At 60.4% G+C, this 57,671-nt stretch carries 51 protein-coding genes (2 of these 51 running past the window's edge); 16 read left to right on the forward strand and 35 right to left on the reverse strand.

Going from position 1 to position 57,671, the window contains the following annotated elements; translation table 11 throughout:
• The 4 genes in view from fabD to K4O48_RS13465 are tightly spaced (at most 60 nt apart) and all read right to left on the reverse strand, a layout consistent with a single transcriptional unit that may run on beyond the window.
• Positions 1-598, reverse strand: the 5' portion of a protein-coding gene (gene fabD, locus K4O48_RS13450) for an ACP S-malonyltransferase (protein WP_222908915.1). The gene continues 341 nt to the left of window position 1, outside the view; 598 of the gene's 939 nt are visible here — the first part of the coding sequence; the start codon lies at positions 596-598; its stop codon lies off the left edge, out of view.
• 60 nt (positions 599-658) lie between these two features.
• Positions 659-1,729, reverse strand: coding sequence for a phosphate acyltransferase PlsX (gene plsX, locus K4O48_RS13455; RefSeq protein ID WP_222908916.1), 1,071 nt, complete (start codon positions 1,727-1,729; stop codon positions 659-661).
• A 3-nt stretch (positions 1,730-1,732) separates the two neighbouring features.
• Positions 1,733-1,915, reverse strand: coding sequence for a 50S ribosomal protein L32 (rpmF, locus tag K4O48_RS13460; RefSeq protein WP_019342480.1), 183 nt, complete (start codon positions 1,913-1,915; stop codon positions 1,733-1,735).
• 12 nt (positions 1,916-1,927) lie between these two features.
• Positions 1,928-2,455: a YceD family protein gene (locus K4O48_RS13465; RefSeq protein ID WP_222908917.1), complete on the reverse strand. Its 528-nt coding sequence runs from the start codon at positions 2,453-2,455 to the stop codon at positions 1,928-1,930.
• A 104-nt stretch (positions 2,456-2,559) separates the two neighbouring features.
• Here K4O48_RS13465 and K4O48_RS13470 point away from each other — a divergent pair, with 104 nt between their 5' ends.
• On the forward strand, positions 2,560-3,138 hold the full coding sequence (locus K4O48_RS13470) for a Maf family protein (protein WP_222908918.1): 579 nt from the start codon (positions 2,560-2,562) through the stop codon (positions 3,136-3,138).
• 13 nt (positions 3,139-3,151) lie between these two features.
• On the opposite strand, the gene sppA is transcribed toward K4O48_RS13470, so the two are convergent.
• Genes sppA through rluC form a run of 3 tightly spaced genes read right to left on the reverse strand, consistent with a single transcriptional unit; the run spans position 3,152 to position 5,760 of the window.
• Entirely contained in the window at positions 3,152-4,135 is a 984-nt protein-coding gene (gene sppA, locus K4O48_RS13475; protein ID WP_222908919.1) for a signal peptide peptidase SppA, read from the reverse strand.
• Entirely contained in the window at positions 4,125-4,814 is a 690-nt protein-coding gene (locus tag K4O48_RS13480) for an HAD-IA family hydrolase (protein WP_222908920.1), read from the reverse strand. The genes sppA and K4O48_RS13480 overlap by 11 nt, the downstream gene beginning before the upstream one ends.
• Positions 4,807-5,760 carry a 23S rRNA pseudouridine(955/2504/2580) synthase RluC gene (rluC, locus tag K4O48_RS13485; RefSeq protein ID WP_222908921.1) on the reverse strand — a complete coding sequence of 318 codons (954 nt, stop codon included), beginning with the start codon at positions 5,758-5,760 and terminating at the stop codon, positions 4,807-4,809. The genes K4O48_RS13480 and rluC overlap by 8 nt, the downstream gene beginning before the upstream one ends.
• A 551-nt stretch (positions 5,761-6,311) precedes the next feature.
• On the opposite strand from rluC, the gene rne reads away from it, so the two are divergent.
• A complete protein-coding gene (gene rne, locus K4O48_RS13490; RefSeq protein ID WP_222908922.1) occupies positions 6,312-9,440 on the forward strand; it encodes a ribonuclease E in 3,129 nt (1,042 codons plus the stop codon).
• Between the two features lie 231 nt (positions 9,441-9,671).
• On the opposite strand, the gene murB is transcribed toward rne, so the two are convergent.
• From murB to K4O48_RS13530, 8 genes are all read right to left on the reverse strand, one after another.
• Entirely contained in the window at positions 9,672-10,691 is a 1,020-nt protein-coding gene (gene murB / locus K4O48_RS13495) for a UDP-N-acetylmuramate dehydrogenase (protein ID WP_222908923.1), read from the reverse strand.
• Complete coding sequence (locus tag K4O48_RS13500) at positions 10,688-11,152, reverse strand: low molecular weight protein-tyrosine-phosphatase (RefSeq protein WP_222908924.1); 465 nt, start codon at positions 11,150-11,152, stop codon at positions 10,688-10,690. The genes murB and K4O48_RS13500 overlap by 4 nt, the downstream gene beginning before the upstream one ends.
• Positions 11,153-11,154: 2 nt before the next feature.
• A complete protein-coding gene (kdsB, locus tag K4O48_RS13505) occupies positions 11,155-11,919 on the reverse strand; it encodes a 3-deoxy-manno-octulosonate cytidylyltransferase (protein ID WP_222908925.1) in 765 nt (254 codons plus the stop codon).
• Positions 11,916-12,101: a Trm112 family protein gene (locus tag K4O48_RS13510; RefSeq protein WP_222908926.1), complete on the reverse strand. Its 186-nt coding sequence runs from the start codon at positions 12,099-12,101 to the stop codon at positions 11,916-11,918. The genes kdsB and K4O48_RS13510 overlap by 4 nt, the downstream gene beginning before the upstream one ends.
• 53 nt (positions 12,102-12,154) lie before the next feature.
• Positions 12,155-13,150 carry a tetraacyldisaccharide 4'-kinase gene (gene lpxK, locus K4O48_RS13515; protein ID WP_222908927.1) on the reverse strand — a complete coding sequence of 332 codons (996 nt, stop codon included), beginning with the start codon at positions 13,148-13,150 and terminating at the stop codon, positions 12,155-12,157.
• The gene (locus K4O48_RS13520) at positions 13,150-13,578 is read right to left on the reverse strand and encodes an ExbD/TolR family protein (protein ID WP_222908928.1); all 429 of its coding nucleotides are present in this window, start codon (positions 13,576-13,578) and stop codon (positions 13,150-13,152) included. Before K4O48_RS13520 ends, lpxK begins: the two co-directional genes overlap by 1 nt.
• On the reverse strand, positions 13,575-14,207 hold the full coding sequence (locus K4O48_RS13525) for a MotA/TolQ/ExbB proton channel family protein (protein WP_222912099.1): 633 nt from the start codon (positions 14,205-14,207) through the stop codon (positions 13,575-13,577). Before K4O48_RS13525 ends, K4O48_RS13520 begins: the two co-directional genes overlap by 4 nt.
• A 71-nt stretch (positions 14,208-14,278) precedes the next feature.
• Complete coding sequence (locus K4O48_RS13530; RefSeq protein ID WP_222908929.1) at positions 14,279-16,504, reverse strand: DNA internalization-related competence protein ComEC/Rec2; 2,226 nt, start codon at positions 16,502-16,504, stop codon at positions 14,279-14,281.
• A gap of 178 nt (positions 16,505-16,682) precedes the next feature.
• Here K4O48_RS13530 and K4O48_RS13535 point away from each other — a divergent pair, with 178 nt between their 5' ends.
• A complete protein-coding gene (locus tag K4O48_RS13535) occupies positions 16,683-17,198 on the forward strand; it encodes a DUF2062 domain-containing protein (protein ID WP_222908930.1) in 516 nt (171 codons plus the stop codon).
• Positions 17,199-17,206: 8 nt separating this feature from the next.
• Here K4O48_RS13535 and K4O48_RS13540 read toward each other — a convergent pair whose 3' ends face one another.
• From K4O48_RS13540 to K4O48_RS13550, 3 genes are read right to left on the reverse strand one after another with little or no spacing between them, the layout of a single operon-like run.
• Positions 17,207-18,454, reverse strand: coding sequence for a lipoprotein-releasing ABC transporter permease subunit (locus tag K4O48_RS13540; protein WP_222908931.1), 1,248 nt, complete (start codon positions 18,452-18,454; stop codon positions 17,207-17,209).
• On the reverse strand, positions 18,454-19,152 hold the full coding sequence (gene lolD, locus K4O48_RS13545; RefSeq protein ID WP_222912100.1) for a lipoprotein-releasing ABC transporter ATP-binding protein LolD: 699 nt from the start codon (positions 19,150-19,152) through the stop codon (positions 18,454-18,456). Before lolD ends, K4O48_RS13540 begins: the two co-directional genes overlap by 1 nt.
• A 7-nt stretch (positions 19,153-19,159) precedes the next feature.
• Entirely contained in the window at positions 19,160-20,407 is a 1,248-nt protein-coding gene (locus K4O48_RS13550) for a lipoprotein-releasing ABC transporter permease subunit (RefSeq protein WP_222908932.1), read from the reverse strand.
• Between the two features lie 100 nt (positions 20,408-20,507).
• Between K4O48_RS13550 and K4O48_RS13555 the strand changes: the two genes are divergently transcribed.
• Genes K4O48_RS13555 through K4O48_RS13565 form a run of 3 tightly spaced genes read left to right on the forward strand, consistent with a single transcriptional unit; the run spans position 20,508 to position 22,108 of the window.
• Positions 20,508-21,080, forward strand: coding sequence for a PilZ domain-containing protein (locus K4O48_RS13555; RefSeq protein WP_222908933.1), 573 nt, complete (start codon positions 20,508-20,510; stop codon positions 21,078-21,080).
• A gap of 3 nt (positions 21,081-21,083) precedes the next feature.
• Entirely contained in the window at positions 21,084-21,389 is a 306-nt protein-coding gene (locus tag K4O48_RS13560) for a phosphodiesterase (protein ID WP_222908934.1), read from the forward strand.
• Entirely contained in the window at positions 21,386-22,108 is a 723-nt protein-coding gene (locus tag K4O48_RS13565) for a glycerophosphodiester phosphodiesterase (RefSeq protein WP_222908935.1), read from the forward strand. Before K4O48_RS13560 ends, K4O48_RS13565 begins: the two co-directional genes overlap by 4 nt.
• Positions 22,109-22,229: 121 nt before the next feature.
• On the opposite strand, the gene sthA is transcribed toward K4O48_RS13565, so the two are convergent.
• The 10 genes from sthA to K4O48_RS13615 all read right to left on the reverse strand — a co-directional run bounded on the left by sthA (position 22,230) and on the right by K4O48_RS13615 (position 32,659).
• Positions 22,230-23,624 carry a Si-specific NAD(P)(+) transhydrogenase gene (gene sthA, locus K4O48_RS13570; protein ID WP_222908936.1) on the reverse strand — a complete coding sequence of 465 codons (1,395 nt, stop codon included), beginning with the start codon at positions 23,622-23,624 and terminating at the stop codon, positions 22,230-22,232.
• 168 nt (positions 23,625-23,792) lie between these two features.
• The gene (gene nqrM / locus K4O48_RS13575; protein ID WP_222908937.1) at positions 23,793-24,023 is read right to left on the reverse strand and encodes a (Na+)-NQR maturation NqrM; all 231 of its coding nucleotides are present in this window, start codon (positions 24,021-24,023) and stop codon (positions 23,793-23,795) included.
• Entirely contained in the window at positions 24,020-25,045 is a 1,026-nt protein-coding gene (locus K4O48_RS13580) for an FAD:protein FMN transferase (protein WP_222908938.1), read from the reverse strand. Before K4O48_RS13580 ends, nqrM begins: the two co-directional genes overlap by 4 nt.
• Before the next feature lies 1 nt (position 25,046).
• The gene (nqrF, locus tag K4O48_RS13585) at positions 25,047-26,273 is read right to left on the reverse strand and encodes an NADH:ubiquinone reductase (Na(+)-transporting) subunit F (protein ID WP_222912101.1); all 1,227 of its coding nucleotides are present in this window, start codon (positions 26,271-26,273) and stop codon (positions 25,047-25,049) included.
• 12 nt (positions 26,274-26,285) lie between these two features.
• Positions 26,286-26,894 carry an NADH:ubiquinone reductase (Na(+)-transporting) subunit E gene (gene nqrE, locus K4O48_RS13590; protein ID WP_122165194.1) on the reverse strand — a complete coding sequence of 203 codons (609 nt, stop codon included), beginning with the start codon at positions 26,892-26,894 and terminating at the stop codon, positions 26,286-26,288.
• Entirely contained in the window at positions 26,894-27,568 is a 675-nt protein-coding gene (locus K4O48_RS13595) for an NADH:ubiquinone reductase (Na(+)-transporting) subunit D (protein ID WP_222908939.1), read from the reverse strand. Before K4O48_RS13595 ends, nqrE begins: the two co-directional genes overlap by 1 nt.
• Positions 27,565-28,353, reverse strand: coding sequence for a Na(+)-translocating NADH-quinone reductase subunit C (locus tag K4O48_RS13600; RefSeq protein ID WP_222908940.1), 789 nt, complete (start codon positions 28,351-28,353; stop codon positions 27,565-27,567). The genes K4O48_RS13595 and K4O48_RS13600 overlap by 4 nt, the downstream gene beginning before the upstream one ends.
• Positions 28,346-29,557 (reverse strand): NADH:ubiquinone reductase (Na(+)-transporting) subunit B, encoded by a 1,212-nt coding sequence (locus tag K4O48_RS13605; RefSeq protein WP_222908941.1) that lies wholly within the window; start codon positions 29,555-29,557, stop codon positions 28,346-28,348. Before K4O48_RS13605 ends, K4O48_RS13600 begins: the two co-directional genes overlap by 8 nt.
• A gap of 3 nt (positions 29,558-29,560) precedes the next feature.
• Positions 29,561-30,898, reverse strand: coding sequence for a Na(+)-translocating NADH-quinone reductase subunit A (locus K4O48_RS13610; protein ID WP_222908942.1), 1,338 nt, complete (start codon positions 30,896-30,898; stop codon positions 29,561-29,563).
• Between the two features lie 309 nt (positions 30,899-31,207).
• The gene (locus K4O48_RS13615; RefSeq protein WP_222908943.1) at positions 31,208-32,659 is read right to left on the reverse strand and encodes a glyceraldehyde-3-phosphate dehydrogenase; all 1,452 of its coding nucleotides are present in this window, start codon (positions 32,657-32,659) and stop codon (positions 31,208-31,210) included.
• A 157-nt stretch (positions 32,660-32,816) separates the two neighbouring features.
• Here K4O48_RS13615 and mfd point away from each other — a divergent pair, with 157 nt between their 5' ends.
• From mfd to pdeM, 7 genes are all read left to right on the forward strand, one after another.
• The gene (gene mfd, locus K4O48_RS13620) at positions 32,817-36,263 is read left to right on the forward strand and encodes a transcription-repair coupling factor (protein WP_222908944.1); all 3,447 of its coding nucleotides are present in this window, start codon (positions 32,817-32,819) and stop codon (positions 36,261-36,263) included.
• 252 nt (positions 36,264-36,515) lie between these two features.
• Positions 36,516-38,846, forward strand: coding sequence for a DEAD/DEAH box helicase (locus tag K4O48_RS13625; RefSeq protein ID WP_222908945.1), 2,331 nt, complete (start codon positions 36,516-36,518; stop codon positions 38,844-38,846).
• Between the two features lie 168 nt (positions 38,847-39,014).
• Positions 39,015-39,575, forward strand: a complete 561-nt coding sequence (locus tag K4O48_RS13630) for a hypothetical protein (RefSeq protein ID WP_222908946.1) — start codon at positions 39,015-39,017, stop codon at positions 39,573-39,575.
• Between the two features lie 140 nt (positions 39,576-39,715).
• On the forward strand, positions 39,716-40,732 hold the full coding sequence (locus tag K4O48_RS13635; RefSeq protein WP_222908947.1) for a ligase-associated DNA damage response exonuclease: 1,017 nt from the start codon (positions 39,716-39,718) through the stop codon (positions 40,730-40,732).
• 118 nt (positions 40,733-40,850) lie between these two features.
• Entirely contained in the window at positions 40,851-42,560 is a 1,710-nt protein-coding gene (locus K4O48_RS13640) for an ATP-dependent DNA ligase (RefSeq protein ID WP_222908948.1), read from the forward strand.
• A 244-nt stretch (positions 42,561-42,804) separates the two neighbouring features.
• Entirely contained in the window at positions 42,805-45,414 is a 2,610-nt protein-coding gene (locus K4O48_RS13645; RefSeq protein WP_222908949.1) for a ligase-associated DNA damage response DEXH box helicase, read from the forward strand.
• A gap of 94 nt (positions 45,415-45,508) precedes the next feature.
• The gene (gene pdeM, locus K4O48_RS13650; protein ID WP_222908950.1) at positions 45,509-46,165 is read left to right on the forward strand and encodes a ligase-associated DNA damage response endonuclease PdeM; all 657 of its coding nucleotides are present in this window, start codon (positions 45,509-45,511) and stop codon (positions 46,163-46,165) included.
• Positions 46,166-46,172: 7 nt separating this feature from the next.
• Here the strand turns inward: pdeM and K4O48_RS13655 are convergent, their stop codons facing one another.
• Complete coding sequence (locus tag K4O48_RS13655) at positions 46,173-46,406, reverse strand: hypothetical protein (protein WP_222908951.1); 234 nt, start codon at positions 46,404-46,406, stop codon at positions 46,173-46,175.
• Between the two features lie 185 nt (positions 46,407-46,591).
• Between K4O48_RS13655 and K4O48_RS13660 the strand changes: the two genes are divergently transcribed.
• Entirely contained in the window at positions 46,592-47,923 is a 1,332-nt protein-coding gene (locus K4O48_RS13660) for an erythromycin esterase family protein (protein ID WP_222908952.1), read from the forward strand.
• A 3-nt stretch (positions 47,924-47,926) separates the two neighbouring features.
• A complete protein-coding gene (locus K4O48_RS13665; RefSeq protein WP_222908953.1) occupies positions 47,927-48,610 on the forward strand; it encodes a phosphoribosyltransferase in 684 nt (227 codons plus the stop codon).
• Between the two features lie 7 nt (positions 48,611-48,617).
• On the opposite strand, the gene K4O48_RS13670 is transcribed toward K4O48_RS13665, so the two are convergent.
• From K4O48_RS13670 to cysM, 6 genes are all read right to left on the reverse strand, one after another.
• Positions 48,618-48,773 (reverse strand): hypothetical protein, encoded by a 156-nt coding sequence (locus K4O48_RS13670; protein ID WP_222908954.1) that lies wholly within the window; start codon positions 48,771-48,773, stop codon positions 48,618-48,620.
• Positions 48,774-49,111: 338 nt separating this feature from the next.
• On the reverse strand, positions 49,112-49,651 hold the full coding sequence (locus K4O48_RS13675) for a DUF2058 domain-containing protein (RefSeq protein WP_222908955.1): 540 nt from the start codon (positions 49,649-49,651) through the stop codon (positions 49,112-49,114).
• 118 nt (positions 49,652-49,769) lie between these two features.
• Complete coding sequence (gene mazG / locus K4O48_RS13680; RefSeq protein ID WP_222908956.1) at positions 49,770-50,600, reverse strand: nucleoside triphosphate pyrophosphohydrolase; 831 nt, start codon at positions 50,598-50,600, stop codon at positions 49,770-49,772.
• 442 nt (positions 50,601-51,042) lie between these two features.
• Positions 51,043-53,289: a GTP diphosphokinase gene (gene relA, locus K4O48_RS13685; RefSeq protein WP_222908957.1), complete on the reverse strand. Its 2,247-nt coding sequence runs from the start codon at positions 53,287-53,289 to the stop codon at positions 51,043-51,045.
• A gap of 100 nt (positions 53,290-53,389) precedes the next feature.
• Entirely contained in the window at positions 53,390-54,745 is a 1,356-nt protein-coding gene (gene rlmD, locus K4O48_RS13690; protein ID WP_222908958.1) for a 23S rRNA (uracil(1939)-C(5))-methyltransferase RlmD, read from the reverse strand.
• Positions 54,746-54,778: 33 nt separating this feature from the next.
• Positions 54,779-55,678, reverse strand: a complete 900-nt coding sequence (cysM, locus tag K4O48_RS13695; protein WP_222908959.1) for a cysteine synthase CysM — start codon at positions 55,676-55,678, stop codon at positions 54,779-54,781.
• 238 nt (positions 55,679-55,916) lie between these two features.
• Here cysM and ggt point away from each other — a divergent pair, with 238 nt between their 5' ends.
• Positions 55,917-57,671, forward strand: the 5' portion of a protein-coding gene (ggt, locus tag K4O48_RS13700; protein WP_222908960.1) for a gamma-glutamyltransferase. Its footprint extends 39 nt past the window's final position; 1,755 of the gene's 1,794 nt are visible here — the first part of the coding sequence; its start codon is at positions 55,917-55,919; the stop codon falls past the right edge of the window.

The following is a 57,671-nucleotide window of genomic DNA, read 5'->3' on the forward strand; positions in this document are numbered from 1 at the left end:
GCACACTGACCGGCAGCGGCATGGCGCGCTTGGCACCCTTGGACTTGCAGATCTCAATGGCTCGCTCGACCGCCGCAGCATTGCCCGCAATCACGACCTGACCTGGTGCGTTGAAGTTGACCGCGCTCACGACCTCACCCTGCGCCGCCTCGCCACAGGCTGCCAAAACATCGGCATCCTCGAGACCCAAAATCGCGGCCATACCGCCGGTGCCGGCCGGAACGGCCTGCTGCATCAGCTGACCACGGAGCTCGACCAGCTTCACCGCATCGGCAAACGGAAGGCTACCTGCAGCCACCAGCGCCGAATATTCGCCCAGACTGTGACCCGCAACGAAGGCCGGCTTCGCACCGCCTTCAGCCAACCACAAACGCCACAAGGCAATCGAAGCGGTCAGAATCGCCGGCTGAGTCCTATCGGTCTGATTCAGCTGATCTTCTGGGCCTTGCTGACAAAGTGCCCATAGATCGTAACCCAGTACAGACGAGGCTTCGGCAAAGGTATCGATGATCAACGATTGCTGGGCGCCATGCTCGGCCAGCATGCCGAGAGCCTGGGAGCCCTGGCCTGGAAAGACGAATGCAAGTGATGCGGACATGAAACGGCTCTCTTGTGGTTGTTCGTCAGGAAAGAATACCCGCTAGGGCGCAACGAATTGTCAGTTGGATGGCGATCCACCCGGTGCAGTCACATCACCAGGGTCGTTTGTGGACCGATCGGTCACAAGTAGGTGCTCGAGACGGTTGCGCAGTTGCGCCGGCAGATTGCGCTCCACATCCTGGGCAGCGCGGCGTATAGCCGACCGAAAACCCTCAGCCCCCGCGCCACCATGGCTTTTCACGACAATCCCTTGCAGCCCAAGGAAACTGGCACCGTTGTACTGAGCGGGGCGCAGGTCCGCACGCAACTGACGCAGCAACGGCAGGGCCAGCGCGCCGACCAGGCGTGAAATCAATGAGCGGCGGAAAAGCAGCTCGACACGCTGGGCAACCATATGCGCCAAGCCTTCGCTGGACTTGAGCAGGATATTGCCAACAAAGCCATCGCATACCGCCACATCCGTTTCGCCACGGAATAGCCCGTCACCCTCGATGAACCCTTGATAGTTGATACAGCCAGCTTGTTGTAAAAGCCCGGCTGCTGCCTTGACCTGCTGATTACCCTTAATATCTTCGGTGCCTATATTCAGCAACGAGACGCGCGGCTGCTCAATGCCGAGACTCTGCGCCGCAACTGACCCCATTACCGCGAATTGATAGAGCTGCTCGGCAGTGCAGTCCACGTTGGCGCCTAGGTCAAGCAACAGGCACGCACCACCAAGCGTAGGAATCGCAGTCACCATCGCCGGCCGATCCACCCCAGGCAACGTTTTCAGCACCTGGCGAGCAAGCGCCATCAGCGCGCCAGTATTCCCGGCGCTGACGCACGCCTGCGCCTGCCCATCACGCACCATTTCCAGCGCAACGCGCATGGACGAGCGCGGCTTGGTGCGCAATGCCTGTGCGGGGCGTTCATCCATACCGATCACCTCATCGGCATGGACAATCGTCAGACGAGCGCGATCCACAGCTGGATGCCGAGCGATGATTTCTTCTAGTAAGGAGGATTGGCCAACCAAGGCCAGATGCAGCGAGGGGATTTCAGCCAGACATTGGACACTGGCCGGAACAACGCAGTGGGGACCGAAGTCCCCACCCATTGCATCGATCGCTATGATCGGAGCGGACAAGATTTACTCGTCAGCGCCCTTATCGATCACTTTACGACCACGGTAAAAACCTTCCGGGGAAACATGATGCCGCAGGTGAACTTCACCAGTGCTCTTTTCCACGGACAGGGCATTCGGCTCGAGCGCGTCGTGCGAACGACGCATGTCACGGGCGGAACGGGATTTTTTGTTCTGCTGAACAGCCATTGGGATCAACTCCTAAACGTTTGGGTCACGCTTTAACTGAGCCAGTACGCTGAACGGGTTGGACCGCGATACCTCGTCCTCACTCGGCTCGGGCTCATCAGGCCCAGCCGGCGGCTGGCAAACTTCTTGGTCATGGAGTGGAACAATCGGAAGAGCGAGCAAGAGCTCCTCTTCAACCAGCGCCAGCAGATCCAGAGGATCCTCTCCCACTTCCAGCACGTCATAGCCCTTGGGCAGGTGCTGGCTGCTCGAACCCTCATTCACCACGGCATAGTCGCACTCGCTGTGAATAGGCAGAACAACCGGCTCCAGACAACGCTGGCAAATCATTGTGACTTCAACATCCAGCTCACTGTGAATGACCACAGTGCGCTGCTCGTCGCGCCCAAATTCAAAACTGGCGCGCACCACACCTTTGTCGTCCTCGAGAGGATCGACGAGCCGCTTCAGCTCAGACAAGGGCAGCTCACCCTTCAGGGCGGCCGCTCGGTCGGCGAGCTTGCGCGGGTCAACGTGCGGAGGTATCGGTCCTTTCAACATAAGCGCGGCATTCTAGGGATGCGCCTCTCGACTGTCAAAGGAATTCAACCGCACAATCAAGCTCTGCCAGCCAGCAATTTAGCACCTATATAAAAGGAAGAAACATGCGCCGCCTACTTCTCGCATCAAGCTCCTCATATCGACGCGAACTGCTTTCGCGACTGCAATTGAGGTTCGATTGCTGCGCACCAGAAATAGACGAAACTGCGCTTGAGGGAGAGCTGCCGGAGCAGCTGGTTCGCCGGTTAGCCTGCGAGAAGGCTCAGGCGTTGACCATGCACTATCCGAATCACCTGATCATTGGCTCTGATCAGGTTGCCGTGCTCGAGCACGATATTCTTGGAAAACCCCATACATTTGAGCGAGCACAAGAGCAACTGCGGGCCTGTAGCGGGAAGAGCGCGACATTCCTAACCGGGCTCGCACTACTCGATAGCCGAACCGGATATGTCCAGGTTGACTGCATCCCTTTTACCGTTCATTTCCGGGCCATCAACGACCAACAGATCGAACGCTATTTGCAGGCCGAACAACCTTTCGATTGTGCAGGCAGCTTCAAAGCGGAAGGCTTAGGGGTCAGCCTATTCCGCTCAACCGAAGGCGTCGATGTCACCAGCCTGATCGGACTGCCACTAATCCGGTTGGTCGAGATGCTCAACCGGGCTGGCGTTGAAGTACCTTGATGGCAACGAAGATCTAGCGCAGCTGCGGGCCCTGAAAGCCCATCCACATGGCAAGCTGCGAACCCACGCTCGCCCCTAGCCTTTTAGTAAACCGATCTAGAGCGGAGTCTTTGACGGTGAAATCAACCAGCTCTTCCTCTTTGATGACTTCTCGTGCGACGTAGCTCGCGCTGCCCAGCCCATCAATCAGGCCCAGCTCAAGCGCCTGCTCTCCAGACCAAATAAGCCCCGAAAACAACTCGGGGTGTTCCTCGACCTGTAGCCGGTCACCACGCCCCTGCTTGACGCTATCGATGAATTGCCGATGCGTGGTTGCAAGGACGCTACGCCAGAACTCCGTTTCTTCGGGTTTTTCAGGCTGGAACGGATCAAGAAATGCCTTGTGCTCGCCCGAGGTATAGACCCGCCGCTCCACGCCAACCTTTTGCATCGTCTCGACGAACCCGAAAGTGGCGGCGGTGACCCCAATCGAGCCGACCAGACTGGACTTATCGGCATAAATCGCATCCGCTGCGCTGGCAATATAATAAGCGCCAGATGCACCCAGATCAGTAATAACCGCATAGACCTTTACGGCTGGATATTCGCCACGAAGCCGTCGGATTTCATCATAAATATATCCCGACTGGACCGGACTGCCGCCCGGACTGTTTATCCGCAGCACCACTCCTTTGGTGTTGGAATCTTCGAAAGCGGCCCGAAGCGCCCCGACAATGTTGTCCGCGCTCGCTGCCTCTTCATCGGCAATCATCCCTCTAACATTGATGACGGCGGTATGGCTGTCGCCTTCAGCCTTGCCGTCACCCATACGCAGCAAAGGCGAGAACATCAGTAGCGCACCGAAGAGATAGATAAAGGTAAGCAGCTTAAAAAATATGCCCCAACGCCTAGCTCGTCTCTGCTCCTGCACACCAGCAAGCAGGGTCTTTTCCAACAGTTTCCAACTGTTGCGATCGTCCTTCCCCTCGCCCGCGGGCGCCTTCCATTCATCCGACATGCGCAACCACCTCAGCGAGTGAATCAGTGGAGCACAGCCAGTCACCGAGCTCCGAAATATGTTTAATGGCCAAACACGGCATGCAAGCTTGCAAGACTTCGAGGGGCTGAGCGCCGTACGTAACCGCAACGCTGTCCACGCCAGCTCGCCGCGCCATCTCGAGATCGAACACAGAATCCCCGATCATGAGGGCCCGCTCTGGACCAACCCCGCAATGCGCCAGAATCTCATGAATCATTTGTGGATTAGGCTTGCTCAAGGTCTCATCTGCGCAGCGGGTCACATCAAAGAAATCACCCCATCCGTGCCCCGCGAGCACTCGATCCAAACCGCGCCTCCCCTTACCGGTCGCCACGGCAAGAAAGTACCCATGACCACGGAACGCCCGCAACGCCTCAGCCACGCCCGGATAGAGCACTGACGGCTCAGCTTCAAGCGAAAGATAATGGTCTGCATAGGCTCGACGAAACGCCTCCACCGTACGCTCATCACTAACCTCGGGGTACAGAGCAGCAATCGCTTCAGGCAAACCGAGCCCAATAATGCCTTTAATGGACGCTTCATCAAGCGCCGGTAATTCGCAATCAGCAGCGGCAAACAATATTGATTCAACGATATGTCCAATCGAATCCACCAGGGTTCCATCCCAGTCGAAGATCAATAGTTCGTATTTATTCACCAAGCCTCTCCAGCGTCCGCGCCCAGAGATCGTCGACCGGCGCCTCCAGTTTCAGCTCACCCCCATCAGGCAAAGGCACCGTGAGCGCATAGGCGTGCAGAAATAGCCGCTTGCCGCCAAGATCACGAATGACGCCGGTGAATTCTTCATCGCCGTACTTGCTGTCACCGGCGATGCTATGCCCAGCGTGCTTTGCGTGCACACGGATCTGATGTGTGCGTCCAGTTACAGGTTTAGCCTCCACTAGGGTAGCGAAGTCGCCAAAACGGCGCAGAACACGAAACAGCGTCAGCGCATCCTTGCCCGCCTCAGTGACCTCCACCATCCGCTCGCCCGATCGCAACGTATTTTTCAACAGCGGAGCATTCACCTGCTTCTTGCCAGCCTCCCAACGACCGCGCACAAGCGCCATGTATCGCTTGTCTACCCCATCGCCACGAAGCGCCTCGTGCAAATGGCGAAGCATGCTGCGTTTCTTTGCAATCATCAGCAGTCCGGACGTGTCCCGATCCAGGCGATGCACCAACTCGAGCTCCTTGGCGTCTGGACGCAGCTGGCGCAGCGCCTCGATGACACCGAAGCTGAGTCCACTGCCGCCATGTACCGCAATACCAGCAGGCTTGTTCAACACGACAAGCGCCTTGTCTTCGTAGACGATCGCCGTTTCCAGGCGCTCGAGAAGACCTTGCGCCACCGGGACCACCTCGTCTCGCTCGGGCAACCGAAGCGGCGGCACACGCACCACATCGCCGGCCTGGAGCTTGTACTCGGGCTTGATTCGCCCCTTGTTCACTCGCACTTCGCCTTTGCGCAAGATGCGGTAAATCAAGGTCTTGGGCACACCCTTGAGTTGAGTACGGAGAAAGTTATCGATGCGCTGGCCGGCAAGCTCCGGCGAGACCTCGAGCATTTGCACGCCGGAGGTCTGAGAGGGGGTATTGGTCATGCGCGGATGATATCAATTTTCCCTTATTTGAAGCACTTAAACATTGCTGTTATAGTCCAGGCGCCGCCAAAAGCGGACAGGTTGGGGAATGCCAGCGAAACCGCCATTCCCGACCCAGCAATGTTTGAGGACGTGAGGCCGTCCAACGGAGCTTTTCTCAAGTAGCACAAGTTCCGAAACAAGCCTTGAAGACATGATGCGTGCCCCCGATGGGGAATCGCGATAATCGATAACCCGCTCCCGGATTCTGTGAGCGGCACCCGATTTTCAAAGTATGAGTGTTGGGTGGAGATGTACAGCCATCGGATTGCGTAGCAAAGGCTTTCATAGACGCTTCATTCCGTCCGCTACCGGTGACTGATTCCTCCTCCCGAACCATTGCTTCTGTTCCGACAGCAAGCAGGAGACGTCGTCGCGACGCCGGCCCCAAATGGCCGCACATCGCTGGACACTGGAGTGCTTTACAACCATTCCTGACTCACCTGACACCGACCGCGAGAGTCGTGTGTGCCGAACGCCGTTTCCGCTGCCTTGGAAACCGACGGTACTACATGAAAAGAATGCTAATTAACGCAACTCAGCCCGAAGAGTTGCGTGTCGCACTGGTCGACGGCCAACGCCTGTTCGATCTGGATATCGAATCCGGCGCCCGCGAACAGAAAAAAGCCAACATCTACAAAGGCAAGATCACCCGCGTCGAGCCCAGCCTCGAGGCCGCCTTTGTCGACTTCGGTGCAGACCGCCATGGTTTTCTTCCTCTCAAGGAGATTTCCCGCGAGTACTTCAAAAAATCGCCTGAAGGTCGCGTCAATATCAAGGACGTCCTGAGCGAAGGCCAGGAAGTCATCGTCCAGGTTGAGAAAGAAGAGCGCGGCAACAAGGGTGCGGCGCTGACCACCTTTATCAGCCTGGCTGGCCGCTATCTCGTGCTGATGCCGAACAACCCACGCGCAGGCGGCATCTCCCGTCGCATCGAAGGCGAAGAACGTAACGAGCTGCGCGAAGCGCTAAACGGTCTCAACGTTCCCGCCGACATGGGCCTGATCGTCCGGACTGCCGGCCTCGGCCGCTCCAGCGAAGAAATGCAATGGGACCTGGATTACCTCCTACAGCTATGGAGCGCAGTCAAGGAAGCCTCGCAGGACCGCCCCGCCCCCTTCCTGATTTACCAAGAATCCAATGTCATTATCCGCGCCATCCGCGACTACCTGCGCCAGGACATCGGCGAGGTACTGATCGATAGCGTCGAAGCACAAGACGAAGCCCTGTCCTTCATCCAGCAGGTGATGCCGCAGTACGCCAGCAAGATCAAGCTGTACGAAGACAGCGTGCCGCTGTTCAACCGCTTCCAGATTGAGAGCCAGATCGAGACCGCTTTCCAACGTGAAGTGAAGTTGCCGTCCGGCGGTTCTATCGTTATCGATCCGACCGAGGCACTGGTGTCCATCGACATCAACTCGGCGCGTGCGACCAAGGGCGGCGACATCGAAGAAACCGCCCTTCAGACCAACCTCGAAGCGGCCGAGGAAATTGCCCGCCAGCTGCGCCTGCGCGACATCGGCGGCCTGATTGTTATCGACTTCATCGACATGACGCCGGCTAAGAACCAGCGCGCCGTTGAAGAAAAAGTTCGCGAAGCACTCGAAGCCGACCGGGCTCGCATTCAAGTCGGTCGTATTTCGCGCTTCGGCCTGCTGGAGATGTCCCGCCAACGCCTGCGCCCATCGCTCGGCGAAACCAGCGGTATCGTCTGCCCGCGCTGCAACGGTCAAGGAATCATTCGCGATGTCGAATCACTGTCGCTGGCCATCCTGCGCCTGATCGAAGAAGAAGCCCTCAAGGACCGCACCGCCGAGGTCCGCGCCCGCGTGCCGTTCCAGGTTGCCGCCTTCCTTCTCAATGAAAAGCGCAACGCTATCACCAAAATCGAGCTGCGCAGCCGCGCGCGCATCTTCATCCTGCCGGACGATCATCTTGAGACGCCGCACTTCGAAGTGCAGCGTCTGCGCGATGACAGCCCGGAAATCATCGCCGGTCAGGCCAGTTATGAAATGAGCCCAACCGAGGTCGAGGAAGCTCAACCAGTCAGCTCAACGCGCACCCTGGTCCGCCAGGAAGCTGCGGTGAAAACTGCACCGCAGCGTACTGCACCCGCACCAGCACCCACCGCCGCGCCTATTGAAGCCGCCGCACCGGCTTCGCAGGAGCCGAGCCTGTTCAAGGGTCTTGTCAAATCGCTGGTAGGTCTTTTTGCCGGCAAGCAGGAAGCACCTGCCGCTGAAGTCGAGAAGAAACCCGCCGCTAGCAGCCGACCACAACGCAACGATGAACGCCGTAGCGGGCGCCAGCAAAACCGTCGTCGCGATTCGCGTAACAACCGCGACGAAGAACGCAAGCCTCGCGAAGAGCGCGCTCCTCGGGAAGACCGTCAGCCTCGCGAAGAACGCCAGACACGCCCGCCACGCGAAGAACGCAAGCCACGTGAAGCTCGAGAACCGCGCGAGTCCCGCGAGCCGGTAGAAGTCAGCGAAATCACTGCGCAGGCACCACAGCAACCGCGTCGCGAGCGCAGTCCGCGCGAAGACCGTCAGCCGCGTGAAGAGCGTAAGCGGGAGCTGCGCGCGCCACTCGACGGCTCCGCGCAGACCACACCAGACATGGCGGCCAGCGAAGAAAGCGCTGAGCGCAAGCCACGTCCGCCTCGTGAAGAGCGAAAGCCACGGGCAGAGCAAGCGGTAACTGCGGACGAGCCGCAGAACGAAATCGAAGACTCCGCCCAGGAAGAACAACAGGAGTCGAGCGAAGGCAGCGAGCGCCCACGTCGTCGCTCCCGCGGCCAGCGTCGCCGCAGCAATCGCCGTGATCGTCAACGCGATGCCAATGGCAACGAGATTGATAGCGAAGCCGAGCCAGACACTGTCGAAGTCAGCGAAAGTAATGCGCCAGTGAAGTCGGAGCAGGTCGCCATTGCCGCGACTGCCGCCGCCCTTGCGGCTAACACGGCAGATACCGACTCGCCACCCATCGCGACGCAAGCCGAAGTAGAGGCGACGCCAGAGGTACCAGCAGCAGCGGCGGCCATAGAGAGTACTGAAGCCGAAAACAAGCCAGCCGAAGACGACACAGCACAGCCAAGCGAAGCTGCTACCCCAGCTGCAGAGCCAGCCGCTGCGCCTGCCGTGTCTGACGCCGAGCAACCTCAGCCGGCACGCAATGAGCCCGAGGCCTCCGAAGCTGTAATCGAACCTGCCGCCGAGCAGCAAGCTCCGACGCCGATCGAGCCCGTAGCAGCGCCGATGACAGCGAGCGGTCGCGCACCGAACGACCCACGCGAGGTTCGCCGTCGCCGCCTGGAGCAGGAGCGCCTGGCCAAAGAAGCTGCCGAGGCAGAAGCGAAAGCTGCAGCACCCTCGGAACTCGCTAGTCCAGAGATTGTGGTAAGCGAAGTGCCTGTCGAGACAGCAGCCGAGCAACAGTCCGACGCAACCAACCGTAGCGAAGAGGTCGCGGCTGAAGTTACTCCACAGCCTGAACCGCTTTCCATCGAACGGATAGCTGAACCAGCCGTCGCGGCGACGGCCCAGCCCGAGGTGGAGCCAGTCACGCCCACCACCAAGGCTGAGCCGGAGATAACGGAAGAGACAACCGGGCAGCACGACGCGGACAAGCGTCAAAGCTGACAGGCACAGGAACAAAAAAAGGGATGCTTCGGCATCCCTTTTTTGTCCAGCGTATCCATCCTCAGCACAGCAGGAGAGTTAACGACGCGACGAGGCGCGGGCCCGACCGCCTGAACCAAATCGCATTGGATACGCAAATAAGCCGACACGCCGCTCGCGCAGCCATCGAGAGCCGGCACTACGACGAACCGGACCATACCGGTTGCACAACATGGTAAAAATTACGGCGGACTAGATGACGTTCGGCTCAATTTCGAGCTGCACGCCAAACCGATCGGCAACGTCAGCTCTTATCCCCTCCGCCAGCTCGAGAATCTGTTGGCCGCTTGCCTGACCATAATTAACGAGCACCAGCGCCTGCAGGTGATGCACACCCGCATCGCCTTTCCGGTACCCCTTCCAGCCTGCACGCTCAATCAACCAGCCAGCTGCGAGCTTTAACTCGCCCGTTTCCTGAGGAAACGCAACCAAGTCCGGATAGTGCTCGCGCAACGAATCGGCTAGTGATTGAGCTACCAGGGGATTCTTGAAAAAACTGCCCGCATTACCCAACACTTTAGGATTCGGTAGTTTCTCACTGCGAATCGCACACACTGCGCGACTGACATCGATCGCTTCAGGTGACTGAATGCCGTGTTGTTCCAGCCATTGACGGAGGGGGCCGTACTCCAGCTTGAGTTCCGCGGTCCGCCGTAGCTCGAAACGTACACGGAGAATGATGTAGCGCCCAGCCTGGCGTTTGAACACACTATCGCGATAGCCGAACTCGCAGTCCTGCAGATCGAACTCAACGAGACGTCCACTTTCCCGATCCAGCGCGGTCAGTCCGGCGAATACATCCTTGATCTCGACACCGTACGCACCGACATTCTGGATCGGTGCCGCGCCGACGGTGCCTGGAATAAGGCTGAGGTTCTCCAAGCCGGATAGGCCGAGCTCAAGGCTATGCAACACGAAGGGATGCCAAGGCTCGCCAGCCTCTGCCTCGATCACGGCCCGCTTGCCATCATCCTCCAGAACCCGAATGCCTCGGCTGGTCATGCGCAGCACCAGCGCATCCACATCCGAGGTAAGCACCAAATTGCTACCGCCACCCAGCACCTGTAGAGGCGTGCCGAGACGCTGTGCCTCGTGGAGCGCTTCGATAACCTCTTGATCGTCACGCGCCTCGGCGAAGTAGGCGGCACCCGCTTCTATCGCGAACGTATTGAAGGGCTTGAGCGAACGGTTACGCTCGACGATAAGCGTCACAACCGACACCTTATTTCGCCGAGCAGGGCCGCAGACGCCTGCTCGATCAGATCGAGCACATGCTCGAAGCCCTCGCCACCGCCGTAATAAGGGTCGGGTACCGAGTCTTCTCCCAGGTTAAATCGACGGAGCAAGAGATCGAGTTCACCGCGGAACTCCGCCGGTCGCAGCGCCTGCAGTCGTTCAAGATTGTCATGATCCATCGCGAAGATCATATCGAAACGATGGAAGTCATCGCGGGTCACCTGACGGGCTCTGAGTTCGCTGAGATCATAGCCCCGTCGAGCAGCGGCCTGGCACGCACGCCCATCAGGCCCTTTGCCTACATGCCAATCCCCGGTTCCGGCAGAGTCAATGACTATCCGATCAGCCAGTCCGGCGTCCCGCACGTGTTTACGAAAGACAGCCTCGGCACTGGGCGAACGACAGATGTTGCCCATGCAAACGAACAAAACCTTCACGTTCACGCGCCGAGCAATTTGCGTACACGATCGAGATCCTCCGCCGTGTCAACTCCAGCCGGCGGAGCCTCGACTGCATCGGCGACGTGAATGCGTATGCCATGCCAGAGCGCGCGCAACTGTTCCAGGCACTCGGTGTTCTCTAGCCAGCAGGGCCCCCAGGCAACGAAATCGGCAAGAAATCCGGCCCGATACGCATAGATACCGATATGACGGCGATACGGAACTGCGGAAGGAAGCGATTCGCGATCATGTGCAAATTCGTCACGCGCCCATGGCAAAGGTGCGCGACTGAAGGTTAGTGCCAGACCATTGATATCGCTCACCACTTTCACCACGTTCGGGTTGAACAGCGCTTGCGAATCCCCTATCGGCTCGGCGAGCGTGGCGATCGCCGCCTCAGGGTGGCTAGCGAGATTGAGCGCAACCTGATCAATCACTGAGGGAGGGATCAACGGCTCATCGCCCTGCACGTTGACGACGATCGCATCAGCTGCCAAACCCAGCCTGTCCGCTACCTCGGCGAGGCGATCAGTGCCCGAATTATGCTCGACACGCGTCAGCAAGGCCTCAGCGCCGAAGCCCTCGCAAGCCTCAAGAATCTTCCTATTATCAGTGGCAACCACCACCCGCTGCGCGCCGCTTTTGCAGGCTTGTTCCCAGACGTGGCGAATCATTGGTTTACCGGCAATATCCTGCAGCGGTTTACCCGGAAGACGGGTGGACGCGTAACGCGCCGGGATCACGACCGTATAAGCGTTAGTCATTTATCCAGGCGCTCGTCAACGTCAAGCGTACGGGCTTCGCTTTCCAGCATCACAGGGATGCCGTCCCGCACAGGAAAGGCCATTGCGTCAGCCTTGCATATGAGTTCTGACTTATCGTCGGTCAGCTTTAGCGGGCCCTTACAGAGGGGGCAGGCAAGAATATCGAGCAGTTTGGTGTCCATGCGCAGTCCTTGTGTGCAGCCGACCGCAGCTTGCAGATCGAGCAGCTTAGGGGTTAGGGCAGCAAACGGTCCAGCTGGGCATCGAACCAGATCACGAACGCCGCCGATGGCTCGGCCTGGACCTGTAGATAACACCAGCCCGGTAGCGCAAACGCCCGGCACTTGACCGCATCTTTCTCGGTCATCACCAGCGGTAGCTCGGGGCTGAAAGTAAGCTGGTCCAAGCTATAGCGGGCGTGATCGGCGAATGGGTGCGGAATCGGCCGCCAGTGTAGCGCCTCGAGCGTAGTGAAGAAACGCTGGGGATTACCGATCCCAGCGACAGCATGGATATGCTGGCCCGTAGGAAAATGGTCAAGCGACCAAGCCTGCCCACTGACAAGTTCTATCAATCGTGTCGGCTGCAGGGCGAAAGAAAACCCTTCAGAGCTGTCGGAAAGCGCGCCATTGAACAGCACCGCATCGACCGACTCCAGCCGCTCCGCGGGCTCACGTAATGGTCCGGCCGGCAAACAGCGGCGATTGCCCAACCCGCGTGCCGCATCGATGAGTACTAGTTCGAGATCACGCGCCAGCTGGTAGTGCTGCAATCCATCATCGGACAGGATGAGGTCCAGCGGCTCTTGTTTGAGAAGCTCGCGAACCGCGCGAGCGCGATCCGGATCGATCATTACCGGTACGCCTGTTCGCTGTGCGATCAACAGCGGCTCGTCACCCGCCTCGGCGGCCGACTGCTCCGGCCTCACCCTCCACGGATGTGAAGGGGGCTTCGCACCGTAGCCTCGACTAACAACACCGACTCTTAAACCGCGTCGATGGCAATGATCGATCAGCCATAGAATCAGCGGGGTTTTGCCGGTTCCGCCAACAGTAATGTTACCCACCACCAGCACCGGTATGGGTGCACGATAGCTCTCAACGGCGCCCGCTAAGAATTTGTTTCTTTTTGCTGTGACCACTCGCCGGTACAGGGCTTCCAGCGGGGCGAGCAGGACCAGGGCCGGATGCCCTTCGTACCAGGCTCGCTGCAGACGGTCAGCTAAGGACATCAGGGCTCCGGCTGGGCCTCGACGGTGGTGATACGCAACTGCGCGAAGCCGAGCTTGCCGGCTGCGTCCATAGCAGTGATCACTGCTTGGTGCGGTGTCTTGCCGTCAGCACTGATCACCATAGGCAGGCTGGTGTCACCACCAGACTCCTTGCTGAGTGCCGCCATCAAGGTACTCAAGTCATGCTTGATTAGCGTCTTGCCGTTGAGACTGAAGCTGCCATCGACATCGATGACGACTTCGAGCCGTTTCTTCTCGGCATCGCTTGGCGGCGTCCCGCTGGCCGCCTCTGGCAGATCAACCTGCAGCTGGGTCTCGCGAGTAAACGTGGTGGTCACCACGAAGAACAGCAGCAGAATGAAAACCACATCGATCAGGGGGGCCAGGCCGATATCGACGTTCTCCCGCGCCTTGCGACGAAACTTCACGCCTTGCCCTCACCCAAATCGACATCACGGTCACCCTGTACCACCTCGACCAGCTTGATGGCTTCCTGCTCCATTCCGACTACCAGCTCTTCGACTCGACGCAGCAAAAAGCGGTGGAAGAACAACGCAGGAATGCCGACCATCAGGCCCGCGGCAGTGGTAATGAGCGCTTTCGAAATACCCGAGGCAAGTAACGGGGCGTTAGCCATACCAGCGCCCATGAATGCGCTGAAGATTTCAATCATCCCGAGCACGGTGCCGAGAAGGCCGAGTAACGGCGCAATGCCGGCGATGGTGCCCAGCGCATTGAGGTAGCGCTCGAGATCATGAACGACCCGTGCCGCCGCTTCCTCGATGCACTCCTTCATGATCTCCCGCCCATGCTTGGAGTTGGCTAGACCGGCAGCCAAAATCTCACCCAGCGGTGAATCAGCACGCAGCTCTTTGAGCTTCTGGTTACTGAGTTTCTTATCCTTGATCCATTTCCACACCTGACCAAGCAAGTGCGACGGGGTTACTCGGCTCGGCCGAAGGGTCCACAGCCTTTCAGCGATGATGCCGGCGGCAGCGATGGAACACAGAATGATTGGCAGCATTATCCAGCCGCCTGCTTTAACCAGCTCCCACACGAGATACATCCCCCTCGAAAAAGTGGCGCCACTCTAGCATAGGGCCAACAGGCCGCCGACGGCCGCTGTTCTCATTTTTCCTGCCAGAACCGCTGTTGAGCGCGCGATCCGCGAACGGGTTCGAAACGTCCGAGACGGATGTGCAGCGCCCCCTGCTCGGCCGTGTCATAGACGCGAGCGCCGAAAGCGTTCAGGCGTCGGACGACATCCGGATGCGGATGCCCAAACGCATTGTGCAAGCTGCGCGAAACGAGCGCGCCCTCCGCGCTCACCGCCTCGATGAACTCGGTTGACGACGAGCTGCGACTGCCATGGTGAGGGACCAATAACCAGCGGGCATCAAGGGGCATATTCTCTGTTAGCAGCGCCTGCTCAGCCGGCACATCGATATCCCCAGTGAGCAACAGACGTTCGCCATTGGCTTCGACCATGAGTACACATGAGGACTGGTTGCCCTCTCCTGCCTCCGACCATCGCCAAAGCCTGAAGCTAACCGAGTCCCACTCCCACTGCTCTCCAGAGCGGCACGTTTCGGCGTTCAACGCCGCGGGTAGCCTTCCCGGTTCGCCGCTCAGCACCTGCCCGACCGGCATAAGCCGCTGGATCGCCTGAGCGCCGCCGGCGTGGTCGCTATCGGCATGGCTCAAAACCAGTAGATCGAGCTCGGCCACACCCAATGTTCGCAACGATGGAAATACAACCCGCTCGCCGATATCGAAGTCGCCATAACGGGGCCCCGCGTCGTAGAGCAATGCATGGGTACCTGTGCGCACCAGCACTGCCAATCCCTGCCCGACATCGAACACCCATAAATCCGCCTCGCCGGTTGAAGGCTTGTCGGCAGGCGGAAACAGCAAGGGGGCAAGAAGCACCACGCCCAACGCCCGAAACGGAACACCCGCTGGCAGTAGCGTGACCAGCATCCCGATGAAAACCAGCAACCATCCCCACAGTGGCAAGGAGACCGGAAGCCAGGCCGATTGCCAGCCAGCCAGCCAATGCAACCCATCGAATAGCACCGACAGCGTCCCACCTGCTAGCCACAGTAGCGACTCGCCTGCCACCGGCAACCATAATAGCGAGGTCCCCGCCAGCGAGAGCGGCACGACCAGCACGCTGACCAATGGCACTGCAACCAGGTTGGCGATCGGCCCACTGAGACTCACGGGCAGCCCCAACGCAATCAAGACCGGCAACAGACCGAGGGCCATGCTCCACTGCGCACGGCCTAGCACCTCCCACCACGAGCTCGCGCCAAGACGTCCTCGAAAGATCAGCGCCAGCAACGCAACTGCACTGAATGACAACCAGAACCCTGACTGCAGACCCACCAGCGGATCGATCAACAGCACGCCATCAAGCGCAATCAGCAAGGGTAGCCAGACGCCAAGGTGTCGATACCGCAAGCGCCACAGAAGCACCAGCGCGACCATGACCAACGCTCGCTGGACTGGTACGTCGAAGCCCGCCAGCCAGCCGTACGCAAGCGCGCCGGACAGCGCCAAGCCGCAAGCGCAGGGCAACCAGGGAACGCGTCGGGGCCAAGGGCCCCAGCGAGCCATCAATGCGACCATACCGTAGAGCAGGCCGGCCAGCATGCCGACATGCTGGCCGGAAATCACCATGAGATGTACCGTGCCGGTGTCCTGAAGGACCCGCCAATCGGTCGCGGACAGGCCGCTGTCATCTCCTACTACTAACGCGGCGATTGCGCCTGAGCGGCCATGTGCGTCAACGGACAACAAACGGTGGCGCAGCTGATCGCGCCACGCCTCGCCCCCGTCTGGAGTCGATAGCCTCGAGCCAGCCTTGATCGTGCCGCTCGCGCCAATGCGCCGAGCCAGGAGCCACGCCTCATAATCGAACGCGTGTGGATTGACCAGACCGCGGGGTTTTTTCAGCTTGGCGGCGAGCCGCCATCGCTCTCCCGACCGAACTTCCGGCCCTCCGTACCACGCCAGGCGAAGGCGTGACGGCAAGCCCTCATGTCGGGACGATACGTCGACAATCTCGAAGCGCACCACACCGCCACGAACGTCAGGCAAACCAGTTACTTGGCCCTCGAGCCAGAATGTACGCCCGTCAAGTTCCGTAGGGAGACGATCATCCACCGCCCAGTGAGCGTGTAAACAAGCCCAGCCAAGGCCGCAAAGAAAACAACCGATCGCTCGCCAGCGGAACGGCAACAAGGCCAAGCCCGCGACAAGCATCGCGAGGATCATCGACACAGGCGGAAGTTGCGGCAAGAAGCGCAGCAGTAAGAGGCCTGCCGCCAGCGCCAGCATCGCTGTTCGCATTAGGGTCTCCTGGATTCCATTCCAGCGAAGGCACGACGGAAAACCGGGTGCCAAGGGATTGTGAAGCAGCGACGTCCTGTCGGGTCTCACAGTGTAGAACTTATGTCACAAACTCCTCCCAGCGCCGGGTCTCGTTTCAGGCATAATCGGCCGCGCTTCAGCCCGCCAGAGAATCTTCATGCCGCGTCGTTTTTTCAAACGCTACATGCCGCACCCTGACCGTATAAAGACGCACAAGTCTTTGCGCTTTCTCGGCACGCTGATTCACGACCCCAACCTCTTACATCTCAATCGGCATTCAGTTTCCAGAGCGATGGCCATTGGCCTGTTCTGGGCGATGATTCCGATGCCCATGCAGATGCTAGCCGCAGCACTGTGTGCGATTCCTGCGCGGGCCAATCTGCCGATTGCGGTTGGCTTGGTGTGGTTGACCAACCCACTGACGATGCCACCCGTGTTCTATTGCAACTACAAAGTCGGGGCCTGGCTGATGGACAGCCCCGTTTCGCCAATGCCGATGGAGCTCAGCCTTGCCTGGGTGCGCCAGATGCTTAACAGCCACTGGCAGCCGCTGTTTCTCGGTTCGTTCGTTGTGGGTGTCGTCGTCGCGGTGCTGGGGTATGTCGCCACCCAGAGCTACTGGCGCTGGTGGGTTAGCCGCAGTTGGCGCAAGCGGCGGCTCGACCGCCGCTAGGCCTCGCTCTATTCGTAGCGAAGCGCCTCGGCCGGCTGAGTCTGTGCGGCGCGCCAAGCTGGATAGACCGTTGCGAGAAAGCTCAGCGTCAGTGCCGCCAGAACCACCAGCAGGACATCCTCGAGCCGAAGTTCGGATGGCAACGTGCTGATGAAATAGACATCCGAGCTGAAGATGTGTTGACCCGACACCTTTTCCAGCCAGGCGACCAGCGCGCTTACGTTCAGAGCCCCAAGTACGCCCAGCGCCGTGCCTATCAGTGTGCCGGTCAGACCGATAATGCTGCCCTGAACCATGAAAATAGCCATGATCTCCCGAGGCGTCGCCCCAAGGGTCCGCAGAATCGCGATGTCGGCGCGCTTGTCTGCTACCACCATGATCAAGGTAGCAATGATGTTGAACGCGGCCACGGCCACGATCAGCATGAGGAGAAGCCCGATCATGGTTTTTTCCATCTTCATCGCGCTAAACAGACTGCCCTGGGTAAGGGACCAATCCTCCCCGCGGTAACCCTCGCCGAGGCTACCCACGAGCTCGGCTGCCACCTCAGGTGCCCGATACAGGTCAGCCAACCTGACTCTCACGCCTTCGACCTGGTGCGGCTCCCAGCGCAGCATGCGGGCCGCGTCGGCCCGGTGGATCATTGCCAGACTGCCGTCCAGCTCGGCCCCTACCTTGAACACCCCGACGACATTCAGGCGTTGCAGCTGCGGGGTGACGCCGCCCGGCGCATCACTGAGTTCAGGTACGATCAACGTGAGCTTGTCGCCCAGCTTGAGACCGAACCGGCGCGCAGTCATCAACCCGAGAATCACGCCGGACTCGCCCGGCTTGAGGTCATCGAGCGTGCCGGCAATCATCTTCTCGCCGAGGATCGACACCTGCCCTTCCGCTTGCGGGTCAATGCCCTTGACCTCAATCGGCTGCATCGATCCCTTGAACGACAGCATACCCTCGAGTTGTGTAATCGGCGCAGTACCGAGCACCCCCGGGTGTGCCCGCAGCTGCTCGGCCAGTAACTGCCAATTCTCCACAGGCTGCCCGTTGCCGGCGATTACCGCGTGCGGAACCATGCCGAGAATGCGATTGCTCATCTCGCGCTGGAACCCATTCATGACGGACAGCACCATGATCATCGCCAATACGCCCAGCGACAGACCGATCATTGAGGTCAGGGAAATGAAGGAAATGAAGTGATTACGACGCTTGGCTCGCGTGTAGCGGCTGCCAATGAAAATACTGAGCGGCCTGAACATCAACCAGTCACCAGCTGACCGTCTTCCAGACGCAGTATGTGGTCCATCTGTCCGGCCAGTTGCGGATCATGGGTCACCACGAGAAAGGCCGTGCGCAACGAGCTGCTCAGCTCCAGCATCAGGTCCTGGATCCCCTGGGCGGTATGGTGGTCGAGGTTGCCGGTAGGTTCGTCAAGCAAAACAAGCGCTGGGCGGTTGGCCAGCGCGCGCGCGATCGCCACGCGCTGTCGCTCGCCGCCCGACAGCTCGGAGGGCTTATGTGCCAACCGGTGACCGAGTCCCACCCGCTGTAAAAGCTCGGAAGCTCGGGCACGCGCCTCAGGAATCGGCGTCTTGGCGATCAGCAGGGGCATGCAAACGTTCTCCAACGCCGTGAACTCAGGCAGCAAATGGTGAAATTGATAGACGAATCCCAGCGCGCGGTTACGCAAAAGGCCGCGGTCTTTCTCGCTGAGCGCCGAGAGTTCTTCCCCCGCCAGCCAGACGCTGCCTTCACTGGGCGTATCGAGACCACCAAGCAGGTTCAGCAGTGTGCTCTTGCCAGATCCGGAGCTACCCACGATGGCAACCCGCTGGCCTGGGAACAATTCCAATTGCAATCCCGAGAGCACACTGACCGACTCCGGACCCTGTTCGTAGCGCTTGCCCAGATTCCGGCAACTGAGTACCGCGCCATCTTTCGGAGACTTTTCATTCATAGCCAGCTCACTCATATCGTAACGCCTCGGCCGGTTGGGTACGGGCCGCACGCCATGCCGGGTACAAGGTGGCAAAAAAACTCAGAACGAGCGCCGCAACACAGACTTGGACTACATCCGCCGTCATCAGCCGGGACGGCAAGTAGTCAATGAAATACACGTCTGCGTTGAGAAACTTGTGTCCAATCAATCCCTCGAGCGCGGCGATCCAGCTGCTGACATTAAGCGCGGCGAATATGCCCAGTAACGCTCCGGCCAACGTACCGACGACGCCGATCACCGTGCCTTGGACCATGAAGATCGCCATGATCTGCCGAGGCGTCGCGCCGAGCGTGCGCAGGATTGCGATATCGCCGCGTTTGTCGGTGACGACCATGACCAGCGTGGAGATGATGTTGAAGGCTGCGACCGCGACAATCAGCAACAGCAGCAGGCCGATCATCGCTTTCTCCATGCGGATCGCCTGGTAGAGGTTACCGTGAGAGCGCGTCCAGTCCCTGGAATAGAAATCGTCCCCTAAGCCACCAGCCAGCTCCCAGGCGATACGCGGCGCCTGGAACAGATCCTCGAAACGCAGGCGCAGCCCCTGCACCTGGTTGGGTTTCCAACGATGCAAGCGCGCCATGTCGGCGATGTTGGCCATCGCAACATAGCCGTCGATCTCACCTGCACCAACGTGAAATATGCCGCGCACCGTGAAGCGCTTCATACGCGGAAAAACACCCGCAGGGGTGACCGTTACCTCTGGGGCAACAAAGGTAATCTTGTCGCCGATCACAACGCCAAGTTTTTCGGCGGCTTTGTCGCCGATCACGATACCGAACTCGCCGGGCGATAGATCGTCCAGCGAACCCTCACGGAAGAACTGGCCGATAATCGATACATCCGGCTCGACTGTTGGGTCCACCGCGTTGATGAGCGTCTTGGTAACCTGACCACGATGGGTCAGCAAACCTTGCATCTGGATGAACGGCGCTACGGCTGACACCTCGGAGTGCTGCGTCAATCGTTGACCCAACGATCGCCAGTCATCTATCGGCACCGGGCTTTCGATGGTCGCATGCGGAACCATGCCCAGCACGCGGGTGCGCATTTCATAGTCGAAACCATTCATGACCGACAGAACGACGATCATGACCAGCACACCCAGTGCGAGCCCTATCATCGAGGTGAAAGAAATGAAGGAAACGAAGAGACTACGACGTCTGGCGCGCGTGTAGCGCGCCCCGATATACACGGACAGCGGTCTGAACATAAATCGATGGGTTCGCTTTCGCTGGCGGAAAATTACAAGCTGAATGACGTTGCCTAGCGGCCTGATACACTCAAAACACCACTGCAGCTCATGGATCGACATGCCCACTCAAGACACCGAAGATCGCCGCGAATACTATCGTATCGACGACATGATCGCACTGGAAATACTGCCGCCGGAACACGCCGAAACAGTCTCCGGTAAAGGTTCGATGCAACTGTTCGAACTGCTTGGGGAGCTGCACCAACTCGATTTCGAGGCACAACATCTCCTCCGCCAGATCGCCGAGAGCAACCGCACCCTGGCCAACTACCTCAAGGTTCAGAACAAGCGCATCGACCTGATTGGCCAGGTGCTCGCACAAGATCTACTGGAGCATCTCGGACCGACCCGCGAGGTGGTTCTCTCAGAGGGTGGGATTAGCTTCATCAATGATCAGCCGCTCGACGAAGGCTCTGAGTGGACCCTGAAGCTGGTACTGATGCCCCAAGGGTTGGGCATGTTATTGATGGCGCGAATCGCAACCTGTCAAAACCTTGAAGATGGTCGATTTGCAATTGGCACGTCATTCGAAGCGTTGACTGATGCACAACGACAACTACTCGCACGACATATCCTGCAGAAACAGGCGACGGAACGACGCCTGGCTCGAGAAAGCCTGCAAGGAATCTGACATATGCAGCGGTTACTGATCCCCCTCCTGACAATCCTGCTCGGTGCCCAAGCCCATGCGGAGATCATCCGTATCCCAATTGGCCAGCAAGGACAACCCGACGTCACCCTACCCAGTCGGGGTGACTCAAAAAATACAGTCCTCGAGCGCTTCGGCCTTGCTGACGAAGAACATCCGGCCGTCGGCACGCCTCCGATTACCCGGTGGGATTACCGGGAGTTCTCGGTCTATTTTGAAGGTAGCCGAGTGATTAACAGCGTTCAGCATCACCAACGCAACACGCCACCTCAGCGAGGCATACAACCTTGACGCTCATTTACGGCCACCGCGGCGCCAAGGGCGAGGCGCCTGAAAATACCCTGGCGGGCTTCAAGCAGTGCCTCGCTCATGGCGTACGCCGGTGCGAACTGGACCTGCATTTGTCCAAGGACGGCGAACTCATGGTCATTCATGATCCGACCCTCAAACGCACCACTGGCCGACGCGGTAAGGTCGTGGAACACGATGCTGAAGAACTGATTCATTACGACGCGCGCCACGGAGGGCCAGGCTGGAAACAACCCTGTCCTATACCCCGCCTGGCGGAGCTGTTCGAGAAATGCGAGTTCGAGCACTGGCAATTGGAGGTCAAAAGCGCCTCCAGAGTGCGCGCCGCACGATCTGTGCTGGCTATCAAGGCGCTGGCCGAACGTTACGATCTGGTTGACCGAATCACCGTTACGTCCGGATCTCGGGAGGTACTGCGTGCCTTGAAGCGATTGGCGCCTGAACTATCGTGCGGGCTGGTCGCCGAATATAGTTGGCTCGATCCTTTGAAAGTAGCCAAACAATACAACTGCAACTTGCTGGCTTTGAAATGGACACTATGCACCCCTGAACGGATCGCCAAAGCCCGTCAGCAGGGCCTCCACGTATCAGTCTGGACGGTAAACGAACCGGCGTTGATGCGTCGCTTAGCAGACTTCGGCGTTGATAGCCTGATTACCGATTATCCCGGACTGGCCGTTACGACACTGCGAAACGCGTAAGGCCTCGCGTAGCCCCATTGCGGTGGCTACGCGCTCATCTGCCCTCAAAAGCTCTCCCGATTCGGCCAGCGCCAACCCCGGGTATCCTCTCCGTCCGGCTCAGGCCACCGGTCGGAGCCGCTCAAAAAAGCCGGTTTAGCCCGTCAAACGCGGCGACACGATAAGCCTCGGCCATGGTCGGGTAGTTGAAGGTGGTATTGATGAAATACTTGATCGTATTCGCCTCGCCCGGCTGATTCATGATCGCCTGCCCGATGTGGACGATTTCAGACGCCTGATAGCCAAAGCAATGCACGCCAAGCACCGCCAGCGTCTCGCGATGGAAAAGGATTTTCAGCATCCCCACTGGCTCGGCAGAAATCTGCGCGCGCGCCATTCCCTTGAAGAACGCCTTACCCACCTCATAGGGGACTTTCGCTTCGGTGAGCTCGCGCTCGTTCTTGCCGATCGAGCTGATCTCAGGAATGGTGTAAATACCAGTCGGCACGTCATCGACGAAACGCCAGCTGTCGTTCTCGACGATGCTACCTGCGGCCGAACGCCCTTGGTCATACGCCGCGCTGGCCAGCGAAGGCCAGCCAATCACATCGCCCGCCGCGTAAATGTTGCCGACATCGGTACGGTAATGTTCGTCGACTTTGATCTGGCCGCGGCTATTGACCTTCAGACCAATGTTTTCCAGAGAAAGCTTGTCGGTGTTACCGGTTCGTCCGTTACACCAAAGAAACGCATCGGCTTTGATCTTCTTGCCCGATTTGAGGTGCAGGATGACGCCGTTATCCACGCCTTCAACACGCTCGTACTCCTCGTTATGCCGGATGAGTACGTTGTTGTTGCGCAGGTGGTAGCTCAAGGCGTCGGAGATTTCATCGTCGAGGAAGCTGAGCAGTTGATCGCGGTTGTCGATCAGATCGACCAGCACACCGAGGCCACTAAAGATCGATGCGTACTCGGAGCCGATCACACCGGCCCCGTAAATGATCAGGCGGCGGGGTGTATGGCTCAGAGTGAGAATGGTATCGCTGTCGTAGACACGGGGGTGCGAAAAGTCGACATCAGCGGGTCGGTAGGGCCGCGAGCCGGTGGCGATAATGAACTGGTTAGCCACCAGCGTTTCTACCATGCCGTTTGCGCTGACCACTTCCACAGTCTGCTCGTCTGCAAAGCTGGCGGTGCCAAAGAAGATATCGATCCGGTTACGCGCGTAATAGCCAGTGCGCGAGGTGACCTGCTTGCCGATCACGCTTTCAGCGCTCTTCAGCACATCGGGAAAGGAAAACCAGCGCGGCTCGCCGATCTGGCGGAACAGCGGATTGGTGTTGTACTGCATGATCTGCCGCACGGAATGACGCAGCGCCTTTGACGGGATGGTCCCCAAGTGCGTGGAATTGCCGCCCACATGGGGCCTGCTATCGACCACCGCAACCTTGCGGCCTGCCTTGACCGCGTTCATCGCCGCGCCTTCACCGGCGGGGCCCGAGCCCAGAATCACCACGTCGTAGTTGTAGACCGCCATACTCACCCCTGAACACGCAGCAGGCTGCCCTGCCGCTGTTAACGAATTCGGTTATCCGTGTACAGTGCCGTTGCTCGCACTATCGTCTGGATTATCGCGCCGACCTGAGCGAACGGCGCTTACGTGTTGGCTGTGGGGTTATTCCACCGGCCGGACAAGCGCCGCTTTTCAGCGTCTAGTTGCGTCATAAGCGAGATCAGCTTTGGGGTCTCCATCTGACTGGGCATTAACCTCTTCACATTTCTCCCGGCTACCACCGCAGATCGAGCATTCCTTCTCAATACCGAGGTTGGCAATGCCTCCACAGGAACCGGCGATAGGTTTGCGGCCCATGATCACGCCGATGGACATACCAAATACCACTAACAACATGACGAGAAACACGATCAACCAAGTCATTGCTCTACTCCCGCACCGAACAGCTCATCAAAGGCCTCGGTGCTCTTGCTTACAAATTCCTGCCCTTCGCGAATGACGAAGAACGCCGCGATGTTTCTTTCCGCCGCATACGCCAAACCCCGCTCGGGCCCCAAAACCATGAGCACAGTAGACAACCCGTCCGCCCTCAATGTCGACGGGTCGACAACCGTCACGGCTGCCAGATGGTGCTCAATTGGCGCGCCGCTTTGCGGATCCAGCGTGTGCGAGTAACGCTTGCCGTTACGCTCGAAATAGTTGCGGTAGTCGCCCGACGTGGACACGGCCAGGCCATCCAGCTGAATGATCCGTTGCGCAACCCGCTCGTTGTCCAGTGGCGCTTCGATAGCGATGCGCCACGGCGCGTCGTCCGGTTTGCGGCCCTTGGCCTTGAGCTCGCCAGTGATCTCCACTAGATAGCTATGCACATTTGAAGCTTCGAGCTGCGCCGCTACCCGATCTACCGCGTAGCCTGCGGCAATACTGTTGAAGTCAACCTGCACGGCTCGGTCCTTGCAAAGCTGCTCGCCATCGACGCGCAGGTGTTCCTGGCCGACGTCCTGCCTGACTCGCGCTATCTCCTCTGCAGACGGCACTTGCTCACTGCGCCCCTGTGGGCCGAAGCCCCATAAATTGAGTAGCGGCTCGATAGTCAGATCCAACGCCCCGTTGCTTTCGCGAGAGAGCTGCTGGCCTGCCAGCACCAGCTCGCGCACACCGTTAGGCACAGCCATGCATCGATCCGCAGGCAGGGCGTTGAACGTTTCGATAACGGAATCGGCTCGGTAGGTCGACAGTTGCTGGTCGATCTCAGCAAGAATCGCCTCGGTGCCTCGCTGCAGCTGCGCCTTATCGATCGCGTTGCCGCCCGCCACATACTTGACTGAATACGTGCTGCCCATTGTGGGGCCGCTAAAACTTTCCACCTTCTCTTGAAACAGACAGCCCGTCAGGGCTGCCGCCAGGGCGGCAACGATGACGGGCTGGAGTAACGCGTGGCTCATGCTAGCCGCCAAAGTCGTCGAGGAGGATATTCTCCGGTTCGACGCCCAGGTCGGTGAGCATCTTGATCACCGACGCGTTCATCATTGGCGGGCCGCACATGTAGAACTCGCAGTCTTCAGGTGCCGGGTGGTCCTTAAGATAGTTCTCGTACAGCACGTTGTGAATAAAGCCGGTCGGGCCTTCCCAGTTGTCTTCGGGTTGAGGATCGGACAGCGCCAGGTGCCACTGGAAGTTCTCATTCTCGGCCTGTAACTGATCGTACTCCTCCACATAAAACGCCTCGCGCATTGAACGTGCGCCATACCAGAAGCTCATCTTGCGCTTGGAATTCAGGCGTTTTAGCTGATCGAAGATGTGCGACCGCATCGGAGCCATGCCGGCACCACCGCCGATGAACACCATTTCCGCATCCGTGTCCTTGGCGAAAAACTCACCAAAAGGACCATAGACGGTAACTTTGTCGCCGGGCTTAAGGCTGAACACCCAGGACGACATCTTTCCTGGTGGCAAATCGTCCTTACCCGGCGGCGGTGAGGCAATTCGGATGTTGAACTTCACAAGGCCAACTTCTTCGGGGTAGTTCGCCATGGAGTACGCACGAATGACGGTCTCGTCGACCTTCGATACGTACTTCCACTGGTTGAACTTGTCCCAGTCACCGCGATATTCCTCCTGAATATCGAAGTCCTTGTAACGAACCTCATGCGGGGGGCATTCCAGCTGTACATAACCACCGGCGCGGAAGTCAACGTTCTCACCTTCCGGCAACTTCAGCGTCAGCTCCTTGATGAAGGTCGCAACGTTCGGGTTGGACAGTACGGTGCACTCCCACTTCTTCACACCGAACACTTCTTCCGGCACTTCGATCTGCATGTCCGCCTTTACCGGAGTCTGGCAGGACAGGCGCCAGCCTTCGCCCGCCTCACGGCGGGTGAAATGCGACTCTTCGGTGGGCAGCATCTCGCCGCCACCGCTTTCGACGATGCACTTGCACTGAGCACAAGTACCGCCACCGCCGCATGCAGATGACAGGAAGATGTTATTAGCAGCCAGCGTTTGCAGCAGCTTGCCGCCCGCCGGAACGGTAATGGTGCGTTCGCCGTTGATCTCGATGTTGACATCACCGCTGGACACCAGCTTGGCGCGCGCAGCGAGGATGATCACCACCAACGCAAGCACGATGGCGGTGAACATGCCGATGGCGAGGAAAATTTCGTAACTCATCAGTTCATCCCGTCCTTACAGCTGTACGCCAGAGAAAGACATGAAGCCCAGCGACATCAGTCCGATGGTGATGAAGGTGATTCCCAGACCTTGAAGGCCGTCTGGCACATCGCTGTATTTGAGCTTCTCGCGAATACCAGCCAGCAAGGCGATTGCCAGCGCCCAGGACAGGCCCGAGCCGACCCCATAAACCGTACTTTCTGCCAGGTTGTAGTCACGCTCGACCATGAACAGGGTGCCGCCCATGATGGCGCAGTTCACCGTAATCAACGGAAGAAACACGCCCAGCGCGTTGTAGAGGCTCGGCACGTACTTATCGAGCGTCATCTCAAGAATCTGGACGATGGCCGCGATGACACCGATGTAGCTGAGCAGCCCAAGAAAGCTCAGATCTACCTCAGGCAGACCAGCCCAGGACAGCGCACCCGCTTTTAGCAGATAGGTGTAGATCAGGTTGTTGGCTGGAACAGTAATGGTCTGCACGACAATGACGGCGATACCCAGACCGATCGCTGTTTCCACCTTCTTAGAAATCGCAATGAAGGTACACATGCCGAGGAAGAACGCCAGAGCCATGTTCTCGATGAACACGGCCCGGACGAACAGGCTGATGTAATGCTCCATTAGTAAGCCTCCTTGTTCGAGACTTGCGGCGCCATCTTGAACGAAGGCTTCTCGACCTGTTCCTTCTTCCAGGCACGGATGCCCCAGATGAAAAAGCCGATCAGAAAGAACGCCGAAGGTGGAAGCAGCATCATGCCGTTAGGCAGGTACCAGCCCCCGTCGTTGACCACCGGAAGAATGGTGTAGCCCATCAACTTACCCGCGCCGAACAGCTCGCGAATGATACCGAGTGCAATCAGCATGGCGCTGTAACCAAGACCGTTACCAAGACCGTCGAAGAACGACAGCACCGGAGGGTTCTGCATGGCGAACGCTTCGGCCCGACCCATCACGATACAGTTGGTGATAATCAGACCGACAAACACCGACAGCTGTTTGGACAGTGAGAAGGCATAAGCCTTTAGCACCTGGTCAACTAGGATCACCAGCGAGGCGATGATCACCATCTGCACGATCATGCGAATCGAGCCTGGAATCTGGCTGCGGATCATGGAGATGAACAGGTTGGAGAACGCAACCACCAAAGTCAGCGCGACCGACATCACCAGCGCCGTCTTGAGGTTGGAGGTAACTGCCAGCGCCGAACAGATCCCGAGGATCTGCAGGCCGATGGGGTTGTTGTTGAAGACCGGATTGAACAGGACTTCCTTGATAGTAGGTTGCGACATGATCAAGCCTCCCCAGCGCGCAGGTTAGCGATAAATGGACCGAAGCCGTTTTCACCCAGCCAGAAATGCAGGAGGTTGTTAACCCCGTTACTGGTCAAGGTTGCACCGGCAAGAGCATCGACCTGGTGATCGGCTCGCGGACTTTGTGGATCAACACCGCCCTTGACTACCTGGATGGCCAGCTTGCCGTTCTCGTTGAACAGCTCCTTGCCTTGCCACTGACTGCGCCACTTCGGGTTGTCGACTTCGCCACCGAGGCCAGGCGTTTCGCCGTGCTGATAGAAGCCCAGGCCTTCAACCGTATTGATGTCACCCTGGACAGCAATGAAGCCATACAGCGTCGACCATAGGCCGTAGCCACGAACCGGAATGATCAGTGTCGAAAGCTCGCCATTTTCTTCGACCGTGTAAACGACGCTGTACCGTTCGCGACGCTTGATCGAGGCGATATCTTCGTCACCTGGCAGCGCCTTGGAAAGCTCAGGATCTTTCGCCGCGACCAGTGGATCGAAGGTGTTCGGATCAAACTCGTCGCTGTATTCACCTGTCTCGAGGTTGACCAGCTTGGCGACAATACGCTCGTTATAGAGCTGTTTGACCTGGTTTCCAGACATGCCGGGCTCGCCCAGACCGGCAATCGCCAGAATGCTGCGCTGTTTATCCAGCTGCCGGTTTTCCAGCTGCGTCGGGCGTAGCGCCACGGCCGCACCCGCTACGAACACCGAACAGACCAGGCAGACCAACAAGGCCACAACCAGCGTCCGGACGGTGGATTCTTTTTGACTAGACATTACGTGCCAGCCTCCGCTTGATGTTGGCCTGTACGACAAAGTGGTCAATCAACGGGGCGCAGAGGTTGGCAAACAGAATCGCCAGCATCATGCCCTCCGGAAAGGCCGGGTTCACCACCCGGATCAACACCACCATCACACCAATGAGGATGCCGAAAACCCATTTCCCGGTATTCGTCATCGAGGCAGAAACAGGATCGGTCGCCATGAAGATCAGGCCGAATGCGAAACCACCCACAACCATATGCCAGTACCACGGCATGGCGAACATCGGGTTGCTGTCCGAGCCGATCAGGTTGAACAGATAGCTCAACGCGATCATGCCAATCATCACACCGGATACGATCCGCCAGGAGGCGATCTTGCTCAGCAGCAAAACAGCGCCGCCGATAAAGATGGCGAGGGTGCTGGTTTCGCCGATCGAACCGTGAATAGTGCCGACGAAGGCATCCATCCAGGTAATTCCACTGGCAACGACGTTTTCCATGCCGCCAGCAAAGCTTAGGCTCAGGGCAGTTGCACCGGAATAGCCATCCACCGCCGTCCAGACAGCGTCGCCAGACATCTGTGCCGGGTAGGCAAAGAACAGAAACGCACGTCCGGTGAGCGCAGGATTGAGGAAGTTCTTCCCGGTGCCGCCAAAGATTTCCTTGCCGATCACGATACCGAAGCTGATCCCCAACGCCACCTGCCACAGCGGAATGCTAGGCGGCAGAATCAAGGCGAACAGCACTGAGGTGACGAAGAAACCTTCGTTGACCTCATGCTTGCGGATCGAAGCGAACAGCACTTCCCAGAACCCGCCGACGATGAAGGTCACTGCGTAGACAGGAACGAAGTACGCCGCGCCCTGGATGAAGTTATCCCATAGGCTGGTTGGATCGAAGCCGGCGAGCATGCCAATCAGACCGAAGCGCCAGCCCTCCTGAGCAGCAAGCAATTCCGGCGCCTGCGCGTAGATCAAGTTGGCCTGGTAGCCCGTGTTCCACATGCCGAAAAACATGGCCGGGAAGGTGCAAAGCCAGACCGTGATCATCATCCGCTTGAGGTCGATGCCGTCACGTACGTGAGCGGTGGTCTTGGTCACGCTGCCAGGGCGATACAGGAAGGTGTCTGCAGCTTCATAGAGCGCATACCACTTCTCGTACCTGCCGCCCTTCTCGAAATTGTGCTCGATCTTGTCGAGGAATTCGCGAATGCCCATTCCTTACCCCTCCTTCTCGATGCGAGTCAGGTTGTCCCGCAGGATCGGGCCGTATTCGTATTTGCCGGCACAGACGTAGGTGCACAGCGCCAGATCTTCCTCATCCAGTTCTAGGCAGCCAAGCTTCTGCGCAACTTCGGTATCGCCGACGATCAAGGAACGCAATAGCTGAGTCGGCAGCACATCGAGCGGCATGACCTCCTCGTAGTTACCGACCGGCACCATGGCGCGTGGACTGCCATTGGTGGACGTAGAGAAGGCGAACTTCTTACCTCCCATCAATTTGGAGATATAGATGTTGAGGATCGAATGCTTGTCGCTGCCGGCACGCAAGTAGTGCAGCATTTCGCGCTCCTTGCCCTCGCGCAGACAGGAGACCTGCTGGTGATAACGGCCAAGATAGGCGAACGCACCATGCGCCGTACGGCCACCGAGCACCGAACCGGACACGACCCGGTTGCCGCCAGGCTGCAATTCACCAGCCGTCAGTTCGTCGAGGCTCGCGCCCAGACGGGTCCGAACAAGGCGCGGTTTTTCCACAACCGGACCGGCCAGAGAAACCACGCGTTCAACTAACAATTTTCCCGTGGTGAACAGCGCGCCGATGGCGATCACGTCCTGATAGCCAACCGTCCACACACTCTTGCTTGCGCTGACAGGGTCGAGGAAATGAATATGCGTTCCGGCCAGTCCCGCCGGATGCGGACCTGTGAAGCTTTCAGTCGACACCTTGGCCAGTTGTTCACCTGGCAGTGAGACACCCTCAGCTTTGCACAGGTAGAGCTTGGCCAGATTGCCCAGCACCTTGAGACCCGCCTCGAAGTCCGCAGCACGCTCGGCAATGACAATGGCAGGATCGGCAGCCAACGGATGGGTATCGATAGCCGTGACGAAGATGGAGTTAGGTACCGCGTCGATCGCCGGCACCTTGCTGTACGGACGGGTACGCAACGCAGTCCAGAGGCCGGACTGCTGCAGGTTCTCGCGAACCTGAGCATCGCTCAGCCCCTCAAGTTCGGCGTTACCGAACTGGTTGAACGTGACCTCATCGGTACCGTCCAGGTCGATGACGACCGATTGCAGGACACGTTTCTCGCCACGATGGACAGCGCTGACCACGCCAGCACCCGGCGCGGTAAACATCACGCCTAGTGTCTTCTTATCGGAGAACAGTACCTGCCCCAATTTGACCCGATCACCGACCTGAACTTCCATGGTCGGCTTCATACCGGGATAGTCAAACCCCATTATGGCGACGCTTCGCACGGGCCTTCCGGCCTCGATACGCTGCGCCGGCGCACCCGCAATGGGCAAATCAAGCCCACGTTTTATATTGATCATCGGTTCGCTAACCACTGATTTAAAAGGCTTTTTTACGAGCCCCGCGGCTTGGCTAAAGTCGAATTGCACAACGCGCGCCGATCAGTTATCAGCGCGACGCTATGCCGCGGGCCCAGGTAGAAATCCGCCCGATTATAGAGGTCGTGACCCGTGACTGGCCACCCAAGGTCTTTCAATTTTTTGACTAGGGACAAGCGGTTCGCTGTAACCATCTATTGACGCAGCCGTCAGCGGCCGAAACCTCGCGAATAATTCCGATGAAATGCAAAACGGGAGCCGAAGCTCCCGTTTCTATGAATCACCGATGCGTTATCGCGGGAACGCAGGTGGATTCACTCCGGCCATGTCTTCCATCACGCGGACGACCTGGCAGCTGTAGCCGAACTCGTTGTCGTACCAAACGTAAAGCACGACACGGTTATCGCTGCAGATCGTCGCTTCGGCATCCACCACGCCCGCATGACGCGAACCCACGAAGTCGGTGGAAACCACTTCTTGAGAGTTGACGAAATCGATCTGCTTTTGCAGGTCCGAATGCATGGCCATCTGGCGCAGGTACTCGTTGATCTCGTCGCGAGAAGTGGCCTTCTCCAAGTTAAGGTTGAGGATCGCCATCGAAACGTTAGGCGTCGGAACGCGGATGGCGTTGCCGGTCAGCTTGCCCTTGAGCACCGGCAATGCCTTGGCGGCAGCTGTCGCAGCGCCGGTTTCGGTGATAACCATGTTCAGCGCAGCACTACGACCACGACGACTGCCCTTATGGAAGTTGTCGATCAGATTCTGGTCGTTGGTGTAGGAGTGAACGGTCTCGACGTGACCGTTGACGATGCCGTACTGGTCGTTCACAGCCTTGAGCACCGGCACGATGGCGTTGGTGGTGCATGAAGCAGCCGAAACGATCTTGTCGTCATCGGTGATCTCACCATGATTGATGCCATGGACAATATTCTTCAGCTCACCTTTGCCTGGCGCTGTCAGCACCACGCGCGCAACACCCGGGCACTTCAGGTGCTGGCTGAGGCCTTCGGCGTCACGCCACTTACCGGTGTTGTCGACCAGCAAGGCGTTCTCGATACCGTACTGGGTGTAATCCACAGAAGACGGGTCGTTCGAGTAGATCACCTGAATCAGGTTACCGTTGGCGGTGATGGTGTTGTTTTCTGCATCGATATGAATGGTGCCATCGAACGGACCATGAACCGAGTCGCGTCGCAGAAGGCTAGCGCGCTTGACCAGATCGTTTTCCGCGCCCTTGCGCACGACGATTGCCCGCAGGCGCAGGCCGTCACCGCCGCCAGTCTTTTCAATGAGGATACGTGCCAGCAAACGACCGATCCGGCCAAAGCCGTAGAGCACGACGTCGGTGCCCTTGTGAACGCCGGTGGTGTTGCGCTTGCCGGCGACTTCGGCCAATTCGTCACGCACGAATTGGTCGAGGGTACGGCCATTGCCTTCAGCCTTGTACTTGGCCACGACCTTGCCCAGATCGACAGACGCAGCGCCAAGGTCCATATCGGTCATGGTGGTGAGAATCTGGTGCGTCTCATGTACCGAAAGCTCGGCTTCGTCAGCCTGACGATGACGAGCGAAACGATGCGCTTTTAGTAGCGCAATCACCGAGCGGTTGATCAGGCCACGGCCGTAGATGGAAGTCACCACGTTGTTGTTACGATACAGCTGACCAATCAGCGGAATCATCGCTTCGGCGAGGGCTTCTCGATCAATCCATTCACCAAGACACTGGTCGGGCTTCTGAGTCACGGGCAGTTCCTTCCAACATGTAGGGGCTGAGAAAAAGGGCTACATTATGCCGGCGCACCCTAGCGCCGGCAATCTGTGCAGCGGAAACACTGACAGCGTCCCGCGCGGATAGTTACAATCCGGGCGGTCCATTTTTCGACCGGAGCCACGCCTACTCGTGTCCGTATTGCGCCTTCCGCCCATGCCCGCCGCCAGCGGCAAGCAAACTTGGGGCAACCTTCCTGGAGCCGCGCTGAGCCTGGCCATTGCCGAAGCAGCCAGCAACGCAAAGCAATTCACCCTTCTTCTTACCGCTGACAGCCAAAGCGCCGAGCGACTGCAGGAAGAGCTTGCGTTCTTCGCGCCCGGGCTTCCGGTTCTGCATTTCCCGGACTGGGAAACGCTGCCGTACGACGTGTTTTCCCCGCACCAGGACATCATTTCCCAGCGGATCGCGGCGCTTTATCAGCTGCCCGAACTGACCCACGGCGTACTGGTAGTCCCCATCACCACCGCGCTACACAGGCTGGCGCCCAAGCGTTTCCTGCTCGGCTCGAGCCTGGTGCTGGATGTTGGTCAGAAGCTCGATGTCGAGCAGATGCGCGCTCGCCTTGAAGCGGCCGGCTATCGCTGCGTCGATACGGTGTACGAGCATGGCGAGTTCGCTGTCCGCGGCGCGCTGATTGATCTGTTTCCCATGGGCAGTCCCCTGCCCTACCGCATCGATCTGTTCGATGACGAAATCGAAACACTGCGCACTTTTGATCCTGAAAACCAGCGCTCGATTGATAAGGTCGAGTCGATTCGCCTGTTGCCGGCGCGCGAGTTTCCGCTGAAGAAAGAATCGGTCACCGGCTTCCGTGCGCGGTTCCGTGAGCGTTTCGATGTGGACTTCCGGCGCTGCCCGGTCTACCAAGACCTGTCCACCGGCATCACACCGGCCGGGATCGAGTACTACCTGCCGCTGTTTTTCGATGAGACCTCGACGTTATTCGACTATCTGCCGGAGGACACTCAAGTGTTCTCGTTGCCGGGGATTGAGCAAGCGGCCGAGCACTTCTGGAAAGACGTGCGCAACCGGTACGAGGAACGCCGAGTCGATCCCGAGCGGCCGCTGCTTCCCCCCGTCGAATTGTTCATGCCGGTGGAAGATTGCTTCGCCCACCTAAAGTCCTGGCCGCGCGTTGTTGCGAGCCAGGACGATGTGGAAACCGGCATTGGCCGCGAGCGTTTCCCGGCCAGCCGATTCCCCGAACTGGCCATTGACGCCAAGGCCAGCGAGCCGTTGGGTGCGCTGCGCCGCTTCCTCGAGGAATTTCCGGGCCGCGTGCTGTTCACCGCCGAATCTGCAGGGCGTCGCGAAGTGCTGCTGGAACTGCTGGCGCGGCTAAAGTTGCGTCCCCAGGAAGTCGCTGGCTGGTCACAGTTCGTCGAAAGCAACGAGCGTCTGGCCATTGCCATCGCCCCGCTGGATGACGGATTACTGCTGCAAGAACCTGCCCTGGCATTGATTGCTGAAAGCCCGCTGTTCGGGCAGCGGATCATGCAGCGCCGGCGACGCGAGAAAGGCCGCGATGCTGGCGAGAACGTCATCAAGAACCTCACCGAACTGCGTGAGGGCTCACCGGTGGTGCACATCGACCATGGTGTCGGTCGCTATCAAGGGCTGGTCACCCTGGAAATCGAAGGCCAGGCCGCTGAATTCCTCATGCTGCAGTACGCCGAAGAGGCCAAGCTCTACGTGCCGGTATCCAGCCTGCATCTGATTGCGCGCTACACCGGCAGCGACGACGCGCTGGCGCCGTTGCACCGGCTGGGTTCGGAAACTTGGCAGAAGGCCAAACGCAAGGCCGCTGAGCAGGTCCGCGATGTCGCCGCCGAGTTGCTCGACATCTACGCCCGCCGCGCCGCACGGGAAGGCTACGCCTTCGAAGACCCACAACTCGATTACGAAACCTTCAGCGCCGGTTTCCCGTTCGAGGAAACGCCCGACCAGCAAGCCGCGATCGAAGCGGTACGCAACGACATGCTCGCACCCAAGCCGATGGACCGGCTGATCTGCGGCGACGTCGGTTTCGGCAAGACCGAAGTGGCCATGCGCGCGGCGTTCATCGCCGTTCACAGCGGTCGCCAAGTGGCTGTACTGGTTCCGACAACCTTGCTTGCCCAGCAGCACTACAACAGCTTCCGCGACCGTTTCGCCGATTGGCCGGTACGTGTCGAAGTGATGAGCCGTTTCAAGTCCACCAAGGAAATCCAAAGCGCGGTGCAGGAACTGGCCGAAGGCAAGGTCGACATCCTCATCGGCACGCACAAACTGCTGCAGGACGACGTCAAGTTCACCAACCTGGGGTTGGTCATCATCGACGAAGAGCACCGCTTCGGGGTGCGTCAGAAGGAACAGCTCAAAGCGCTGCGCAGCGAGGTGGACATTCTCACCCTCACCGCCACACCGATTCCGCGCACCCTGAACATGGCGGTCGCCGGTATGCGCGACCTGTCCATCATCGCCACACCGCCAGCACGACGGCTGTCGGTGCGCACCTTCGTCATGGAGCAACAAAACTCAGTCATCAAGGAGGCGTTGCTGCGTGAGCTATTGCGCGGCGGTCAGGTCTATTACCTGCACAACGACGTCAAGACCATCGAAAAGTGCGCGGCTGATCTTGCAGAGTTGGTGCCCGAAGCGCGCATCGGTGTCGGCCACGGCCAGATGCGCGAACGCGAACTCGAACAGGTGATGGGCGACTTCTATCACAAGCGTTTCAACGTCCTGATCGCCTCGACCATCATCGAGACCGGTATCGACGTGCCCAGCGCCAACACCATCATCATCGAACGTGCCGACAAGTTCGGCCTCGCTCAGCTGCACCAGCTGCGCGGTCGAGTCGGACGCAGCCACCACCAGGCCTACGCCTATTTGCTGACCCCGCCGCGCAAGGCCATGACGCCCGACGCCGAGAAGCGTCTCGAAGCCATCGCCAACGCACAGGACCTGGGAGCGGGCTTCGTCCTGGCCACCCACGACCTGGAAATTCGCGGCGCCGGCGAGCTGCTTGGCGACGGCCAGAGCGGGCAGATTCAGGCGGTCGGATTCACGCTTTATATGGAAATGCTCGAACGCGCAGTCAAATCCATACAGAAGGGTGAGCAACCGAACCTCGATCAGCCCCTGGGTGGCGGACCCGAAATCAATCTGCGCGTACCGGCGCTGATCCCAGAAGACTATCTACCGGATGTGCACGCTCGCCTGATTCTCTACAAGCGTATCGCCAACGCCGCCGACGAAAATGGTCTGCGCGAACTACAGGTGGAGATGATCGACCGCTTCGGCTTGCTGCCCGAGCCGGCCAAACATCTGGTTAGGTTGACCCTGCTCAAGCTGCAGGCCGCCAGCCTCGGCATCACCAAGATAGACGCCGGCCCGCAAGGCGGGCGTATCGAATTCGCCGCCGACACCAGCGTCGATCCGATGGTGTTGATCAAGCTGATCCAGAGCCAGCCCAACCGCTACAAGTTCGAAGGCGCCACCCAATTCAAGTTTCAGGTCCCCATGGAACGCGCGGAGGAACGCTTCAATACGCTGGAGGCTCTATTGGAGCGACTTGCCACCGGCGCGAAGTAATCCCAAGGCACGCACGAAATAAAGGAAACGTATGCAGCGGTTGCCCCGTTTCGCCCTGCCATCGCTGCTGGTTTCACCAGCCCCGCTGGCAGAGCAGGTGTATCGGGTGGTTGAGGAGGTCTGCCGTAAGGCTGCGCAACTGTATTCGGCGCGCGGCCATAGGCTCGTCCCTGGCCAACACATTTTGCTCGTTCGACACAGTCTTGGCGTGTCGAGCGGGCTCTCTGCACGCTGACGACGGGGCACTTCAATATGGCTCCGCCTCTTCCACCGCGTACTGAACGCCATCTGGGAACAATCGAACCCGTTGCACGATTGAGTCTCGGCAGCTACCTGGCGGCCCATTACCAGCCGGGCAACCAGCGAATGGCTCGCGAATACCAGCATCGCGCCGGGCTCTGCTTCCGCTATGACGACGCCGTGGTACATGGCAAGCGTGACGGTCAGCCGGTGCGCCATCTGCACGACGAAGAAGTCATCATCTTCCGCCGCCAGCCCCTGGCAGAACAGGCGTTCCGGGAGCAGCTAGAGCACTTCGGCTGTCGACCGGCATTGCGACAAAGCCTGGCGCTGCCGAAGGATTCGGCAGAGATGTACCAGCTGGCCAATGACGACGGCTGGCTACGTTTCGTCCAGGACGTATTGCCGCAGCTGCGAAACCAGGGGTGGGAAGTGGAGATAAGCCCCGGATTTCTCTTCGATTTGACGCCGGTCGACTCCTGGTTCGCCAAGATCGACGAATCGGATGACCGAAACTGGTTCGAGCTGGAGCTGGGCATCGTGGTCGACGGCCAGCGCGTCAGTCTGCTACCGGTGCTGCTCAAGTTGATTCGTCAGAGCCCGGAACTGTTAAGTCCAGACAACCTGAAGCAGCACGGTGATGACGATCAGCTGCGCGTGCAGCTCGATCAACTGCGCAGCAGCGATGGCCATGCGCTGCAAGTGGCCTTGCCGTACGGGCGCCTGAAGCCAATCCTCGCCACGCTCGGCGAACTCTATCTGCATGACCAGCCGGTGGACTCTCGCCTGCGCCTGGGCCGAGGGGATGCCGCGCGGCTGGCTGGCCTCAGCGAGCTGGCGATGGAATGGCGCGGCGGCGAGACGCTGCGTGCGTTCTCCGATCGGCTCCAGAATCTGCATACAACGCCAGTGAGCCCACCGCCAGGCCTGCAGGCTCAGATGCGCCCTTATCAGCTGCAGGGCCTCAACTGGTTACAGACCCTGCGTGAGCTGGGCGCTGGCGGCATTCTCGGCGACGACATGGGGCTAGGTAAAACACTGCAAAGCCTTGCCCATCTACTGCTGGAGAAGCAGGCCGGGCGCCTGGACCGTCCGGCATTGGTGGTCATGCCGACCAGCCTGATCCCCAACTGGCAAGACGAAGCGGCTCGTTTTACACCCGATCTGCGCGTGCTAGCGCTGCAAGGCCCGTCACGACGCCAGTTGTTTGCTCGCCTCGGCGACTACGATCTGCTGCTCACCACTTACGCCCTGCTGCCGCGCGACATCGAAGCGCTGCGCCACCAGCCGTTTCATGTCCTGATTCTCGACGAAGCGCAGAACATCAAGAACCCGTCGAGCAAGGCCGGTCATGCGATACGCGAACTGAATGCGCGCCAGCGTCTGTGCCTCACCGGGACGCCGTTGGAGAATCACTTGGGTGAGCTCTGGTCTCTGTTCGATTTCCTGATGCCCGGCTGGCTGGGTGACGCCAAAAGCTTTGCGCGCAGTTACCGTGCGCCGATCGAAAAGCATGGCGACGTGAACCGACTCGCGCATCTGAAAGCGCGGATCAAACCCTTCCTGCTGCGACGGCACAAAGAAGAGGTGGCCAAAGAGCTGCCCGCGAAGAACGAAATTATTCACTGGGTAGAACTCAGCGACGCCCAGCGCGACCTTTATGAAACCGTCCGCCTCGCCATGGACAGCAAGGTGCGCGACGAGATCGGTCGCAAGGGGCTGGCGGGCAGCCAGATCGTTATCCTCGAAGCGCTGCTGAAACTACGCCAGGTCTGTTGCGACCTCCGCCTGGTGAAGAACGAACCGACAAACCATCCACGAAGCAGCAGCTCCGGCAAACTCGATAGCCTGCTGGAAATCTTGACCGGCATGCTCAGTGAGGGCCGCCGCGTGCTGCTGTTTTCGCAGTTCACTTCAATGTTGGCGCTGATTGAGCAGGCACTGGACAAGCGCGGCATCGCTTATGTGAAGCTGACCGGGGCGACACGCGACCGCCGCGAACCGGTCAACCGCTTCCAGACCGGAGAGGTGCCGCTGTTTCTGATCAGCCTCAAGGCCGGCGGTACAGGCCTCAACCTCACCGCCGCTGACACCGTGATCCATTACGACCCCTGGTGGAACCCGGCTGTAGAGAATCAGGCCACCGACCGCGCTTACCGCATCGGGCAGGAGAAACCGGTCTTCGTCTACCGGCTGATTACCCGCGGCACGGTCGAGGAACGCATTCAGCAATTGCAACGACGCAAGGCCGAGTTGGCCGCCGGCGTGTTGGAAGGTGACGGCAGCGGCGACTGGGATGTTCAGCAGAGCGATATCGACGCGCTGTTTGCGCCCTTGCCTTGAACAGGCGTAGCGCGGGTCGCGCGATGCAAGCTGACATCAATGGTTTTGCCAGCCCCGCCTCATTTCGCTCAATTGACGCATGCACGGTCTGCGGCAGGCTGCCCGAGAGCGCGCAGGAACGGCTAGTATCTCCGGCAACGCGTCGCCTAAAGAACGAGGAACCCCGTCATGAGTCGCTATGAAATCGCCTTCTCCGGCGAGCTCGCCCCTGGTGCCACGCTGGAGCAGGTCGAGGCCAACCTGACCCGCCTGTTTCAGGCCGACGCGCAGCGGATCGCCGTGCTCTTTTCCGGCCGCCGCATTGTCATCAAGCAGGACCTCGATCACGCCAGTGTCGAAAAGTACCGCCAGGCGATGGCCCGCGCCGGCGCGATCGCGGAAGTTCGCCCTATGCCCGTCGAGGTTGAAGAGATAGAGCTGGCCCCGCCACCTGACGAAGCCCCTTCCACAGCGCCGACGGCGGTCGGTTCAGGCTCCGCGCCTTCGCCACAGCCGCTCAAGGTGACACCGCGCGATGAATACATGGCTGCCTTCGCCGATGTCGAAGCACCGGACTTCGGTATCGCGCCGGTGGGCGCCGACCTTCAGGACAGCCGCCCGGCCGCACAACCACCCCAGGTCGACCTGTCGCAATTCAGCCTGGCGCCCGTGGGCAGCGATTTGGGCGAAAGACGCCGCGCCAGCGATGCACCCGTGCCGGACACCTCGCATATCAAACTGCAGGAATGATCGCCCATTTCCAGTGGGCTGAAGCGGAACGCTTGACGCTACCGTGCACGCCTCCGTTGGGTGGGCTTTAGCCCACCCGCGCCGAACTCGCAGCGCCGCCCCGGGCTCCAACGTTACAAGCCCGCAAAGTGCCTGTATTCATGGATCTTGTCGTTGCCCGCCCCGAAGGCCTGTATTGCCCGCCCGGTGATTTCTACATCGACCCCTGGCGGCCGGTAGAGCGCGCCGTCATCACCCATGCCCACGGCGACCACGCGCGCTGGGGCATGGGCCACTACCTGGCCTCCTGCGACAGCGAAGGCATCCTTCGTTCGCGCATCGCAGCCGACATGCCGCTGCAGACACTGGCGTACGGTGAGTCCATCGAGCATCACGGCGTTAAGCTCAGCTTTCATCCCGCCGGCCACGTGCTCGGCTCGGCTCAAGTGCGCCTGGAATGCAAAGGTGAAGTCTGGGTCGCCTCTGGTGATTACAAAGTCGAACCGGACGGCACCTGCGCGGCCTTCGAGCCTGTGCGCTGCCATACCTTCATCACCGAATCGACGTTCGGCCTGCCGATTTACCGGTGGCCTTCACAAGCCGAAGTGTTCCGCGAGATCAATGACTGGTGGCGCGCCAACGCAGCGGCCGGACGCGCCAGCGTGCTGTTCTGCTACGCCTTCGGCAAGGCGCAACGCATCCTGCATGGCCTGGATGAGCGTATCGGCACCATCGTGGTTCATGGCGCCGTCGAGCCGTTGAACAAGGTCTACCGCGAAGCCGGCATCTACCTGCCGCCCACCGTTTACGCGGGAGACTTGAAGAAGGCCGATCCGCGACTGAAACAGGCCATCATTCTCGCCCCACCGTCTGCGGGTGGCAGCACCTGGATGCGCCGCTTCGGCGATTACGCCGATGCCTTCGCCAGCGGCTGGATGATGCTGCGCGGCACTCGGCGGCGCCGTGGTGTCGATCGGGGCTTCGTCCTATCCGACCATGCCGACTGGCCGGGCTTGCTCTGGGCTATCGAACAGACCGGTGCCGAGCGGGTCATGGTGACCCACGGTTCTGTTGCGGTACTGGTTCGCTACCTGCGCGAAATGCGCGGCCTCGATGCCCAGGCGTTCGACACCGAATACGGCGAAGAAGATGACGCCAAGCCCGAGGAGGCCGAATGACCCGGCATTCCACTGCGCAGCCCGGTACGGATCACTACTCAAGGCCCTCACACCGCTCGTCTAGGGGCCAGCATGCTGGCGATCTGGTCTCGCCGGTGCCGCTCGACGGAGGCGCTGCATGAAGGTGTTCGCCACGCTCTACAGCCGTCTCGACTCGACGACGTCGAGCAATGCGAAGCTCGCCGCCATGCGCGACTATTTTCGAGAAGCCGATCCTGCCGACGCCGCCTGGGCCGTCTATTTTCTTGCCGGAGGCCGCCCCCGGCAGCTGGTCCCGACTCGGGTGCTACGCGAAACCGCAATGAGCGCGTCTGGCCTACCGGAATGGTTGTTCGAGGAAAGCTACCAAGCGGTCGGCGACATGGCTGAAACCATTTCGCTGCTGATTCCGGAGGCCGAGCACAGCTCTGACGATGGGCTGGCCGTGTGGATGCAGGACTACCTGCTGCCGCTGCGTGGCTTGCCGCCAGAAGAACTGGCCGTGCGGCTACCGGCGCTGTGGGGCCAGTTGGATCGATTGAGCCTGATGGTCTGCATCAAGCTGATCACCGGCGCCTTTCGCGTCGGGGTATCCAAACTTCTGGTGACGCGAGCGCTTGCCTCGCTGGTTGATCTTGATCCAAAGCGCGTGGCCCAGCGGCTGGTCGGTTACACCGACCTGTCCCATCGCCCCAGCGCTGAACGCTACCTTGCCCTGATCGCCGACGAATCCGAGCACGAACATGCTCAGCGCGGCGGCCAGCCCTACCCGTTCTTCCTGGCGCACTCGTTGCAGTCACCGGTGGAAACATTCGATGCTCTGCTCGGCGCGCCGGAACACTGGTTCGTCGAGTGGAAGTGGGACGGCATCCGCGCTCAGCTGGTCAAACGCGACGGACAGATCTGGATCTGGTCGCGCGGCGAGGAGCTGGTCAGCGATCGTTTTCCTGAGCTGTGTGAACTGGCGAGCTGCTTGCCGGATGGCAGCGTAATCGATGGGGAGATCGTCGTCTGGAAACAGGCGCCCGAGCGGTCGCCAGCCGCACTGTTCGACGCCAATGATGGCGACACGACGTCCGCCGCCGAGCGCTCCGGCGTGCAACCGTTCGCGCTGCTTCAACAACGCATCGGACGCAAGAACCTCACTGCCAAGGTGCTGCAGGACGCGCCCGTCGTGGTGCTCGGCTATGACCTGTTGGAGTGGCAGGGTGACGATTGGCGCCAACGGCCGCACCACGAGCGTAGGGGGCAACTCGAAGCCGTTATCCAGCAATGCGCAAACCCGCGGCTGATGGCGTCACCGTTGGTCCAGGGCAACGACTGGCACGACCTGGCCCGCCAGCGCGAAGCCTCACGCGCGCTAGGCGTCGAAGGCATGATGATCAAGGCCCGTGCGGCGCAATACGGGGTGGGCCGGACCAAGGACGTCGGCGTGTGGTGGAAATGGAAGATTGATCCCTACTCCATTGATGCTGTCCTGATCTATGCGCAGCGCGGGCATGGACGCCGCGCCAGCCTCTATACCGATTACACCTTTGCCGTCTGGGACGGCGATCCGGGTGATCCGGAGCGCAAGCTGGTGCCATTCGCAAAAGCGTATTCCGGACTGACCGATGAAGAAATGCGCAAGGTCGACGCGATCGTACGCAAGACCACCGTGGAAAAATTCGGCCCGGTGCGCAGCGTGACGCCCACGCTCGTGTTTGAGCTGGGCTTCGAGGGTATTGCCGCCAGCAGTCGGCACAAGAGCGGCATCGCCGTACGTTTTCCGCGCATGCTGCGCTGGCGCCATGACAAGCCAGTTGAGGAAGCCGATACGCTGGCGACGCTGAAGGAACTGCTGGGATGACCCCGCCACACCAGCGCCCACTTGTAGCAGACGAGGGAAGGCCCGGCTTGCTGGCGAATCGTAGACGCGCGGTGTCCTGGATTCGCGAGCAAGCTCGCGCCTACAAAGAGCACAAGCCCGGCACCCGTGTAGGAGCCGGCTTGATGGCGAACCATAACGACACAGAAGCACAGCTTCGCGAGCGCGCTCGCTCCTGCGAGAAGCAAAACCGCGATCCTATTTCGTACCAGGCGAGGCGCCGGGCATGAGCACGTCATCGCCTGATACCTTCGGTGAACGCTGGTTCTACGAACGCGGGTGGGCGCCCTTCGCCTTTCAGCGTGAGGTTTGGCAGGCGGTAAGGGATGGCGAGTCCGGCCTGCTACACGCGACGACGGGTTCGGGCAAGACCTATGCCGTCTGGCTGGGTGCCTTGAATCGATTCGCCGCGCCGGCGCCGCACGCCGCAAAAGGTCCGGCGGAAAAGTCCTCCGACAAACCCGCCCCCCTCACCCTGCTGTGGATTACGCCCATGCGTGCCTTGGCTGCCGATACTGCACGCGCGCTGCAGGCGCCGTTGGACGATTTGGGCATCCACTGGAGCATTGGCCTGCGCACGGGCGACACTGCCAGCGCCGAGCGCGCGCGACAGAGTCGGCGCTTGCCCAGCGCATTGGTCACCACGCCGGAAAGCCTGACACTCCTGCTGACTCGCGCCGATGCCCGCCAGGCCTTTGCCGGGTTGCGCATGCTGGTGGTCGATGAATGGCACGAACTCCTCGGCAACAAGCGCGGTGTGCAACTGCAATTGGCGCTGGCCCGTCTGCGCCACTGGATGCCGGAGCTGATCGTCTGGGGCCTCTCAGCCACGCTGGGCAATCAACCGCATGCGCTGGAGGTGCTGTTGCACCCGAACAGCGGCAAGCTCGTGCAAGGCAAAATCGACAAGCAACTGCACGTCGATACCCTGCTCCCGCCGAACATCGAGCGCTTCCCCTGGGCCGGCCACCTCGGCCTGCGCATGCTGCCGCAGGTCGTCGAAGAGATCGACTCGGCCGCTACGTCCCTGGTCTTTACCAACACCCGCTCGCAATCGGAACTCTGGTATCAGGCGATTCTCGAGGCGCGCCCGGACTGGGCCGGACTGATCGCCCTGCACCACGGCTCGCTCGCGCGTGAAGTCCGTGACTGGGTCGAGTTGGGCCTGAAACAGGGCGCACTGAAGGCGGTGGTCTGCACCTCCAGTCTGGATCTCGGCGTGGACTTCCTGCCAGTCGAACGCGTGCTACAGATTGGCTCGCCCAAGGGGGTTGCGCGTTTGATGCAGCGTGCTGGCCGTTCCGGTCACGCGCCCGGGCGGGCCTCCCGCGTTACCCTCGTGCCGACCAACAGCTTCGAGGTGGTGGAAGCCGCGGCGGCCAAGGTTGCCGTCGCCGAGCGGCGGATTGAAGCACGCAGTGCTCCACACCGACCCCTGGACGTGTTGGTGCAGCATCTGGTCAGCATGGCGCTAGGCGGTGGCTTCCGCCCCGAATCGCAGTTCACGGAAGTCCGCCAAGCCTGGTCCTATCGCGATCTGGACGAGGAACAGTGGCAATGGGCGCTGGCCTTTGTCCGTCACGGCGGCCATTCGTTGACGGCCTATCCCGACTATCAACGCGTCGAACCTGACGAGACGGGATTATGGAAAGTGCCCAGCCGTCGCGTCGCCCTGCGCCATCGCATGAGCATCGGCACCATCGTCAGCGATGCCAGCCTGACGGTGAAATTCTGGGCCAAAGGCGGCAGCGGTCGCTCCCTCGGCTCCGTCGAGGAGGGGTTCATCGCCCGCCTGCGCCCCGGTGACAATTTTCTCTTCGGCGGGCGCCTTCTGGAGCTGGTGCGAGTCGAAAACATGACCGCTTACGTCAGCCGTGCAACCGGCAAGAAAGCCGCCGTGCCGCGCTGGAATGGCGGTCGTATGCCGCTCTCCAGCGAACTCGCCGATGCCGTCGTCGAGCAGCTTGGTGCGGCCTCGCAGGGTGCGTTCACTAGCGATGAGATGCGTTTGGTTGAGCCGCTGCTGCGCGTGCAAATGGAGTGGTCGACGCTGCCGACCGAAACCACATTGCTGGCGGAAGTCATGAAATCGCGCGAGGGCTGGCACCTCTTTCTCTACCCGTTCGCCGGCCGTCACGTGCATCTCGGCCTCGCCAGTCTGCTGGCCTGGCGAATGGGTCAACGTCAGCCGCTGACCTTTTCCATCGCCGTCAACGACTATGGCTTCGAGCTGCTCTCGGCCACCGAAGTGGACTGGCTGCAATGGCTGACCCCGGCGCTGTTTAGCCAGGACGATTTACTGCATGACGTGCTGGCCAGCCTCAATGCAGGCGAGCTGGCGCGTCGACGTTTCCGCGAGATCGCGCGCATTGCCGGCCTGGTCTTTTCCGGTTACCCCGGTGCGCAGAAAAGCGCGCGACAACTGCAGGCTTCCAGCGGGCTGTTCTTCGACGTGTTCCGTCAGTACGACCCGACCAACCTGCTACTGACGCAAGCCGAAGAAGAGGTACTCCGCCAGGAACTGGAGGTCGACCGGCTGGAACAGACCTTGACGCGGCTACAGCAGCGCCGGCTGGATATCCATCCGGTTCGACGGACCACGCCGCTAGCCTTTCCCTTGATGGTCGAGCGCTTCCGCGAAAGCATGAGTTCGGAGAAGCTGGCCGACCGTATTCGTCGGATGGTTGCCGAACTCGACAAGGCCGCCGGCCCCGGTGGCTACCAGCCAGAGGCCAACGCCCGTATTGACGTGGAACGGGAGACCAGCGCCAAGCGCAAACCGCGCCAGACTAAAGACGGTACGCCGAGACAGAAGAAAGCGCGGCCACCAGGCTGAACCGTCGCCTGCTCCTTTCCCGGTTGGTATGGCCAGACCGATCAACCGCCTACGGAGCGTGGGAACCCTCGAACGCTCACGTTAAACTCGCCGCATGACCCCACACCTGCCCATCGAACTGGAACAGACCGAACTCTGGCTGCTCGCCGACAAGGCTATTTACTGGCCGGAACAACAGGCGCTGTTGATCGCTGATATCCACTTCGGCAAGGCCGCCGCCTACCGACGCCTCGGCCAACCGGTGCCACACGGCACCACTCAGGCCAATCTGCAGCGGCTGGACGATCTGCTCGGCCGATATCGCTGCAGGCAATTGATCTTCCTTGGCGATTTTTTGCACGCACCGGAATCACAGACACCCGCCACCTTGGCGCAACTGCATGAGTGGCGCGAGACCCACGGCGACTTGCCGATCACGCTGATCCGCGGCAATCACGATAAACGTGCCGGTGATCCGCCCACCACGCTCGGCATGACGATTGTTGAAGAGCCCCTCCTGCTCGGCCCTTTTGCGCTGCAACACGAACCCGAGCCACACCCGTCACATCACGTGCTGGCCGGCCATCTGCATCCCGCTTTCCGCCTCAACGGCCGCGGCCGGCAGACCCTTCGCCTGCCCTGCTTTTGCATCGGCACGCGTGTCAGCCTATTGCCGGCCTTTGGCAGCTTCACTGGAATGATGGAGGTCGACGCCGACCCGGGTCGGCGTCTGTACGTGGTTGGGGATGGGAGTGTGTGGCAGGTGGCTTGATCGACGATCAGGCCTGGGAAATTCCGGTTACGGTGATACCGAAGCGTTCAGCCAGCCGGGTGGCCGGTGTCTCCTCGATGTCTGGATCATGCTCGTAGGCATCGTCCTCGCCCGCGTAGTCGTGCTCAGCTTTCTGCGTTACCAGCGCTACTGCCTCGTCTATATCCGGCTGGTGATCGGACTCGGTCCTGAGAATGGAAGTGTTGCCGTCTTTACTGTACGCGATGATCCAAGTCGTCATGGATGCCCCCTTGTTCTAGCGCCTTCGGCAATTACGCTCGCCGATATTGGCGTCGCTTTGTTTAGAGACTAGTTCGCCTGTTTCAGTTCTGCCGCTTACGCTTGATCGGACGACCTGCCGAACGGTCTGAAACGGGGCCTGAGACCGTCGGTCATCGGTAAAGAAAGGATCCAGGAGACAAGGCCATGATTCGATCACGCCCGCGACCTACCGAGACGACCGAAGAACAGCTGGTCGAGTTGCTACGCCAGCACGCGACACCCCTCCCGGCAATGGACGACCCGGCGTTTGCGGACCCCTTCGATCAATTCGCCGACGCAAAAGTGGTGTTGATTGGTGAAGCTAGCCATGGCACGTCCGAGTTCTATCGGGCGCGCGCGCAAATTACCCGACGGCTGGTCGAGCGCCACGGCTTCACGATCATCGCCGCTGAAGCTGACTGGCCGGATGCCGCAAAAATAGACCATTTCGCCCGTCATCTGCAGCCATCGACCTGGGTGGACGAAGGTTTCAAGCGGTTTCCGACCTGGATGTGGCGCAACCAGGAAGTGGCCGAGTTCGTCGGCTGGCTGCGCAGCCACAACGAACCGCTCGCCCCAGAGGAGCGGGTCGAGTTTCGCGGGCTGGACGTGTACAGCCTCGGCTCCTCGATCCGCGAAGTGCTGGATTATCTCGACCGCATCGACCCGCAAGCCGCCAGCGCCGCACGCCGCCGCTACGGCTGCCTCAGCCCTTGGCACGAAGAACCGGCCATTTACGGCCACAAGGTGATGCTCGGCGAGCCGTCTTGCGAAGACGCCGTCGTTGAGCAGCTGCGCGCCCTGCTCGATCAACGGCTGGAATACCTTGAACGAGACGGCGGCAGCTTCTTCAATGCGGAGCGCAACGCCCGCGTGGTGCTCGCCGCCGAGCAGTATTACCGAGCCATGTACCAGGGCTCCGCAGAGTCTTGGAATCTGCGCGACCGGCACATGTTCGACACCCTCCGTGCGCTATTGGAACACCGTGGCGAGAATGCTAAGGCCGTGGTCTGGGCGCACAACTCGCATATCGGTAACGCCGCCTCGACGTCCATGGGATGGGGCGGCGAGTTCAACATCGGCGAGCTGTGCCGAACCGCGTTTGGTCGCGACGCGGTGCTGATCGGCATGGCGACCGACCATGGCGAGGTGGCAGCAGCAGACAACTGGGACGAGCCAATGCAGATCAAGCAGGTCCGCCCATCACGCCCGGACAGCTGGGAACAGCTCTTTCTACGTACCGGCGTTGCCTCATCACTGACCACCTGGCGCGATGATGCCTCCTTGCGTCAGACGCTCGCCCGGCCCCGGCTGGAGCGGGCGATCGGCGTCATCTACCGGCCGGCTACCGAGCGGCAAAGCCACTATTTCCAAGCCATACTGTCTGAACAGTTCGACGCCCTGATCTGGCTGGCTGAGACCACGGCAGTGACGCCCATTGGGCCGCAACAGATCGACGGCGAAATCATTCCGGATACCTACCCATTCGGAGAATGAGCCATGCGTGCGTTCATGCCTGAATCCTATCTTTTTCGCGACCGCCAGCATGCTGGGCAGGAACTCGCCGAAGCGCTGGGCCACTTATCCGACCTTAACCCGCTGGTGCTGGCGTTGCCGCGCGGCGGCGTGCCCGTCGCCTTCGAAGTCGCGCATCGTCTCAAGGCACCCCTCGATCTGGTTCTGGTACGCAAGATTGGCGCACCCGGTAACGAGGAGCTGGCGCTGGGCGCCGTGATCGACGGGGCGGAACCCAAGTGGGTCATCAACCAGGAACTGGTCAACCAGATCGCACCACCGCCGAACTGGTTCGAGGAAGAGATGCACCGCCAGCTGGTCGAGCTGGAGCGCCGTCGTCAACGCTACTGTGGCGGTCGGCCCGCACCGGCCGTCACTGATCGCTGCGTGATCGTGATCGACGACGGGATCGCAACAGGGGCAACCGTCCGCGCTGCGTTGAAAGGGCTTAAAAAATCGAGCCCACGCAGGATTGTCCTGGCGGTTCCGGTTGGGCCGCGTGCAGAGATAGAGATGTTGAGAGCGGACGTGGATGAACTCGTTTGCCTGGCAATGCCCGAACCCTTCATCGGGGTTGGCCGTCATTACGAAAATTTCGATCAGACCGACGACGAGCAGGTTATCGACCTGCTCGCCCGGGCTCAGGCCTTCACAGGCGCCACGCTATAGCCCGGTTTTATGCAACTGGCGCAGGCGGCGGCTGGTCGGGAAGGGTCGGCTCGCCCGGCTCGCTGGGTAGGTCCGGTACACCGGGCTCTTCCGGGTCGCCAGGCACGCCTTGGGCCTGCAAGGCATGCGTCTCTCTCTCATCCGAATAACGGGTGTTTTCCATGGTGCTGTCCTCCTGCTGAAACCGGAAAGCCCGGACGGGCTATAGCAGTAGAGGCCGCAGCGCTGGCATAAATCCGTCCTTCCGTCGGAGCCGCCCACAACGACCAGCGCGCCACGCGCAAGGAACGCTCACCGGGATGACCCGCAACGCTTGGTTGGGAAACGGGCGCGCTCGCGTACCGCGCTATGCGCTCACCGTCCACCTGGCCGCGGGTTCTGCGTCAGGGTCATTCAGGGCGACGGCCGAACGGCCTACCGGAAGTGGGAGAAAACCCTAGCTGATGGCCAACAACCTGCTGCCAATCCAGGGCAGCAGGCCCGATCAGCGAGCCGGACGGCTCACCACATCAGATCATCTGGAATCTGGTACGCCGCGTACGGATCGTCGGCGTCCGGCGCTTCAGTCTGGGTGTTGAGCTGCACGATGCGGCGCGGGTCGCGCTCCTGAATCTTTAGTGCGGCCTCTCGCGGAATCACTTCGTAGCCACCGCCGTGCCGGACGATGGCCAGCGAGCCGCTGGACAGCTTGTTGCGCATCAACGCGTTCACCGACAGGCGCTTCACCTTCTTGTCATCAACGAAGTTGTAGTAGTCCTCGGTGGTCAGCTTGGGCAGGCGACTGGTTTCGATCAATTGTTTGATCTGCGCGGTGCGCGCCTTCTGCTCTGCCTTTTGCTGGTGCTGGCGGTTCAACTCCTGATCGCGGGCCAGCTTCTCTGCCTGCGCTTTGAGCGCTGCTTCGCGCTGAGAGTCGTCCTTTTCGAGCTGGCCTTTCTTCACCAGACGCTGCTGTTTCTGCTGCTGCTTACCGGCCTGCTTGGCCTGCTTCTCATTGACCAGCCCGGCTTTGAGCAGCTGATCGCGAAGGGAAAGACTCATGTGTCGGCTCGTCTCGTCGTGGATTCAAATTGGACGTGGGGCGGGTCGGGTGTACCGATCCGCCGGCAGCATTGTGGTGGATGTAAAAAACGACATCCACCTTAGGTGCTCGCCATTATTAACCGCAGGAAAGTGACCGCTCGGCTTTCTTGGCTTCACCCCAGAGCGCGTCGAGGGTTTCCAGGTCGCAATTCTCGATGGGCCGGCCGCTTTCCCGCAAGGCTTGCTCGATAAAGCGGAAGCGCCGCTCGAACTTGCGGTTCGCCGAACGCAAGGCATTCTCCGGATCGACCTTCAGGTGCCGCGCCAGATTTACCGTGACGAACAACAGGTCACCGATCTCCTCGGCGATGGCCTCGGCGTCGTTCTCGCTCATGGCTTCGAGCACTTCGTCCAGCTCTTCGCGCACCTTGTCGACCACCGGAAGAGCATCCGGCCAGTCGAAGCCGACCTGCGCGGTACGCTTCTGCAACTTGGCGGCGCGGCTCAAGGCGGGCAACGCGTTTGGCACGTCATCAAGGAGCGATAGCTGCTCGGGGGCGACGGATTTCTCGGCACGTTCCTCGGCCTTGATCTCTTCCCAGCGCTGCTTGATCGCCGTCTCGTCCAGGCGCGGCAGCTCGGGAGAGCCATACAGGTCACCGTCGGGAAACACATGCGGGTGCCGGCGCAGCAACTTGCGAGTGATGCCATCGACTACCGCATCGAACTCGAAACGCCCCTCCTCCTTTGCCAACTGGCTGTAATAGACGACCTGAAACAGCAAGTCGCCCAGCTCGCCGGGCAGGTGATCGAAATCGCCACTTTCGATGGCGTCCGCCACCTCGTATGCCTCTTCCAGCGTATGCGGAACGATGCTGGCGTAGTCCTGCTGCAGATCCCAAGGGCAGCCATGCTGCGGGTCTCGCAGACGCGCCATCAGGTGCAGAAGGTCGTTGAGCTGGTACATGAGAGTCCTCGGTGAAAGCCTGAGAGTGAAGCTGAAGCCATTGTAGGGTGGATGACGCTTCATCCATCCACCCTAAACGAGCGGATTGTTGTCGGGCCGTTTCCGTGTTCGGGGGTTCGCTATGGTGGATGTAAAAAGCGACATCCACCCTACGGGCTCCTTGCCGCCGCAGCTCAATGGCCAACGTAGGGTGGATGACGCTTCACCCATCCACCGCAAACGAGCGGATCATTGTCGGGCCGGGGCGGTGTTCAATGGCTCGTTTTGGTGGATGTAAAAGGCGACATCCACCCTACGGTCCGCCACCTGAAGACTTGGGCCCGGCACCGAACGTCGCGAGCGAAGGCCAGACAAGGCGAAAGCCTGCTGAAAATCGGAGTTGGCTGTTGCCAATGAGCATTTTTTAGCAGGCTTTCAACGCCGTATGGCCAAGCAGAGCAGGTCAGGTGGTGCGTTGGCGCTTCGCCTCGATAATATTGGGCAACTGCGAAATCCGACTGAGCAACCTTCCCAGCGCATCCAGCCCCGGGATCTCGATGGTCAGCGTCATTTGCGCCGTGCTGTCTTCCTTGTTCGAGCGAGTGTTGACGGCAAGCACGTTGATTCGCTCATTGAGCAGGATTTGCGACACGTCACGCAGCAGGCCGGAACGGTCGTAGGCGCGAATGACGATATCGACCGGGTAGGTTTTCTCCGGAATCGGCCCCCAACTGACCTGAATGATCCGCTCGGGCTCACGCCCGGCCAGTTGCAGCACAGACGCGCAATCCTGGCGATGGATGCTGACGCCGCGACCCAAGGTGATGTAGCCGACGATCGGGTCGCCCGGCAGTGGCTGGCAGCAGCCCGCCATTTGCGTCAGCAAGTTGCCAACGCCCTGAATCTGCACATCGCCACGCTTGCCCGGCTTGGTACTGGTGGGGCGTCGTGGAATCAGCTCGAGCTGATCAGCCGAATGGCTGTCTGGCTCGACGAGCTGCTGCGCATGGTTGACGAGCTGGGAGAGCCGCAAATCGCCCGCACCGAGCGCAGCGAACATATCCTCGGCGGTTTTCAGGTTGGCTTTTTCCGCCAGCTTGTCGAAATCCACCGGCGGCAGATCGAGACGGCCCAGTTCACGTTCCAGCAACGCCTTGCCGGCCGCCACGTTCTGGTCGCGGGCCTGCAATTTGAACCAGTGGACGATCTTCGCCCGCGAGCGCGAGGTGGTGATATAGCCGAGGTTCGGGTTCAGCCAGTCGCGGCTCGGCGAGCCGTGCTTGCTGGTGATGATCTCGACCTGCTCGCCGGTCTGCAGGCTGTAGTTGAGCGGTACGATGCGCCCATTAATCTTGGCACCACGGCAGTTATGACCGATCTCGGTGTGCACGCGGTAGGCGAAGTCCAGTGGCGTGGCGCCCTTGGGCAGATCGATGGCATGGCCGTCCGGCGTGAACACGTAGACACGGTCGGGCTCGATGTCCACGCGCAGCTGATCGGCCAGCCCGCCGATGTCGCCCAGTTCCTCATGCCATTCGAGCACCTGACGCAGCCAGGCGATTTTCTCTTCGTAATGGTTGGAGCTGGAATTGACGTCGGTGCCCTTGTAGCGCCAATGTGCGCAGACGCCCAGTTCGGCTTCCTCGTGCATGGCGAGGGTGCGAATCTGCACCTCCAGCACCTTGCCCTCCGGGCCGAGCACGGCGGTATGCAGCGAGCGGTAGCCGTTTTCCTTGGGGTTGGCGATGTAGTCGTCGAATTCCTTGGGGATGTGCCGCCACAGGGTGTGCACGATACCGAGCGCGGTATAGCAGTCACGCACCTCCGGCACCAGCACCCGCACGGCGCGAACGTCGTAGATCTGGCTGAACTGCAGCCCCTTTTTCTGCATCTTCCGCCAGATTGAATAGATGTGCTTCGCGCGGCCGTCAATCTCCGGGTGGATGCCAGTCGCCGTCAGCTCATCCCTCAGCTGCTGCACAACGTTCTGAATGTACTGTTCGCGGTCCAGTCGGCGTTCATGCAGCAGTTGCGCAATTTGCTTGTACTGCTCGGGCTCGAGATAGCGGAACGACAGATCTTCCAGTTCCCACTTGATATGTCCGATGCCCAGGCGATGGGCCAGCGGCGCATAGATATCGAAGACTTCCCGGGCGACGCGGTGGCGTTTGTCATCGTCGGCGTTTTTGACCGCACGGATCGCGCAGGTGCGCTCGGCCAGTTTGATCAAGGCCACGCGAACGTCATCGACCATCGCCACCAGCATTTTGCGCAGGTTTTCCACCTGCGTCTGGGAGCCCAGCACCAGCGACTCGCGAGAGGTGAGGCTGGCACTGATGGCCGCCATGCGCAGCACGCCTTCGATCAGTTTGGCAACCACCGGACCGAACTGCTGGTGAACATCTGCCAGCTGGACGTTGCCCTCACGCACGGCGCGGTAGATCACCGCCGCCACCAGGCTGTCCTGGTCGAGCTTGAGGTCAGCGAGGATCTCGGCAATCTCCAGCCCCGTCTGGTAACTGGAGGTGCCTTCACTCCAAAGGTTCTGTGCGGCGTTGGCCTGCTGCTCGGCTTCTCGTGCGAATTCGCATGCCTGCTTGAGTGCATCGCGGTCGAGTGCCGGGTCCATCCCCAACACATGATCGAGCCAGCCATCGAGGTTGATGCTGCCGTCGGTATTGATCGGCTGAAGCGCTCTGACCTGGACCATCTATTACCTTCCCTCTGCGCGTATCTGCGCCGAATACGCCGACTTTCTGTGAGTCGGTCGGTTGAACCGTAGGCCTCTCGCCTGCCAAAAAATTCTTGCGCTACATCGGCCGCTCGAACAACGCCATCGCTTCGACGTGCGCGGTTTGTGGAAACATATCCAGAACCCCGGCCCGCTTGAGCTGATAGCCCTGTCCGATCAGCTCGGCTGCATCCCGCGCCAGCGTGGCAGGATTGCATGAAACATAGACCACGCGCCTTGCGCCTAAAGTCGTCATCTGCCGCACTATTTCCAACGCACCATCGCGAGGAGGATCGAGCAAAACCGCCTGAAAGCCCCCTTCGGCCCACTGTGCCTCGGCCAGCGGCTTCGACAGGTCCGCCTGATAAAAGTGCGCATTGAGCAGACCGTTGCGCGCCGCATTGGTGCGGGCCCGCTCGACCATCTCCGCCACGCCTTCCACCGCGACCACCTGCGCACCATTACGTGCCAATGGCAGGGTGAAGTTGCCCAACCCGCAAAAGAGGTCCAGCACCCGCTCGCCCGGCTCAGGCGCCAGCCAGTCCAGCGCCTGAGCGACCATCGCCTCGTTTACCGGGGCATTCACCTGCACAAAATCCCCAGGCTGCCAGGCCAACTCCAGCGCCCACGCCGGCAGTCGATATCCCAGGCTGTACGCCGGGTCCAGCGGCTGCGGACCACCCTCGCCCTGCAACCAGAGCTGCACGCCCTGTGCCTGTGCGAAAGCCGACAGCCGCTGCAGGTCCGCATCAGCCAGCGCGACCGTATGGCGCACGAGCACCGCTATCGCCGTACCGCTGAACAGTTCCACATGCCCGATCGCCTGCGGCCTGTCCAATGCATGCAACACAGCCAACAACTCTGGCAACAGCGTTTGCAAGGGCTGTACCAGCACCAGGCATTCACGGATGGAAACGATGTCCTGGCTGGCGCCGGCGCGGAAACCCACGTCCAGCCGCCGCGCCTTATGATCCCAGCGCACCGCCAACCGAGCGCGGCGGCGATAGCCGAACTCCGGGCCGCTCAGCGGCGCTGACCAGTGCGCTGGCTCGACACCCGCCTGACGCGACAGCTGTTCGGCAAGGCTGCGCTGTTTAAGCGCCAACTGATCAGCGGCGGGCACATGCTGCAGGCTACAGCCACCGCAGACCCGCGCATGCGGGCAAGGCTCGCTGCGACGCTGCGGGCTGGCGGTCAGCACACGTTCGTTGCGCGCCTCGACCACCTGACTGCGCGCGCCCGTCACACGTGCTTCAACCTCTTCGCCCGGCAGCGCGCCATCGACGAACCAGGTGCGGCCCTCGAAAAATGCGATGCCACGGCCGTCGTTGGCCAGCCGCTCGATACGCAGGCGCTGCTTCTTTCCGGTTGGAATCTGCGGCTTCTTCTCACCGCCGCTGGGCTGAAAGCGCAAGCCGCCGCTGCGTTTGGCCATCAGCAGGTTCTACCTTGAGCGCGAGCACTCCGATCAGGCCTGGTCATAGACGCCCGTCGACAAATAGCGATCGCCCCGGTCGCAGATGATCGCGACGATCACCGCATTCTCAACTTCCAGCGACAGCCGCAGCGCTGCTGCCACGGCGCCCCCGGACGACACACCGCAGAAGATGCCCTCTTCGCGGGCCAGGCGGCGCATCACGTGCTCGGCCTCGTCCTGAGCCATATCGACGATGCGATCGACGCGCTCGGACTGGTAGATTTTCGGCAGGTATTCCTGCGGCCACCGACGGATGCCAGGGATTGACGCACCTTCCATCGGCTGCAGACCAACAATCTGAATCGCCAGGTTCTTCTCCTTCAGGTAGCGCGATACACCCATGATGGTGCCCGTGGTGCCCATGGAACTGACGAAGTGGGTGATGCTGCCGTTGGTCTGCTGCCAAAGCTCCGGCCCCGTGCTGTTGTAATGCGCTTCGGGGTTGTCGCCATTAGCGAACTGATCGAGCACCTTGCCCCGGCCTTCTGCGGCCATCTTCACCGCCAGGTCGCGGGCACCCTCCATGCCTTCTTCCTTGCTCACCAACACCAGTTCGGCACCATAGGCGGTCATCGCCGCCTTGCGCTCGGCGCTGGAGTTGTCCGGCATGATCAGAATGAACTTATAGCCCTTGATTGCCGCCGCCATCGCCAGGGCGATGCCGGTGTTGCCCGAGGTGGCTTCGATCAGCGTATCGCCGGGTTTGATATCGCCGCGCGCTTCGGCACGGGCGATCATCGACAACGCAGGCCGATCCTTGACGGACCCCGCCGGGTTGTTGCCTTCGAGTTTGACCAGGAGGGTATTGCTGGTTTCGCCGGGCAGACGCTGCAGGCGAACCAGAGGCGTATTGCCAACGCAGTCGGCAATGGTCGGGTACTGAATTGTCATGGCGTCGATGAACCGAGCGGCATTTGGAAGGCGCACATGATACCGGCAACGACCGGACACGGGCATACCGCTCGACTTTCGTTGCAGCTCCACGGCGCCCCGCGCTCACTGGACGATCCATGCCGGGCCGTATCGAGCGCGAGCACGGATCAAACGCAGCGATCAAGCTTGGCAGATAGTTGTCTGTGGTCTAGGTCTATAAGCAGCACGCGTCTCTGCGTCCCATAAGGAACTCCCCATGCCTCTCGGTCCCGCTGCACTGATCGTCTCCGCGTTACTCGCCAGCCTTAGCGCCTGTACCAGCCAGGATATATCCAGCCCGACACCACCCGCTCCGGAGGCTTCCAGCGGCTATACGGCCAAACCCGGTTGGGCCACGGAGCGTTTCGCCGTGGCCGCCGCCAACCCGTTGGCGACCGAGGCGGGTTACAGAATCCTCAAGGCCGGTGGCAGTGCGATGGATGCGGCCGTGGCGGTACAGATGGTGTTGACGCTGGTTGAGCCGCAGTCCAGTGGCCTGGGCGGTGGGGCCTTTCTGCTGCATTGGGATGGCGAGCAGGTGACCGCGCTGGACGGGCGTGAGACCGCGCCCGCCGCGGCTAACGAAGCGCTCTTCCTGAAAGCCGACGGAAGCCCCATGGATTTCCAGGAAGCCGTGGTTGGTGGCCGTTCGGTGGGCGTGCCGGGCACCGTGAGGATGCTCGAACACGCGCATCAGCAGCATGGCAAGCTGCCCTGGCGAGAACTTTTGCAACCGGCCATCCAGCTCGCTGACGAGGGTTTCGACATCAGCCCGCGCTTGCACAGCCTGCTGCTGAGCGACCCGGCGCTGCGCGAGAACCCGCCGGCGGCTGCATTTTATTACCAGCCGGACGGATCGCCCTGGCCGGTGGGCCATCGGTTGCGCAATCCCGCCCTCGCCGCCCTGCTGAAAGACATCGCCGCGCGCGGCAGTGACGCGTTCTACACGGGCGCCAATGCCCGGGCGCTGGTTGTGCAAGTGAACACGCACCCGAGCAATCCTGGCCGCATCACCCTGAGTGATCTGGAGGGTTACCAACCGCGCCAGCGCGACGCCATCTGCACGCTTTGGCAGAAGCGCTATCAGGTCTGCGGGTTCCCGCCGCCCTCGTCCGGCCACATCACCCAGATGCAGATTCTCGGAATGCTGGAGAAGTTGCCTCCCTTCCAGCCGCTCGATCAGGGCGTGCCGTCCGCCGATTTCCTGCACCGCTACACCGAGGCCTCTCGCCTGGCCTACGCCGATCGCGCCAAATACCTGGCCGATCCTGATTTCGTTCCGGTACCGGGTCGCACCTGGAACAGCATGCTCGCACCGGCCTACCTCAAGCAGCGCGCTGCATTGATCGGTCCGCGCAGCATGGGCACCGCCGAGCCAGGCGAGCCCGGAGAAATGCCCATTGCATTCGCTTCCCAGACCGAGCAGCCGGAATACGGCACCAGCCACATCAGCATCGTGGACGCCGAAGGCAACGCATTGGCGATGACGACGACCATCGAACAGGCGTTCGGCTCACGCCTGCTCAACGATGGCGGCACCGGGCTGGCGGGTGGTTATCTGCTGAACAACGAACTCACCGATTTCGCCTTCGAACCCTACGACGCCATGGGTCAGCCGGTGGCAAACCGGGTCGAGCCGAACAAGCGCCCACGCTCGAGCATGAGCCCGACCTTGGTATTCGACGCTGCGGGGGATCGCTTTCTGGCCAGTGTTGGCTCCCCAGGTGGCGCGGCGATTATCCATTTCGCCGCGAAAACGCTGCTGGGAATGTATGACTGGGGTCTGGATGCCCAGCGTGCAATCGACCTGCCGAACTTCGGCAGCTTCAACGGCCCGACCGTGCTCGAAGCCGGGCGCTTCCCCGCGAGCACGGTGCAGTCGTTGAAGGACCGCGGTCACGTTATTAATGAAACGGAGATGACCAGCGGCTTGCAGGCCATCCAGCGCACGGACAGTGGCTGGTTCGGCGGG

This window comes from Pseudomonas sp. DNDY-54 (genome assembly GCF_019880365.1).
Classification (GTDB): Bacteria; Pseudomonadota; Gammaproteobacteria; order Pseudomonadales; family Pseudomonadaceae; genus Stutzerimonas; species Stutzerimonas stutzeri_P.

Bases quoted from the DNA above. Each gene is read 5' to 3' on its own strand.
- rpmF (WP_019342480.1), bottom strand. From the start codon at position 1,915: ATGGCTGTTCAGCAGAACAAAAAATCCCGTTCCGCCCGTGACATGCGT.
- K4O48_RS13465 (WP_222908917.1), bottom strand. From the start codon at position 2,455: ATGTTGAAAGGACCGATACCTCCGCACGTTGACCCGCGCAAGCTCGCC.
- K4O48_RS13470 (WP_222908918.1), top strand. From the start codon at position 2,560: ATGCGCCGCCTACTTCTCGCATCAAGCTCCTCATATCGACGCGAACTG.
- sppA (WP_222908919.1), bottom strand. From the start codon at position 4,135: ATGTCGGATGAATGGAAGGCGCCCGCGGGCGAGGGGAAGGACGATCGC.
- rluC (WP_222908921.1), bottom strand. From the start codon at position 5,760: ATGACCAATACCCCCTCTCAGACCTCCGGCGTGCAAATGCTCGAGGTC.
- rne (WP_222908922.1), top strand. From the start codon at position 6,312: ATGAAAAGAATGCTAATTAACGCAACTCAGCCCGAAGAGTTGCGTGTC.
- kdsB (WP_222908925.1), bottom strand. From the start codon at position 11,919: ATGACTAACGCTTATACGGTCGTGATCCCGGCGCGTTACGCGTCCACC.
- K4O48_RS13510 (WP_222908926.1), bottom strand. From the start codon at position 12,101: ATGGACACCAAACTGCTCGATATTCTTGCCTGCCCCCTCTGTAAGGGC.
- lpxK (WP_222908927.1), bottom strand. From the start codon at position 13,150: ATGTCCTTAGCTGACCGTCTGCAGCGAGCCTGGTACGAAGGGCATCCG.
- K4O48_RS13530 (WP_222908929.1), bottom strand. From the start codon at position 16,504: ATGCGAACAGCGATGCTGGCGCTGGCGGCAGGCCTCTTACTGCTGCGC.
- K4O48_RS13535 (WP_222908930.1), top strand. From the start codon at position 16,683: ATGCCGCGTCGTTTTTTCAAACGCTACATGCCGCACCCTGACCGTATA.
- K4O48_RS13540 (WP_222908931.1), bottom strand. From the start codon at position 18,454: ATGTTCAGGCCGCTCAGTATTTTCATTGGCAGCCGCTACACGCGAGCC.
- lolD (WP_222912100.1), bottom strand. From the start codon at position 19,152: ATGAATGAAAAGTCTCCGAAAGATGGCGCGGTACTCAGTTGCCGGAAT.
- K4O48_RS13550 (WP_222908932.1), bottom strand. From the start codon at position 20,407: ATGTTCAGACCGCTGTCCGTGTATATCGGGGCGCGCTACACGCGCGCC.
- K4O48_RS13555 (WP_222908933.1), top strand. From the start codon at position 20,508: ATGCCCACTCAAGACACCGAAGATCGCCGCGAATACTATCGTATCGAC.
- K4O48_RS13560 (WP_222908934.1), top strand. From the start codon at position 21,084: ATGCAGCGGTTACTGATCCCCCTCCTGACAATCCTGCTCGGTGCCCAA.
- sthA (WP_222908936.1), bottom strand. From the start codon at position 23,624: ATGGCGGTCTACAACTACGACGTGGTGATTCTGGGCTCGGGCCCCGCC.
- nqrM (WP_222908937.1), bottom strand. From the start codon at position 24,023: ATGACTTGGTTGATCGTGTTTCTCGTCATGTTGTTAGTGGTATTTGGT.
- K4O48_RS13580 (WP_222908938.1), bottom strand. From the start codon at position 25,045: ATGAGCCACGCGTTACTCCAGCCCGTCATCGTTGCCGCCCTGGCGGCA.
- nqrE (WP_122165194.1), bottom strand. From the start codon at position 26,894: ATGGAGCATTACATCAGCCTGTTCGTCCGGGCCGTGTTCATCGAGAAC.
- K4O48_RS13600 (WP_222908940.1), bottom strand. From the start codon at position 28,353: ATGTCTAGTCAAAAAGAATCCACCGTCCGGACGCTGGTTGTGGCCTTG.
- K4O48_RS13605 (WP_222908941.1), bottom strand. From the start codon at position 29,557: ATGGGCATTCGCGAATTCCTCGACAAGATCGAGCACAATTTCGAGAAG.
- K4O48_RS13610 (WP_222908942.1), bottom strand. From the start codon at position 30,898: ATGATCAATATAAAACGTGGGCTTGATTTGCCCATTGCGGGTGCGCCG.
- K4O48_RS13625 (WP_222908945.1), top strand. From the start codon at position 36,516: ATGGCTCCGCCTCTTCCACCGCGTACTGAACGCCATCTGGGAACAATC.
- K4O48_RS13630 (WP_222908946.1), top strand. From the start codon at position 39,015: ATGAGTCGCTATGAAATCGCCTTCTCCGGCGAGCTCGCCCCTGGTGCC.
- K4O48_RS13635 (WP_222908947.1), top strand. From the start codon at position 39,716: ATGGATCTTGTCGTTGCCCGCCCCGAAGGCCTGTATTGCCCGCCCGGT.
- K4O48_RS13640 (WP_222908948.1), top strand. From the start codon at position 40,851: ATGAAGGTGTTCGCCACGCTCTACAGCCGTCTCGACTCGACGACGTCG.
- K4O48_RS13645 (WP_222908949.1), top strand. From the start codon at position 42,805: ATGAGCACGTCATCGCCTGATACCTTCGGTGAACGCTGGTTCTACGAA.
- pdeM (WP_222908950.1), top strand. From the start codon at position 45,509: ATGACCCCACACCTGCCCATCGAACTGGAACAGACCGAACTCTGGCTG.
- K4O48_RS13655 (WP_222908951.1), bottom strand. From the start codon at position 46,406: ATGACGACTTGGATCATCGCGTACAGTAAAGACGGCAACACTTCCATT.
- K4O48_RS13660 (WP_222908952.1), top strand. From the start codon at position 46,592: ATGATTCGATCACGCCCGCGACCTACCGAGACGACCGAAGAACAGCTG.
- K4O48_RS13665 (WP_222908953.1), top strand. From the start codon at position 47,927: ATGCGTGCGTTCATGCCTGAATCCTATCTTTTTCGCGACCGCCAGCAT.
- K4O48_RS13670 (WP_222908954.1), bottom strand. From the start codon at position 48,773: ATGGAAAACACCCGTTATTCGGATGAGAGAGAGACGCATGCCTTGCAG.
- K4O48_RS13675 (WP_222908955.1), bottom strand. From the start codon at position 49,651: ATGAGTCTTTCCCTTCGCGATCAGCTGCTCAAAGCCGGGCTGGTCAAT.
- mazG (WP_222908956.1), bottom strand. From the start codon at position 50,600: ATGTACCAGCTCAACGACCTTCTGCACCTGATGGCGCGTCTGCGAGAC.
- relA (WP_222908957.1), bottom strand. From the start codon at position 53,289: ATGGTCCAGGTCAGAGCGCTTCAGCCGATCAATACCGACGGCAGCATC.
- rlmD (WP_222908958.1), bottom strand. From the start codon at position 54,745: ATGGCCAAACGCAGCGGCGGCTTGCGCTTTCAGCCCAGCGGCGGTGAG.
- cysM (WP_222908959.1), bottom strand. From the start codon at position 55,678: ATGACAATTCAGTACCCGACCATTGCCGACTGCGTTGGCAATACGCCT.